This is a genomic window from Halomonas salinarum, assembly GCF_012062845.1.
Taxonomy (GTDB): domain Bacteria; phylum Pseudomonadota; class Gammaproteobacteria; order Pseudomonadales; family Halomonadaceae; genus Onishia; species Onishia salinarum.
The window spans coordinates 57,672-115,342 of record NZ_WWNB01000010.1 but is presented as its reverse complement, the minus strand read 5'-3'; the positions used below and the strand labels follow the sequence as shown (position 1 = coordinate 115,342).

Here is a 57,671-nt window from a genome sequence, read left to right as displayed (position 1 = left end):
GGTAGCCACGGTGCAGCAAGACACCATTAGCGCCGTCGATGTAGGTGATGGCTGACTGAGTGGCGGCGGTCACCATGAAGCCTGGGTCGTAAGTGAACAAGCCAGCCTCACTGAGCTTGCGCACGTCGACCACGTCGGGGCCAGTGGTGCCGGAGTAGACCGGCAGCTCGATGGCATCGTCCAGACCATCTATTGTCAACTGTGCTTTTCTGTCAGCCATGCTAGGCTCCTTATTGTCTGGTATCTGGCGTAAGTCCTTGACTCGCTTGAAGTGAAGGCGAAAAAAAAGTTAGCCCACTATAGAAGCGATCCCAGGATTGTCAATTCGCCTTTGGGCTGGCCGCCTTGTGCATTCTTGTAGCTTATGTAATAGCTTTGTATAATTAATGGTGCTTTGCATCATTGTGCGCCTTTCCCGGTATGGGTCAAGGCGTAACTGTTGGGGGTCTCGGATGTCGCAATTTGTCATGTTTGCGCCCAGTCCTTATAATCCATCTCGCGCGACCGGCCTACAGCTATGGTCGTGGCGACTTGGCAGACGGCCGAGCCCTTCCTCAAAACCACCGCCCGCTCGGGCTTTAGTCCCGACGCACCCCACAGCGGGCCAAGAGAGTGTGTAAAGAGCCGTGAATAGCAAACGACCCGTAAATCTCGATCTCAGCACGATCAATTTCCCTCTCCCGGCACTAACGTCGATCACTCACCGCATCACAGGCATTATTCTTTTCATCGGCCTGATCTTCGCCTTCTGGGCGCTGGATACGTCGTTGTCTTCCCCGCAGGGATTTGATGCTGTCAGTAATGCGATTGCCCACAACTTCCTGGCAAAGCTTATCACTTGGGGCCTGCTGTCTGCCCTGGCCTTTCATTTTGTGGCGGGCATCAAGCACCTGTTGATGGATGCCGATATCGGCGTGACCCTTGAGGGTGGTATCAAGAAAGCACAGATCACCGTGGTGATCAGTGCCGTTCTGGTGATTCTGGCAGGAGTCTGGGTATGGTAACCAACATTACGAACTTCGGTCGCAGCGGTCTATCTGATTGGCTGATCCAGCGCGCCTCGGCCGTCATTCTGGCGCTTTACACGCTTTTCATCGTCGGTTATCTGCTGCTGCACCCGAACCTGGACTACGCCACCTGGAGCGGTCTTTTCGGCGCGACCTGGATGCGCATCTTCTCGCTGCTGGCCTTCATTTCGATGGCAGCCCACGCCTGGATCGGCCTGTGGACTGTCACGACCGACTACATCAAGCCGACCGGCATTCGTATTAGCGCCCAGGCCGTCATCATCCTGGCGATCTTTGTTTTTCTGGTGTGGGGCGTACAAGTCCTGTGGGGAGCCTGATAAATGTCTAACATGCGTAGCCTGACCTTTGACGCAATCATCATCGGTGGCGGCGGTTCCGGCCTGCGTGCCGCCCTAGAGCTTGCGAAGTCCGGCAAGAAGACGGCGGTACTCTCCAAGGTCTTCCCAACTCGCTCGCACACGGTGTCGGCTCAGGGGGGGATTACCTGCGCGATCGCCTCCGCCGACCCGAACGACGACTGGCGCTGGCACATGTATGACACCGTCAAGGGCGGTGATTACATTGCCGACCAGGATGCGGCGGAATACATGTGTTCCGAAGGGCCCAAGGCGGTGTTCGAACTCGAGCACATGGGCCTGCCGTTCTCGCGTTTCGACAACGGCCGTATCTACCAGCGCCCGTTCGGTGGTCAGTCCAAGGACTTCGGCAAGGGTGGTCAGGCGGCTCGTACCTGTGCGGCAGCTGACCGTACCGGCCATGCGCTGCTACACACGCTTTATCAGAACAACCTGAAGAACAACACCACCTTCCTTAACGAGTGGTATGCGGTTGATCTGGTCAAGAATGCCGATGGCGACGTGGTGGGGTGTATCGCCATGTGCATCGAGACCGGCGAAGTGGTACATGTCAAATCCAAGGCCACGGTGCTTGCCACCGGTGGCGCCGGCCGCATCTATGCCTCTACCACCAATGCCCTGATCAATACCGGCGACGGTATCGGCATGGCTCTGCGCGCGGGCTTCCCGATGCAGGACATGGAGATGTGGCAGTTCCACCCGACCGGCATCTATGGTGCTGGGACCCTGGTCACCGAGGGTTGTCGCGGCGAGGGTGGTTATCTGGTCAACAAGGATGGCGAGCGCTTCATGGAGCGTTATGCGCCCAACGCCAAGGACCTGGCCGGTCGCGACGTGGTCGCCCGCTCCATGGTCATGGAGATTCTCGAGGGTCGGGGCTGCGGCGAGAACGGCGATCACGTCATGCTGAAGCTCGATCACCTGGGTGAAGAGGTGCTCGGCAAGCGCCTGCCGGGCATCGTCGAGCTGTCCAAGACCTTTGCCCACGTCGATCCGGCCAAGGAACCGATCCCAGTCGTGCCGACCTGCCACTACATGATGGGGGGTATTCCGACCAACGTGCACGGCCAGGCGGTCATGCAGGACGAAGAGGGCAACGACCAGATCGTCAACGGCCTGTTTGCCTGTGGCGAAGCGGCCTGTGTGTCGGTTCACGGTGCCAACCGCCTGGGGGGCAACTCGCTGCTCGACCTGGTGGTGTTTGGTCGCGCCGCCGGCATGTATATCGAAAGTGCCCTGAACGAAGGCATCGAGTATCTGGATGCCACCCAGTCCGACATCGATGCGGCCATGACGCGCCTCAACCGCTGGAATGAGTCCAATGGCGGTGAGTCCGTGCCGGCCCTCAAGGCCGAGCTGCAGGACATCATGCAGAGTGCCTTCGGGGTCTTCCGTCAGGAAGACAACATGCAGGAAGGCGTTAAGAAGCTCGCCGAATTGCGTGAGCGTATCAGTAACGCTCACCTGGGCGACAAGTCGAATGCCTTCAACACCGCGCGTGTCGAAGCCCTGGAACTCGACAATCTGATGGAAGTGGCCGAGGCCACAGCGGTCTCCGCGCTGGAGCGTAAGGAAAGCCGTGGTGCGCACTCCCGTTACGACTATCCGGATCGTGACGATGTCAATTGGCTGAAGCACTCCGTGTTTTTCCCGGCAACCAAGACGCTGGGCAAGCGCGACGTCAACTTCTCGCCGAAGACCGTCGACACCTTCGAGCCTAAAGTCCGTACCTATTAAGGGGGTCCACGATGTCCATGCTTCAGGTATCCGTCTACCGCTACAACCCGGAAACCGACTCCGCGCCCTACATGCAGGAGTTTCAGGTGGACACTCAGGGCCGCGATGTAATGGTTCTGAATGTCCTGGCCATGATCAAGGAGCAGGACAGCTCCATGGCCTACCGTCGCAGCTGCCGTGAAGGGGTCTGTGGCTCCGACGGCATGAACATGAACGGCAAGAACGGCCTGGCCTGCATCACGCCGCTGTCCGAAGTGGTCAAGGGGGGCAAGTTGACGCTACGTCCGCTGCCTGGCCTGCCGGTCATCCGTGACCTGGTTGTCGATATGGCGCTGTTCTACAAGCAGTACGAGCGCATTCAGCCGTATCTGCAGAATGATAATCCGGAGCCTGCTATCGAGCGTCTCCAGTCGCCGGAAGATCGCGACAAGCTTGACGGCCTGTACGAGTGCATCCTGTGCGCCTGTTGTTCGACGGCCTGCCCGTCGTTCTGGTGGAACCCGGAAAAGTTCGTCGGTCCGGCCGGTCTGCTGCAGTCCTACCGCTTCCTGGCCGACTCGCGTGACGAGAAGACCAGTGAACGCCTCGCCGAGCTTGAGGATCCGTTCAGCGTCTTCCGCTGCCGCGGGATCATGAACTGCGTGGCGGTTTGCCCCAAGGGACTCAACCCGACACGGGCGATTGGCAAGATCCGCGAGATGCTGCTGGCGAATGCTACTTAAATCGTCGCGCTCGACTTGCTATCATGGATTCCCATATCAGGATGTGGCGTTTTGTCACACCTGAGCCGGCCCCGTCCCCAAGAGCCGGTGCCTAGTGCACCGGCTCTTGGCGATCGAGACCTGGGCTTTCGGTTCATGCCGAAGCTCGCCGGATAGGACACAAGCCCAACCGGCAGGGCAACAGTCACGCCGATGCGGCGATGCCGTATATGGCGCCGATAACACCCCATCAGTGTAGGGTGACCGAGACATGCAAGAAGGCATAATGGAGTTGATGTGGCGCACATCTCATATCAGTGGCGGCAACGCTCACTATGTGGAAGCGCTATATGAACAGTTCCTCGTCGATCCAAATGCTGTCCCCGACGAGTGGCGCAATTACTTTGATCAATTGCCCCGCCCGGATGGCAGCCCCTCCCAAGACATTCCACTCAGCCCGATTCGCGACCAGTTCTACCAGCTCGGCCAGTCCCGGCGTAGTGCTCAGGCTACCGCGAGCGTCGACAGTGGCGAGAGCAAAAAGCAGGTCAAGGTTCTCCAGCTGATCAATGCGTATCGCTTCCGCGGGCATCAGAAGGCCGATATCGACCCGCTCAAGCTGCGTAGTCAGGTGCCGGTACCTGATCTTGAGCTGTCCTTTCACCAGTTGACCGAGGCCGATCTGGATACCGAATTCCAGACAGGGTCTTTTTTCCTGGGCAAGGACAAGGCGCCGCTCAAGGAGATTGTCGATGCGCTGGAACAGACCTACTGTCGTTCCATCGGCTGCGAGATCATGCACATCGTCGACACTGAAGAGAAGCGCTGGCTGCAACAGCGCTTCGAGTCGGTGCGCTCCAAGCCCAAGTTCAGCCCGGACGTGCGCAAGCACGTACTCGAACGACTGACGGCGGCCGAGGGTCTGGAAAGTTACCTGGCATCCAAGTACCCAGGCACCAAGCGCTTCGGCCTCGAGGGTGGCGAAAGCTTTATCCCAATGATGGATGAAATCATCCAGCGGGCCGGTGGCTACGGCACCAAGGAAGTCGTCATTGGCATGGCGCACCGTGGGCGTCTCAATCTGCTGGTCAACATTCTGGGCAAGGCTCCCTCCGACCTGATCGAGGAATTCGACGGTAAGAAGGTGATCTCTCAGGGCTCAGGTGACGTCAAGTATCACCAGGGGTTCAGTTCGAACGTGATGACGCCGGGAGGCGAAGTCCACCTGGCGTTGGCGTTCAACCCCTCGCATCTGGAAATCGTCTCTCCGGTGGTCGAAGGCTCGGTGCGGGCTCGTCAGGATCGTCGTGATGACGCCGATGGCAGCCTGGTACTGCCGATCAGTATCCATGGTGATGCGGCCTTCGCCGGTCAGGGCGTGGTCATGGAAACCTTCCAGATGTCACAGACCCGTGCCTACAAGACGGGCGGCACGGTGCATATCGTGATCAATAACCAGGTGGGCTTCACGACCTCCCATCCTGGCGATACACGCTCCACCGAGTACTGCACCGATATCGCCAAGATGGTTCAGGCGCCGATCTTCCACGTCAACGCCGACGACCCGGACGCGGTGCTGCACGCGACCCAGGTGGCGATCGACTATCGCCATCAGTTCAAGCGTGACGTGGTCATCGATCTCGTGTGCTACCGCCGTCGTGGCCACAACGAGGCCGACGAACCCTCCGGCACCCAGCCGATGATGTACAGCAAGATCAAGGATCATCCGTCGGCGCGCACGCATTTCATCAAGCGTCTGGTTGATGAGGGCGTGATTGGCGAAAACGATGCCAAAGCGCAGATGGAAAAGTATCGCGACGACCTGATGGCCGGCAATCATGTGGCCAACGCGCTGGTTAAGGAGCCGAACACCTCGCTGTTCGTCGACTGGGCGCCGTATCTCGGCCATGAGTGGACCGGCGATGCCGACACCACTGTCGACATGAAGCGCATGCAGCAGCTCGCCACCAAGATGTGTGAAGTGCCGGACGGTATTCAGGTCCAGCGTCAGGTCGCCAAGATCTATGAAGACCGGCGCAAGATGGTGGCCGGTGGCATGGCGCTGAACTGGGGCTTTGCCGAGACCCTGGCCTATGCCACGCTGCTCGATCAGGGGCATCCGATTCGTATCACTGGCCAGGACAGTGGACGCGGCACCTTCTCCCACCGCCATGCGGTGGTGCACAACCAGAAGGACGGCAGCACGTACGTGCCGCTCGAGCATATTGCCGAGGACCAGCCGCGCTTCACCATCCACGATTCTTACCTGTCGGAAGAAGCCGTGCTGGCCTTCGAGTACGGCTACGCCACCACCATGCCCAATGCGCTTGATATCTGGGAGGCCCAGTTCGGGGACTTCTTCAATGGCGCCCAGGTGGTGGTTGACCAGTTCATCTCCTCCGGTGAAACCAAGTGGGCACGCTTGTGCGGTCTGACCATGCTGCTGCCTCACGGCTATGAGGGGCAGGGCCCCGAGCACTCTTCCGCTCGCCTCGAGCGCTTCCTGCAGCTGTGTGCCGAGCACAACATGCAGGTCTGCGTGCCGACGACGCCGGCGCAGATTTTCCATCTGTTGCGCCGTCAGGTGATTCGTCCGCTGCGTAAGCCTCTGGTGGTCATGTCGCCGAAGAGTCTGCTGCGCCACAAGGAAGCGACCTCCACGCTTGAGGAACTGGCTAACGGCAAGTTCCAGATGGTATTGCCCGACCAGGGCAAGCTCGAGGCAGAGAAGGTCACGCGGGCGGTGCTGTGTTCCGGCAAGGTCTATTATGATCTCGCCACCTACCGCGCCGAGAACGAGCGTGAAGACACCGCGGTGGTTCGCATTGAGCAGGTCTATCCCTTCCCGAAGGAAGAACTGCAAGAGGCCCTCAAGGTGTATCCAAATCTCGACCAGATTGTCTGGTGTCAGGAAGAACCGCTCAACCAGGGCGCCTGGTATCAAAGCCAGCATCACCTGCGGGTAGTAGCAGACATGTTGCGCGATGGCATGGGACGCGACCTGAAATTTGCGGGTCGTCCCGCCTCAGCGGCTCCGGCTGCCGGTTACATGTCCGTGCACGTAGAACAGCAGCGCCAACTGGTGGATGACGCCTTCAACCTTTGAAGGTATCCCCATCGGACGAGAGAGAACTCATAAGGGAAATTCAATGGCTACCGAGATCAAAGCGCCAACCTTTCCGGAATCCGTTGCCGAGGGCAGCGTCGCTGCCTGGCACAAGAAGCCGGGTGACAGCGTCGAGCGTGACGAGCTGATCGTCGAAATCGAGACCGACAAGGTGGTGCTCGAGGTCGTGGCACCCGAAGCCGGTACGCTTTCCGAGATCAAGGCCGAAGAGGGCGATACCGTCACTTCCGAGCAGGTGTTGGGTACCCTCGGCGCTGCGGGCGAAGCGAAGAGCGAGCCCGAGGCCGACGAGAAAGCTGACGATAAGGTTGAGGAAAAAGCCGACGAGAAGGCCGCTGACAAGAGCGAAGCCAAGTCGGCACCGAAGGCCGAAGCCTCCGGCAAGACCCATGACGTCAAGGCGCCGACCTTCCCGGAATCCATCCAGGAAGGCACGGTTGCGACCTGGCACAAGAAAGTCGGTGAAGCGGTCAAGCGTGACGAAGTGCTGGTCGATATCGAGACCGACAAGGTGGTGCTCGAGGTGGTTGCACCCGCTGATGGCGCGCTTTCCGAGATCAAGGCCGAGGAAGGTTCTCAGGTCGAGTCCGAGGCGGTGCTTGCAAGCTTCGCTGAAGGCGCCGGCGGCGGCGAAGCGCCGGCGGGTGATGCCGACAAGGCTGAGGCCTCTTCTTCGCAGGGCAGCAGCGATCAAGGCAGCGACGATCAGGGTAGCGACGAGAAAGTCGGCGACAAGATTCTTGCTCCGGCGGCGCGCAAGATGGTCGCCGAGCATGATCTGGACGTGGCCAAGATCGAAGGCACCGGCAAGGGCGGTCGCGTGCTGAAAGAAGACGTTCAGAAGGCTGTCAAGGAAGGTTCCGCCCAGAAGACCAAGTCGGCGTCGGCCAGTGCTGCAGCACCGGCTGCCACGGCGGCGCCTGTTGCTGACGGCGAGCGCCCCGAGAAGCGCGTGCCGATGAGTCGCCTGCGCAAGACCATCGCCAAGCGTCTGGTCGAGGCCCAGCAGACCGCTGCCATGCTGACCACCTATAACGAGGTGGACATGGGCGCGGTGATGGATCTGCGGGCCCAGTACAAGGACACCTTCCTCAAGGCACACGACACCAAGCTCGGCTTCATGGGCTTCTTCGTCAAGGCGGCCTCCGAGGCGCTCAAGCGCTTCCCGGACGTCAATGCCTCCATCGACGGCAGCGACATCGTCTATCACGGTTATCAGGACATCGGTGTGGCCGTGTCCACCGACCGTGGCCTGGTCGTGCCGGTGCTGCGTGACACCGACAGCATGAAAATTGCGGATGTCGAGAAAACCATCGTCGACTTCGGCAAGCGTGCCCGTGCTGGTAAGCTCGGCATCGATGAAATGCAGGGCGGTACCTTTACCATTACCAACGGCGGTATCTTCGGTTCGCTGATGTCGACACCGATCCTGAACCCGCCGCAGACCGCGATTCTTGGCATGCACAAGATTCAGGAACGTCCGATGGCGGTGAATGGCAAGGTCGAGATTCGTCCGATGATGTACCTCGCCGTGTCATACGACCACCGCATGATCGATGGCAAGGATGCGGTCCAGTTCCTGGTCACCATGAAGGAACTGCTCGAGGATCCGGCACGCCTGCTGCTCGACGTGTGAGTCAGCGTGACGCCAACGATTCCAGCGAACTGAAAACAGGAAGGAAAGCATGGCCGATAAATTCGATCTGATCGTCATTGGTGCTGGCCCCGGCGGCTATGTCGCCGCCATTCGCGCCGCCCAGCTGGGTCTCAAGACCGCGTGCGTCGAGAAGTGGATCGACAAGGAAGGCAAGACCGTGCACGGCGGCACCTGCCTGAACGTGGGCTGTATCCCCTCCAAGGCACTGCTCGAAGCCTCCCACAAGTTCATCGAAGCGCAGCACGACTTCGACGACATGGGGATCCAGGCGGGCGACGTCACGATGGACGTCAAGAAGATGATGGCCCGCAAGGACAAGATCGTGAAGAACCTGACCGGCGGCATCGCGGGTCTGTTCAAGGCCAACGGTGTAACCGCTCTGGAAGGCGCCGGCAAGGTGCTCTCCAGCAAGCAGGTCGAGGTCAGCAAGGATGGCGAGAAGGTCGTCTATGAAGCCGACAACATCGTCATCGCCTCCGGCTCCGTGCCGGTCGATATTCCGCCGACCCCGCTCACCGAGGGCCTGATCGTCGATTCCACCGGCGCGCTCGAGTTCGACGAGACGCCCAAGCGCCTCGGCGTGATCGGCGCCGGCGTGATCGGCCTCGAGCTCGGCAGCGTCTGGAACCGTCTGGGCTCCGAGGTCACCGTGCTCGAGGCCATGGACAGCTTCCTGCCGATGGTCGATCAGGCCGTCGCCAAGGAAACCCAGAAGCTGCTCAAGAAGCAGGGGCTGGACATCAAGCTCGGCGCCCGGGTGACTGGTTCCGACATCAAGGACAACGAGGTCGTCGTCAAGTACGCCGACAGCGAAGGCGACAAGGAGATCACCTTCGACAAGCTGATCGTCTGCGTCGGCCGTCGTCCTTATACCCAGGGCCTGCTGGGCGACGATGCCGGGGTCAAGCTCGACGAGCGTGGCTTCATCTTCGTCGACGATCAGTGCCGCACCAGCGTGCCGGGCGTCTACGCCATCGGTGATGTGGTACGTGGTCCGATGCTCGCTCACAAGGCATCTGAAGAAGGCATCATGGTCGCCGACATCGTCGCCGGTCATAAGGCCGAGATGAACTATGATGCCATCCCGAGCGTTATCTATACCTTCCCGGAAGTGGCCTGGGTCGGCATGAACGAGCAGGAAGCCAAGGCGGCCGGCATCGAGGTCAAGTCCGGCTCCTTCCCGTTCGCGGCCAGTGGTCGCGCCATGGCCAACAATGCCACCGAAGGCATGGCCAAGGTGATTACCGACGCCGAGACCGACCGCGTACTGGGTATGCACATTGTCGGTCAACACGCCGGCGAGATGATCGCCCAGGGCGTGATTGCCATGGAATTCGGCTCCAGCGCCGAAGATCTGGCACTGACCTGCTATGCACACCCGACCATGTCGGAAGCCGTGCACGAAGCCGCACTGGCGGTCGACGGCCACGCTATCCACATGGCCAATCGCAAGAAGCGCAAGTAAGTCGCCGAACAACGAGCGCCGCCTACCTGAGCGGCGCCATGCTCCGACCGGCTCGGGGCAAACGGGGATGACTTGGCACGCTACAGAGGTGGCGCGCCACGATCATCGTTCGAGTCACATGCAACCAATGGCATGACACGATGAATCTTCACGAGTATCAGGGCAAACAGCTGTTTGCCGATTATGGTCTGCCGGTATCCAAGGGCTTTGCCGTGGATACCCCGGAAGAAGCTGCAGAAGCTTGCAACAAGATCGGTGGTGACAAATGGGTCGTCAAGGCTCAGGTCCACGCTGGTGGTCGCGGCAAGGCCGGCGGCGTCAAGCTGATCAAGAGTCCGGAAGAGGCCAAGGCGTTTGCCGAGCAGTGGCTGGGCAAGAAACTGGTGACCTTCCAGACCGACGAGCACGGTCAGCCGGTCGCCAAGATTCTGGTCGAGAACTGCACCGACATCGCCAACGAGCTGTACTTGGGCGCCGTCGTCGATCGCACTACCCGTCGCGTGGTGTTCATGGCCTCCACCGAAGGTGGCGTGGAGATCGAGAAGGTCGCCGAGGAAACGCCCGAGAAGATTCTCAAGGCCGAGATCGACCCGCTGGTCGGCGCTCAGCCGTACCAGGCACGTGAACTCGGTTTCGCACTGGGCCTTAACAAGGAACAGATCAAGCAGTTCACCAAGATCTTCCTGGGTCTGTCGAAGCTGTTCCACGACAAGGATCTCGCCCTGCTCGAGATCAACCCGTTGGTGATCACCGGTGAAGGCAACCTGCACTGCCTCGACGCCAAGATCGGCCTGGATGGCAACGCTCTGTACCGTCACCCGGACCTGCAGGCCATGCAGGACCCGTCTCAGGAAGACGATCGTGAAGCCGAAGCGGCCGCCTGGGATCTGAACTACGTGGCGCTCGACGGCAACATCGGTTGCATGGTCAATGGCGCCGGCCTGGCCATGGGCACCATGGACATCGTCAACCTGAACGGTGGCAGCCCGGCCAACTTCCTTGACGTGGGCGGTGGCGCTACCAAGGAACGCGTGGCAGAAGCGTTCAAGATCATCCTCTCCGATGACAACGTCAAGGCCGTGCTGGTCAACATCTTCGGCGGTATCGTGCGTTGCGACATGATTGCCGAGGGCATCATCGGTGCCGTCGAGCAAGTCGGCGTCAACGTGCCGGTCGTGGTACGTCTGGAAGGCAACAACGCCGAGCTGGGTGCCGAGAAACTGGCGTCCAGCGGTCTGAACATCATCGCTGCTACCAGCCTGACTGACGCGGCACAGCAGGTTGTCAAGGCAGCGGAGGGCAAGTAATGAGTATCCTGATCGATAAGAACACCAAGGTCATCTGCCAGGGCTTCACCGGTGGCCAGGGAACCTTCCACTCCGAACAGGCCATCGCCTACGGTACCCAGATGGTCGGCGGCGTGACACCGGGCAAGGGCGGCCAGGAACACCTGGGTCTGCCGGTGTTCAACACCGTCAAGGAAGCCGTTGCCGAGACCGGCGCAGAAGCGTCCGTGATCTATGTGCCGGCGGCGTTCTGCAAGGACTCCATCCTTGAAGCTGCTAACGGTGGCATCAAGCTGATCGTCTGCATCACCGAAGGCATCCCGACGCTCGATATGCTGGATGCCAAGGTCAAGTGCGACGAGTTGGGCGTGCGCCTGATCGGCCCGAACTGCCCGGGTGTGATTACACCGGGTGAAAGCAAGATCGGCATCATGCCGGGCCATATCCATCAGCCGGGCAAGGTCGGTATCGTGTCACGCTCCGGCACCCTGACCTACGAAGCCGTCAAGCAGACCACTGACCATGGCTTCGGCCAGTCGAGCTGCGTCGGTATCGGCGGTGACCCGATCCCGGGCTCCAACTTCATCGATATCCTCGAGATGTTCGAACAGGACCCGCAGACCGAAGCGATCGTCATGATCGGCGAGATCGGCGGCACCGCCGAGGAAGAAGCCGCGGCCTACATCAAGGCCAACGTGTCCAAGCCAGTGGTCGCCTACATCGCGGGCGTGACCGCGCCTCCGGGTAAGCGCATGGGCCATGCTGGTGCCATCATCTCCGGCGGCAAGGGCACGGCCGACGAGAAGTTCGGCGCCCTGGAATCAGCGGGCGTCAAGACCGTGCGTTCCCTGGCCGAGATTGGCGATGCCCTGAAGCAGGTCACCGGCTGGTAAGCCGGCGACCCGCCTCATGGCGCAAAGGGTACCCCTCGGGGTGCCCTTTTTTTGTGCCCGGTGGTCAGCCCGCCAGGTCATCGACCTGGTTGGCCATGCCCAGTAGCTGTACGTCGATGTCGTTGCCATTATCGTTACTGGCAGTCATCTCGTCGGGCAGCGACTGGTCATCACCATAGGCCTTGAAGGCGAAACGCCAGGACTCGCCGGGGGCGAGGGTGTTGTCGGTGTTGTCTTCCACGCGGTAAGCGCCGTCGTCTTCGCTCAGATTGCCGTTCCACAGCGTATCGATATCCGCAGCCAGGTCGAAGCGTACCTCGGGGTTGATGATCTCCTCATCGGAGACGTTCTCGATGAAAACCTCGGCGACATAGCCCGACGACCAGCTGCTGGTGGTATTGCTGGTCGCCAACAGCTCGGTGCCGTCCTCGACCAGGCCTGGCAGTTCAGCGTCACCGTTCAGGATCGTGGAGGCATCGGGGGCGGCGAGCGGTTCGCCCGCGAAGACGTTGCCCGACGCCAGATGCAGGGTGCTGCCATCGCCGAAGACGGCGAATTCTATGTTGGTGAGGGTGTCGTGGCTGCCTTTCCCGGTGATCTCAGCTCCTTCGTCATTGAGTGATACCTGGTGATCGGCATAGTCGCCGACATAGCGTGCCGTGTCGGTGCCATCGCCGCCATCGAGTCGATCGGTGCCATCGATCCAGTCGTCTCCCGGCCCGCCCTGGAGGATGTCATTGCCGGCACCGCCGGTCAGGGTGTCATCGCCCAGGTTGCCGTTGAGGTAGACACCATCATCGGAGCCCTGGACATCATCGCTGCGCCGCGAACCGACCATGTAGTCGAAGATCACGTCGTTGGCCTCGGCATCGGTGATGGCGCCGAAGCTCTCGCCTCCCGAGTTGGTCCACAAGGCGGGGGACATGGTATCGGCATCGGGGTCACGCACGGACTCAAGGACCCGCACGCTGTTGTCATGGTCGCGGCCGCCGTGGAAATTGACGTCGCGGTCGGTATAGGCGACCTCGACGTCGTTGCCCACCGAGGAGCGCCAGGAGGCGAACACCAAGCCATGGCGCATGCCGGTGTCCTCGAGTCCGCTGAAGCTGCCGTCGTAGCTTTCATGCAGCTCGTAGGCGTAGCCATTGCCACCACTGCCCTTGTTGAAGGCCCCATGCGCTGCGATGTCCTCGACGCTGGTGTCCAGCGTCCTGGAGAAATGGAAGGCATTCGACGGGCCATCATTGACCGTGATGTCGCTTAGGCTCGCCCCGACGGTGCCCTCGAGGGATACGGCATGGTAGCCGGTCAGTTCATCCAGGGTATTGTCGAAGTCGCCGGCCTCGGCCGTGCCCAGATCGAACTCGACGCTGAAGCCTTTCAGGCCGATATCTTCGGCCGTTTCGAGGCGTTCGATCTGCGTCTTGCCAGCATCGAAATCGAAATGTACGCCGCGGTCGAGCGTGACGTTGTCGCCATCGACAGACGCGACCTTGGCCATGCTGGTGCGCAGCTCGGCATGCTCGACCTTGCGCCAGGACGTATCGCCGATCTCATCGAAGAAGGCATCGTCGTTGTCCTGCCAGAGACGGAGGGTGTCGCCGACCTGCAGGTCATGGTCGCGATCCAGGGTAAGCCGCTGCTCGCCCTCGTCGATCGACGACGCCAGATCCCCTTGGTAGGTGTTTTCCGTGCCATCCACGTGAATGGCATGGTCGTCATTGCGCTCCAGCGCTTGGTCACTGAAACGCAGGGTGGTCTGGTCGGCACCGGCCCCGACCAGTGATATGTCGGAACGCTCGATGGTGATGGCATCATCGAGCTCGAAGGTGCCGGCGGCGAGCCTCAGGGTCGTCCCCGCCTCGGCATCATCGATCAACGCCTGCAATTCCTCGGCGTTGGTCTCGGTGCCGACATCGATGTACGAACTCATTATTTTAGTCTCTCCTGTGTCTTCAAAAGGCGACAGTGCTTACTGACGATAGTGGGTGGTTTCTATGGATTAAACGTCTAAAAATGGTGCTGATATTGTTGCCATTTGAGGACACCTTCTTCCGGTTGAAAGTGCTCATTATTGGCCGCTATCGTGCGATGCGTAAGCGTAGGTTAGAGACGAAAAGAGTGTTGTATAAGCAGATGAGTGGGTCAATGAGAGGTATGAAATTTTTGCAAGATAGCAATGTAGTTTTTAGTCATTTATCGGTAAGCATTAAAACATTTTATCCTTTTATGGCAGCAGTGCGGGGAGCCTTATTGCATGGCAGTTGAATCGCGAACCGTACTCGGTAATGCCTTGGAAAACTGCCGCCACTCCCTGCGCTGGGCCTGCTTTTTTAGCCTTTTCATTAACCTGCTGATGCTGACACCTGCTTTATACATGCTGCAGGTGTACGACCGCGTTATTACCACGGGCAGCGAGGCGACACTTCTGGTAATGACGCTACTGGTCGTCTTCTTTTTCTGCATCATGGGGGCGCTGGAGTGGGTCCGTAGCCGCGTTCTGGTACGCCTCGGTAACCGTTTCGATATGCAGCTTCATGATCGCCTGCATGGCCACATGTTCTGGCGGGATCTCAATCTGCCGGGACGTCATGGCGCCTGGCCGCTCGATGACTTGGCGACCCTGCGTCAGGCGCTGGCCGGGGGAGGGCTGCTGATCTTCTTCGACGCCGTCTGGGTGCCGATCTACCTGGTCGTACTGACCCTGTTCCATCCCTGGTTCGGCGGCTTTGCCGCTGTCGCGGGGGGACTGCTGCTGGCGCTGGTGGTGGCCAGCGAGAAGGCCACTCGCCATTTGCTCGACGCCGCCAGTCGCGATCAGGCCGAGTCACGGGAACTCGCCGCCAGTAACCTGCGCAATGCCGAGGTGCTACATGCCATGGGGATGCTGGGTGGCATCCGCAGGCGTTGGGCTCGGCTGCATCGCAACTATCTGACCAAGCAGTCGCAGGCCAGCGACCGCGCCGGGCTGCTCTTCAGCCTGACCAGGACCCTGCGCCTGGCCGCCCAGTCGCTGATCCTGGGGCTAGGCGCGTTGCTGGTACTCAAGGAACAGATCACTCCGGGCATGATGATTGCCGGTTCGCTGTTGATGGGGCGTGCCCTGGCGCCGATCGATCAGGCCATCGGCGGCTGGAAGAGCGTGGTCGCGGCACGTGCCGCCTATCGGCGTCTCGAGGCGCTGTTTCGCGAGGCGCCCAGCGACGAGCAGCGAATGGCGCTGCCGGCGCCGCGCGGTGAGCTGACGATCGAGGACATGGCCGCGGGACCGCCGAGCCAGGAGCGGCCGGTCATACGAGGCGTCAACATCGCCATCGCCGCTGGCGAACACGTCGGCATCATCGGTGCCAGTGCCGCCGGCAAGTCGACGCTGGCCCGCGTGCTGCTGGGCATCTGGCCGGCCCGCCAGGGCAGCGTGCGCCTCGACGGGGCGGACATCATGCAATGGCAGCGCGAGGCGCTGGGCCCCTATGTGGGCTATCTGCCGCAGGACATCGAGCTCTTCGAGGGCAGCGTCGGCGAAAACATCGCCCGCTTCGACGAGCTGGATGCCGACAAGGTGGTGGCCGCGGCCAGGCGGGCCGGGGTCCACGAGATGATTCTTCACCTGCCCGAAGGCTACGACACCCGTCTCACACCGAACGGGGGGGCCCTGTCCGCCGGACAGCGGCAACGCATCGGACTGGCCCGAGCCCTGTATGACGATCCGGCCCTCGTCGTGCTCGACGAGCCCAATTCCAACCTCGATCACCAGGGGGAACAGGCGCTGACCACGGCGATGCGAGAGCTGAAGCGAGAGGGGATCACGCTCTTGGTGATCAGTCACCGCACCGGCGTGTTGAAGGAAGTCGATAGCTTGCTGCTGATGGAGCAGGGCCAGGTCCGCTTGTTCGGTTCCCGCGAGCGGGTGTTGGCCAAGATGGCCGGGGAGGCTCAGGCATGAACATGTCCGCGACGCCATCGCTCGAGGCAAAGACCACACCGGAGGCCGCGACAGTGACCGCCACCGCGACGGATGGACAGGATGAGGGCCCGCCGGTCGGCGACCGGCGGCATCGCCGAATCGGCATCGGGATCCTGCTGCTGTTGCTGGCCGGCTTCGGTGGCTGGGCGGTATCGGCCGATCTGGCCGTGGCGGTTATGGCGCCGGGGCGTGTCACGGTCGCCTCCTTCAAGAAGACCGTGCAACACCTCGAGGGGGGCATCGTCGAGCGCATCGCGGTCGACGACGGAGACCGTGTCGAGCGAGGCGATACCTTGATGACCCTTGACCCCACCCGTATCGACGGCGAGCTCGAGATCGCGCGCATGCAGTACTGGATCAATCGCGCCACACAGCTGCGCTTGCAGGCCGAGCAGGCCGGTCAGCAGAGCTTGAACTACCCGGAGGCGCTCCTCGATCACGATGATCAACGCCTCGCCCGGGTGCTGACCGTTCAGCGTCAGCTGTTCTTGGCGCGACGACTGCGACTTCAGGGCGCACTGGACGCGCTGGACGAGCAAATTGCACAGCGCCGCCGCCAAATCGAGGGTCACGAGGCCCTGATCGATGCAACCGAGCAACAGCTTGCGTCACTACGCAAAGATGTAAAGGCGCTAGGCTCGCTGTACCAGGACGGCTTCGGTGACAATCAACGCCTGCACGAAATGGAGCGAGAGATCCTGCGCTATGAGGGCGAGCTCGCCGAGCATCGTGCCGATATTGCCCGTCTACGCTCGAAGGTTGGCGAGTATGTCCTGCAGAAAGAGGTCCGCGAGCAAAAGCATCAGGAAACTGTCAGCGACCAGCTCCGCGAGGTTCAGCATCAGGTCGCCGACGCGAAAGAGCGTCTGGCCATGTTGCGTGACCAGCAGCGTCGGTTGAATATCTCGGCACCGGTCGCGGGTCGTGTGGTGGGGCTTGCCGTGCACACCCGCGGGGCGGTGCTCGACCCTGGCATGCGAGTTCTCGACATCGTGCCAGTCGGTCAAGACTTCGTCGTCAAAGCCCGTGTCACCGACCGAGACATCGATCATGTGAAGACCGGGCAGCCGGCGGAGGTGCGCTTCACTGCCTTCAACCGCCGTCAGTCGCCGCTGGTGGAAGGCGAAGTGCAGCGTGTTTCTGCCGACAGCTTCGAGGACGAAGCCAGCGGGGAGCATTTCTACAAGGTGCGAATTTCGCTCAAGCCCAAGGCGTTGGCAACGCTACCAGCGGATCTATCGCTGCGTTCGGGCATGCCGGCCGAGGTTCGCCTGCAGGGCGGCGAGCGGACCTTCGCCAGTTACCTGTTCAAGCCGGTGAGCGACATGTTGGCGCGAGCCATGCGCCCTGGTTGATGTGGTTTGTCTTGAGGAATAAAACGCCTGTCGCAAGCGTTCAGGGCGGCGCTCCATCCTATCCTCAGTCCGGGACGCACACGTTGATGGGTGATACATCATGTGCCGGTGTAGTGGCCCGAGAGTCGCCGTTCACCGCCTGCAACGATGATGGGCCTGGCGAGCCATGCCAGCACCGGAGCACCTGCCAGCAGATACCAATGGTAGGTAACGAAACGCCAGATCAAGATTGCGGCCGCGGTGGTTTCGCCGCCGAGTGAGGGGAGTAAAAATGCACCGATGGTCAATTCGACGCCCCCGGCGCCACCCGGCAGCAGACTCAGTTGACCGGCTGCCATGGCCAGCATCTGTACCATGAAGGTCCAGACCCAGGCGATGTCGACACCTAGCCCATCCAGCGTCAGGTACAGCAGGCTGTAGCGGGTAATCCAGTGGGTGCTGCACAGGGCGAAGATGGTGGCGAGCCTCAGCGGTGGTTGGCCAAGCGTGATGGCAAGCCCTTGGCGGAAGTGCAACATATGACGGCTCAGACGTCGGCGATTCGCCTGGCTGATCCCCAATTGCTCGAGCGGTGCACGACTCAGTCGTAGCACACGGGGCAAGTACATCAGTAGTAACGTCATCATCACCAGCAGCATCACCAGTACCGCGCTTGCTAGCTGTATCAGCTCGGGCCGGGGCCAGGCATTCGGATGCAGTAGGGCATACCCGCCCATCGCCGTCAGGGCGAGCAGGAAAAACAGCATGTCGCAGATCTGGTCGATCACGAATATCCCGGAGGAGGTGGCGGGGTGAACACCGTGACGCTTGAGTAGCATCATCAGCGTCAATGGACCGCCGCTACCACCGGGTGTGGCGCAAGTGGCGCATTCGGTCGCCATCACCATGGCAACCGCACGGCGCTGTCCCAGGGGGGTGGATGAAAATCGCGTCAGTGCTCGGTCCATCGGTGACGGAGTCGTTGGGACGCCATCCTGCTGCGCTCGCCAACGGTCACGAGAACCGCCGCGGCCGGCAAGCAGCAAACGCAGGCGCAGTGCATTGAGATTCCAGCAGCCCATGACCAACGCGAGTATCAGCGTCAGGCGTGCGAGGGGAAAATCCAGTAGCGCCGAAAACGGAGCCAGACCATCGAGCAGCATAGGGATCAATGCCGCCACCAGCAGGGCCAGGATCAGCATGACTCTGCTGCGCAAGCGCCTCAAACCCTGTGTCGACCTCTTTATCAAGCGTTGAATAAGCAATGTCATCGGCAAGGTGTCACGAGCATACTTGCAGGTGCATTGCCGTCTTTAGCGACGTATGCCGGCTCGCTATCCATGCTCACGGCGAGTGTCGTTGGCGACAGCGTGCGGTAGTGGTCGAGTAGACCATCGATCACCTTTGACCAACGATAGTGGCGCTCCACGTGGCGACGGGCATGGCGGCCGATGGCCGCGGCATCGTTGAGGAAGAGCTCTTCCACGGCCCGGGCCATGGCCGCCGGCGCATGAGGCTCGCAGAGCACACCACAGCCTAACGGCACGTTCTCGATCAGCGCACTGGCCCGGGCGGCCACTACCGGTAGACCGCTGGCCATGGCTTCCAGCGCCACCAGGCCGAAGGTCTCGCGGGTGCCGGCATGAATCATGGCATCGGCATTGGCAAGCGCACGGGCGACCTCATTGGGCGAACAGCAGCGGCTGATCACGCTGACATTGTCGGGCACCTGCGTGGGCATGCCCGGCCCCATCAGCAAGAGGTGATAGCCACGGCCCAGCCGCTGGGCGGTCGCCAGCAGGTGATTGACGTTCTTCTCTTTGGAATTGCGCCCGGCGAAGACCAGCAGCCGGGTGGTGTCGGAGAGCCCTAGCGTCCGGCGCAATTGGTCGTTGCGACGGCGAGGATGAAAGGTGTCAAGGTCGACCCCTAGCGGCTGGACGCGGATGTCCTCGATGCCCCAATCCGCGAGTCGCTCGCCCATTGAGCGGCAGGGCACCAACACGCTATCGAAGCGCCCATAGAGGTCCGCCACGTAGCGTTGTAGTCGTCTGGCTACCGGCGCACCAAAACGGTCGCCCATCAGCCGGGGCAGGTCGGAGTGGTAGAATCCCACCACCGGCACGCCCAGCTGCTGGCCGGCCTCCAGCGCCGCCCAGGCGGTAACGTAGGGGTCACCGGCCTCGATCAGGTCCGGGCCAAGCTCGACCAATGCCTCTCGCCAGGGGCGGCGTCGAAGCGGAAAGCGATAGCCCTGCCCCAGTGGTAGGCGACAGGCGGGCAGGGTTTGCAGGGTACCGAGGGTCTGGCGCTCGCTTGCTGGCACCAGCAGGCTTGCCTCGACGCCTGGCAGGGTCGCCAAGTGACGGTGTTTGGCCTGAAGGTAGGTGCGCACGCCGCCGCTGTCCGGGGCATGAAACATGGTGACGTCGGCGAGGTACAAGGCCATCTCCTGTTGCCGTGAACATGCGCCAGAGAGTAACGACGCAATGCGACAGTTCGACGACAGTGGGCTCGCCTTCACTCCTTGGATACCGCCTTTTGCTCGATAGGTGGCACTTCGCGGCCATGCATGAGACATATGAAAGCACGTGCACACGACAAGGAGAGTGGTCATGCCATCCGACACCGGTTCCGGCCGTCATTCATTCGAGGATCAGTCGCAAGAAGCTGGCTCACTCGATAGTCAGGCCGCGTCAGGACCAGGCTCCGCGTCGCCACGTGAACAGGCCTATTACCGCACCGAGCTCGAATACGCGCTGGGCACGCCGTTTACCGACGGCAACCATGTCGAGGTCATGCGCAATGGCGTGGAGATATTTCCTGCCATGCTCCATGCCATTGATACCGCCGAGGCCAGCATCGATGTCGTGACCTACGTGTACTGGACCGGCGATATCGCGCGCCGTTTCGCCGCAGCACTGGCCCGGCGGGCGCGCGAGGGGCTGCGGGTTCGTGTTGTGCTGGATGCGGTGGGAACGCAGAAGATGTCGCCCGAGGTGGTTAACCAGATGCGTGAGGCAGGGATAGAGGTGCGCTGCTTTCGCCCCATCAGGCTGCCCAGGCCCTGGCAGGCCGATAAGCGTACTCATCGCAAGATACTGGTGTGCGACGACCGTCTTGGTTTCGTTGGCGGGGTGGGTATTGCCGCCGAATGGGAAGGCGACGCCCGCACTCCGGATGAATGGCGCGAGACACATCTTCAGGTATCGGGGGCGGCGGTCATCGGGTTGCATTCGGCCTTTCTCGATAACTGGAACGAGTGCGGTCCCTGGCAGTGGCATCCGATCCGTCAACGCCCGCCGGTACATGAGCATGGCATGCTGGTTCAGTGCGTGCGGGCATCCTCGACGATCGGCTGGACCGAGTCCGCCGCCATGCTGCGCTCGCTGGTCGCGGTCAGCCATGTCCGGCTGCGCATCGTTACTGCCTACTTTGCGCCCGATGATGATCTGGTCGAGCAGATGATCTCGGCACTCGAGCGTGGCGTCTCGGTGGAGCTGCTGGTGCCGGGTCGCTACAACGACAGTCGCCTGTCGCAGTTGGCCGGTCATCCGAGCATCGAGCGGTTGCTCGATGCCGGTGCGAAGGTCTGGGTATTTCTGCCCACCATGCTGCATGCCAAGGTGATTACCGTCGACGGTCGGCTGTCCTGCGTGGGGTCGGTGAACGTCAATCATCGCTCGATGGGCAAGGACGAGGAATGTTGTGCGCTGATGATTTCAGATGACGTCACGGCGACGCTGGATGGTCAGTTCGACGATGACTGCCAGCGCTCAACGCGCCTGGATGCCGCCGAGTTTCACCGCCGAGGGCGCTGGACACGGCTCAAGGAGCAGGGGGCACGTCTGCTGCTGGAGCAGCTGTGAATCAGGCCGGGGTTAGGTCGGGGCTGGGTCAGGGGTAGGTCGAGAACAGGCCGAGCCCTGCTTCGCGATGGCCCCTGCCAGCTTGCGAGACACGGGCGAAAACGATAACGCCCCGGCCAATGGCCAGGGCGTTGTCGTGTCACAGGTGGTCAGCGTGGATCAACCCACCGGACGAGCCACCAAGGAGCGCGTCTCTTCGCGCGCTTCGGTAAGCGCCACGCGCGTCATGTCGCCGAGTTTGAAGCGTTCTTCGCCCTCGATCTGGATGCGGCCTTCCTTGTCGTCGATGACCACCTTGTCACGTTCGCTATGCATCAGCGGTGCCGGGATGAAGGCGGTCGCGCCATTGTCGACCAGACGCACTCGCATGCCGCCGCGGTTGATGGCGATGATCTCGGCCTCGAACTCCTGCTGCTCCTTGGCCGCTTCGCCCAGGTAGCGCACATAGAGCCAGTCCTTGACGTCGCGCTCGGCCATGCGGTTGAGGCGGCGACGCTCGGTGAGCTGCTCGGTCAGCGCCTGGCTGGCCTCGGCCGGGGCGCTCTCATTCTTCAGCACCCGCTTGATCAGGCGGTGGTTGACCATGTCGCCGTACTTGCGGATCGGCGACGTCCAGGTGGCATAAGCCGCGAGGCCCAGGCCGAAGTGCGGGCCGGGCAGGGCAGACATGTTGGTGAAGCCCTGGAAGCGACGCAGGCGGACATCGAGCCAGGCATCATCGCGGGCCTCGAGCTCGCGCTTGAGCTCACGATAGCGCGGCAGCTCGGTGAGCGCCTCGCGTTCGACCTGAATATCCTGGTCAGCGAGAAACTCGTGGGCCGCATCGGCTTTTTCCGGCTCGAAGGCACGGTGCACGTTGAAGATGCCGTGACCGACCCTTTCCGCCAGCAGGTCGGCGCAGCAGGCGTTGGCCGCGATCATCGATTCCTCGATCATGCGGTTGGCGATGCGCCGATCTTCGGTGCGGATGTTCAGTACGTTGCCGGCGTCGTCCAGATCGAAGACGTAATCCGGCCGATCCTTGAATACCAGGGCGTGAGCGGCACGCCAGGCACTCCGTGCTTCGGTCAGGTCGCGCAGGGCGGTGAGCTGCGGCGCGATGGCCTCATCCGGTGCCCAGTCGCCCTTGCCCTCGATCCAGTCAGAGACATGGTCGTAGACCAGGCGTGCCTTGGAGATCATGGTCGCGGCGAAGAAGCGGTAGTCGCCCAGGTTGCCTTCGGCATCGATATCCAGTGCGCAGGCCAGCACCGGGCGCTCGCGGCCCTCCCACAGCGAGCACAGGTCGTCGGCCAGTACTTCGGGCAGCATGGTGACGTTCTGGCCCGGGAGGTAGACGGTGAAGGCACGGGTACGCGCTTCAAGGTCGGCGCTATGGCTTTCATCGACATAGGCGGTGGGGTCGGCGATCGCCACCGTCAGGCGCCAGCCGCCGTTGTCCAGGGTCTCGACGCGCAGGGCATCGTCCATGTCACGGGTCTTCTCACCATCGATGGTGAAGAAGGGCTCGGCGGTGAGATCCTCGCGCTCTAGGCCTTCATCGGCCATCGGCCATTCGTCGCCAGCTTCCGGTGAGGCCTGCTCAAGATCATGCCGGGCAAGCGTCACGCGCCAGGGCACGGCCGGGTTGTCGGACTTGGCCACCAGTTCATCGATCTGGGCGAAGAAGCCGCGGTCGCCTTCCTTCATGGGGTGGCGGACCAGGCGTGCAACGACCCAGTCGCCATCGGCGATGCTGTCTTCATCAAGGCTGCGCTTGATGCGCGACTTGATCACGTTCTTGACCGACGGGTGGTCGGGCACTACGGCCAGACGGTCCTCGCGCTTCTGCACCCGAGCGACGAAGCGTTGTAGGCCGATTTCCAGCAGACTATCCGGCTCGACCGAGGTCTTTTCGCCTTCTTCCTTGAGGATGGCCTTTACACGATCACCGTGCAGCACCTGCTTCATGGCGGGGGGCGGCACGAAGTAGGAGTCGCCGTCGTCGGTCTCGAGGAAGCCAAAGCCCTTGTCGGTGGCCTTGATCACGCCCTCGACCCGGGGAGTGGTATCGTGGATCTGCTGCTTGAGCTGGGCAAGCATGGAGTTGTTCTGGAGCATCGGACACTTTTACATGGCGAGAAGAGTGGGAGCCACTATACGGATTCCACCCGCCTGCGCCAATCGGGACGGGGGAGTGCGACCTCTGTGTGTTCTCCATCACGCGGTTGGTCGATAGCCTGGAGTGCCCCCGGCGCAGACAGCCAGTTGCTCCCTTGGGTATGCTATCGACTGAGTTGCCAAGGAGCCCCCATGTCCCCCCAGCTGATCGTCACCGACCTCGACCGCACCCTGCTCAACGCTGACCATGACCTGGATGTCCACACGATTGAGACCTTCCAGGCGCTCGCCGAGCGCGGCCACCATCTGGCCATTGCGTCGGGTCGTCATTATCGAGACATCCTGCCACTGCGTGAGCGGCTCGGCGTGCCGGCCCATATCATCAGCACCAACGGTGCCTACCTGCATGGCCCGGACGACGCGGTGCTGGCGACCCAGCACGTACCCGAAGACCTGGCCCGGGAACTGATCGCGCTGGAGCGCCCGCCAGGCATGCGCCTGAATCTTTACCGCGATGACGACTGGCTGATCGATGCGCCGGCGCCTGAGCTCCTTGCGCTGCATGCCCATACCGGTTTCGGCTATCGGGTGGCCGAGCCTTTTGAGTTTGATGGCATAGGCGTCGGCAAGGTGCTCTTCATCGGCGAGCCAGCGTCGTTGGCAGCGATCGAAGAGGTGGTGGAAGCACGCCACGGCCCCGCTTTGCACCTGACTTACTCCCTGCCCGGCTCACTCGAAATCATGGCCGGTGGGGTCAACAAGGGCACCGCTCTGGCGCGTCTGCTCGAGCGGCTGGGGTTGCCGGCCGAGGCCTGCATGGCCTTCGGTGACAACCTCAACGACACCGAGATGCTGGACCTGGCCGGTCAGGCCTTCGTGATGGCCAATGCCCATCCCGAGTTGCCCGGGCGGCTGCCCCGAGCGACCCGCATCGGCCATCATGATGAGGCCGCGGTCTCGCATACGCTGCGTAGGCACTTCTTCGACTAGTCGATCTGGCCCGGTCTGGCGATCGCCGGTTACTGGCAGTGGCTGTTGCGTTTACGCTCGACATATAGGCCGTTAAGCACTAGTTCAATACGCTAGTGCACGGTGATGACGGTGCACTTGGCGGCGTGGCTGACCTTGTGTGAGACGCTACCGACCACCAGGCTCGAGAAGTCGCCAAGCCCACGGCTGCCCATGACGATCGCATCGGCGCTGAGTCGCTTGGCCTGCTCAAGGATGGTGCGGCTGGGCTCGCCCTGGGCGAGGGTCGTGTCGACGTGCTTGGCGCCCATGGCGGTCGCTTCCCGGGAGGCCCGGTCGATCAGCTCGCGGCCGTTCTTCTCGAGTACGTCCTGGGTGGTCTCCAGCTTCACCGCGCCTATGCCCCAGATCAGCGTGGTCTCATGCGCCAGCGCCTCGGGGATATGCAGGATATGCAGCGTGGTATCGCTATCCTTGATCAGCTGGCAGGCCACTTCGAGCGCCTTGCGGGCGTGTTCGGAACCATCGACGGGCACCATGACCGACTTGAACATGGCATCATCTCCTTGGTGAATATCCTTTCATGCTAGCCAAACTCTCCCTTGCTGGCTTGATCCCGGTCAATACTCCCAGCACTAGCCATCAGAGCTGCCTGGCGACGTGCCACGCTTCTGGCTTGAAGCATCATCGAGTCGCGACAGACGCTGCCAAAGCTCGCGGCGCAGCTCGACCAGCCGCGGGGCCTCGCCGGTCTCGAAGGGCAGGGGCCGTGCAAGCCCCAATGCCTTGAGCCCCAGCCGCGCACTCATCAGGCCAACGCCGAGCCCCTGAGCGGCGCGGGTCGAGAGGCGTCCGGCGAGATCCATCGACAGCCACTCCATGCCGATGTCGCCGGCAAGCTCGCTGCTGCCGGCGAAGGCGACGTTGTAGAGCACCTGGCGAAAGAGCCTGAGGCGGCTGGCGTAGCCAAGCTCCAGCCCGTAAAGACGCGCCAGGCGGTCGATCATGGCCAGGTTTCGCCAGGCCACCAGTGCCATATCGAGCAGCCCAAGCGGGCTTGCCGCGACCAGCACGGCGGTATCGCCCGACATCCGGGCGATGAGTCGCCGTGCCTCGCGATCCCGGGGCGATAGCAGATGGTGGGCAAGCAGCACACGCTGCTCGGCGCCGCCGTGGTGATCGTCCTGGGAAGCGAGATACCCCTGCCAGTGAGGATGATCGGCATCCAGGCCGAGTCTATCGCGTAGCGACTCGGCAAGGCGCTGCGCCTCATCTGGCTTGGCCTGGGAAAGCTCGGCCAAGCGGTCGCGCAGGGCGCCATGTCGACGCAGGCGGCGCAGTCGCAGGAGCTCCTTGGTCAGTGCCTTGCCGGCAAGACCTACCCCGGCCAGCAGCAGGAGACTCCAGGCACCGGCGAGCCAGTCGCCGTTCAGGGCGGCGGTGAAGGTGGACTCGGCGGCCTCGACGGCGCCCAGCAGCAGACCGCCGCCTAGCAAGCCCATCAGCCCCCACCGTCGCCGCCGTGGCCGGGCCAGGCTCGAGGCCAGGTCGGTTTCTGCCGCGTCTTCCTCAAGAGGACGGCTGGCCTGAGTGTCCGGGAAAGCCGTAGCGGGGCGCGGATCCCGCTGGCCAAGGTCAGTCTCGAGCGTGGGATCGACCGAGAAGCGCTGAGAGGGGCGGGGGTCGGTCATTGCAGCTTGTCTCCGAGCAGCCAGTCGAGGGTTGAATCAAGGCGGATATGGGGCAGTGCCCCCTCGCCTCGCGGTGCGGGGCGAAAGGCGCGGAAGTCAAACCCCTGGCGAGCCCAGAAGTCGGCATTGGGAAGCCTTGGCGGCACCTCACCGGGAAAGACCAGCACCGACTCATTGTCCAGGGTGGTGCCGCGCAGCGCCGGCGTACTGCGCCCCTGGTGCTCGACACGATGGGCGCTGGTGGTGCGGATCGACGCCAGCGAGAAGGCCTTGACCGGTATGTCGGCGAAGCGCAGGTCCTTGAGCGGTTCGGCCAGGAGCGCTTCGAGCAGGGTGACCAGGTGAGGGTGCTGCTCCGGCGTGACATGATCGGCCTTGGTGGCGGCAATGGCCAGGCGGTCGATACGCGGCGTGAACAGCCGCGACAGCAGGCTGCGCCGGCCATAGTCGAAGCTCTTCATCAGTGTGCCAAGTGCCCTGGACAGGTCGGCAAAACGGTCTGGTCCGGCATTCAGGGCGCCGAGCACGTCGACCAGCACGAGCTGGCGGTCGAAGCGCCGGAAATGGTCCAGATAGAAGGGTTTGACGATATGTCGCTGGTAATGGTCGAAGCGCCTGGCCAGGGTCTGATAGACGCTGTCAGCCGGCAAGGCCTTGAGCCGATCGAGATCATCTTCACCAAGCCCGGGCAGCGGGAAGAACTGCAGCACCGGGGCGCCGTCGAGCTCGCCGGGCAACAGGAAGCGCCCGGGTTGCAGATCGGCGAAGCCGGCTTCGCGGGCGGCCCGCAGGCCAGAGGCGTAGGCCTCGGCGATCCTTGCCAGGTGCGCCTCGTCGGCAGTGGCCGCGGGGTCGAGTTCGGCCACGAGTGAGCGCCATTCGGCGAATAGCGCCGCGTACTCGCCGTCATCGCGCTGAGGGCGAGAGGCGCTCCAGCTGAGATAGTCGTGATCCAATAGCGGCAGGTCGAGCAGCCATTCGCCGGGATAATCGATCAGATCCAGGGTCAGGGTCGCGACCTCCGGGGCCAGGAAACCACGGCGTTTGGGCCGGTAGCGGATCGCCAGGCGCAGCTCGCTGATGCCGCGGGTCGGCTCGGGCCAGCGCGGCGGATCGGCGTCGAGTGCTGCCATGGCCGGGTCATAGGGAAAGCGCGGTACACCTAGATCCTGTTGTGCGATGCGCTTGGCGCCGAGCAGGCGTCCTTCTCGGGCAGCGGGCAACAGGTCAAGGCGCGCCTCGAGCCCGGCGTGGCGAAGCTGGTGGACCAGCGAGGTCAGAAAGGCCGTCTTGCCGGCGCGAGACAGGCCGGTGACCGCCAGGCGTAGCTGGCGGTCACGCCCGCGTTCGATAAGATCATGAAGTTCGCGAGCCAGTGGCTGGCGCATGGGAGAGTTCCGTTCAGCGAAAAGTTCAGCCTCCAATGTGCGGGTGTGGCGCCCGGCTGGCAAGTCGCTGCCAGGCAAGCGCCAGGATAGGCGCAAGTGACAGCGGAATCAGCAGGGCATTCAGGCGCGACCAGCCCAGCTCGCTGACCAGTGGCCCGGCAAGTAAGGCAGTGACGGCGACGGTGGAGAACACCAGGAATTCGTTGGTGGCCTGGGTACGGGCTTTCTCCGCCGGGCGGTAGCTTTCGGTGAGAAGGCCGGTGGCGGGCAGGAAGGTGAAGTTCCAGCCGAGTCCTAGCAGTACCAGTCCCCCATAGAAGCCGCCAATGCTCGGGTCAAGCTGCGCCACCAGGCCGCTCGCGGCGAGCAGCAGGCAACCGAGCACGATCATGGTCCGCGCGCCGAAGCGGGCACTCAGGTGGCCGGTGAAGAAAGACGGCAGGAACATCGCCAGCACGTGCCACTGGATGGTGGTGGCGACATGGGCAAAATCGTGGCCCGCTGCGTTCATGGCCAACGGGGTGGCGGTCATGGCGAGGTTCATGACGCCATAGCCGACCAGTCCCGACAGCACGGCGACGATGAAGACCGGCTGACGAAGTACCTGGCCCAGGGGGCGTGCGCTGCCGGGTTCATGGGTTGTCTCGGGTGGCGGCAGGCGGATGAGGGCAAGCACCAGAAGCGCTAGGACATAGAGTGCCCCGAGCCCCAGAAAGCTTGCCAGGAAGGGTGTGTCCCCGAGCCCACGGCTGGTATTGGCAAGCCAGGGGCCGAAGAAGGCTGCCAGCACACCGCCCCCCATCACGAGGCCGATGGCCCGATCGCGATGGTGCACCGGCGCCACTTCGATGGCGGCGAAGCGATATAGCTGGCCAAAGCCGATGCCGATGCCGAGCAACCAGGTAGCCAGCATGAAACGCCAGAAATCCGTGTGGATCAGAGCCTCGCAGGCCGCCACGACGCCGGCGAGTCCGATCAGGTTGCCAAGCAGGAAGCCTCGGCGCCGGCCGAAGCGGGCCATGATCAGTGAGGCGGGCACGGTGGCACACATCAGGCCCAGCCACTGGGTCGCCACCGGAGCGGTAGACCAGGCGGAGGAGGGCGCGAGCTGAGCGCCGATCAGCGGCGAGACGGCGATCAGCAGGATGTTGCCGCTGATCAAAAGCGCCTGACACAACGAAAGCAGCAAGACACTCAGTGGCATGAGCGGATGCCCCCTTCACTAGGCAAGCGGAAGGGCGTAGCGGGTAGAGATGAGAGATACATCCGACACTCCCTGACAGGCGATGTCCTGCAGTTTGGGCGCACGCGGTGAAGTCCACAATGCCCCATATCCCAACGATAGAGACATTACTACCCTCAAAGCCTGCCTCAAACGACGATGCCCTGCCGGAAGGCAGGGCATCGAGCAGGCTTGCTTACATACTCGCCGGTCAGCCGGCGAAGGCGACATAGATGGCGATCACCAGGATCACCAGCACAATGCCCGAGGGTACGGCACCTTTCCAGGGCGTCAGGTCGACGGCCTGGCTGTCTTCCTGCACCCAGTCGGTGGCACGGGGACGCAGCTTGCCGATGAGCAGCATCACGGCGACCAGCAGTGCGAAGACCGCGGCCACGAAGTGGAACTCACTCATGATGGTCGGCAGCTTGTTGAACGGTGGCACGAAATAGCCGGCGAAGATCAACAAGCAGCCGCCTACGAGGGCGATCTTGGCGGCCAGCGGCGGCACGCGCTTGGTCAGCAGACCGACGATCACCACGGCGAGGATGGGGATGAAGTAGATCGCATTCATCTTCTGCAGATAGCCGAACAGGCTTTCCTGACCGGCCAGTAGCGGCGCAATGGTCATCGAGGTGAAGGCCATGATCCAGCCAAACACCTTGCCGCAGTTAACCACCTGTTCTTCGGTGGCATCCTTCTTGAACACCCCCTTGTAGATGCCCAGGCTGAAGATGGTGGTGGTGCTGTTCAGCGCGGAGTTGAAGGACGACAGAATGGCGCCGACCATCACGGCGGCGAAGAAGCCGGTGAGGTAGGGCGGCAGCACGTCGAAGACCAGATGCCCGTAGGCTTCATCGGCGGCCACGCCCTGATCGGCATAGAGGTGGTAGGCGATGATGCCTGGCAACACCAGGTAGAGCGGCCCCAGCAGCTTGAACAAGCCGGTCAGCAGTACGCCCTTCTGACCTTCGGCGAGGTTCTTGGCGGCGAAGGTACGCTGGATGATCTGCTGGTTGGTCGTCCAGTAGAAGAGGTTGATCAGGAAGACACCGGTGAACAGGGTAAAGAAGGGCACCTGCTGGTCGGAACCGCCGATCGAGTTGAGCTTGTCGGGGTTGGTTTCCTTGAGGATCTCCCAGCCGGCGAACACGCCACCGTCGTCGCTGACCGCCTGCAGGCCGAAATAGACAATCACGAAGCCGCCGACCAGCAAGCCGATACCGTTGAGCGTATCGGACACGGCAACGGTGCGCAGGCCACCAAAGAGCGCGTAGATCGAGCCGATCAGGCCCACGACCCAAACAGTCAGCCACAGCAGAGCATTACTGGACTCGATGCCGGTCAACCCTGACAGATCGAGCATGCCCTGCAGACCAATGGCCCCGGAGTAGAGAATGATCGGTAGCAGGATGACCGCGTAGGCGATCAAAAAGATCACATTGGTGATCAGCTGAGTGCCGGCATCGAAGCGGATCGACAGCAGTTGGGGCAGAGTGGCGATGCCGCTCTTGAGAAAGCGCGGCAGGAAGAACAGTGCCAGGGCCACCAAGGCGATGACCGCGACGACCTCCCAGGCCATGACGCTAAGGCCATCGCTGAAGGCGGCACCGTTTAGCCCCACCATCTGCTCGGTGGACAGGTTGGTCATCAGCAGCGAGCCGGCGATCAGCGGGAAGGTCAGAGTGCGACCTGCCAGAAAATAGCCTTGGGTACTTTGATGGTCGTCCCGCCGGGTGATCCGCCAGGTAATAAAGGCGACCAGGCCGGTGAAGAACACGAACGACGCGAGGGTCAGGGCATGCACGGCGTAATAATCCTTAAACTGATGGCAAGAGAGGCATTTTTGCCGCTCATGTGCCGAGGAGTGGAGTAACTTTACATAGTGGGGCGATCCTAGGCAGCCTTAGACTAAAGCTCTATCCACCTTTCGTCTAAGGCTGCGACAGGCAGCGTCATTTGCTGGCCGCTATGGTCGTCTCACGCCGTCAACATAGTGCTTTGGTCTGCTTTGTCGCCACCGTTTTTCAGCAACGTGCTGGTGCGTCGTTCGATGATCAGTCTGGGACGATGGGGGTGACCGGCGGTGGGGGGATAATGCCGAGCAACTGGGCGAGCATGGGGCTGGCCGCGATCAGGAACCCAAGGACGGCGAGCACCTGACCGAGGCGTTTTCGCTGCGGGGTCCGTGCGATCGTAAGCCCGATCAGGCAAGTGACGAGGCCAAGGGTATGCAGCACCAGCGTCAATACGGGCAAGAGATTATGCAGTGGCATAGGGCGTCCTGTTGAGTGCCGCTTGGGAGAGAGGCGTAGAGTCAACTAGGATGAGGCAGGGATTTCAATACGATCAAGGCCTTTCGGCTGCCAGCTTCGCAGCCGGTATCGACTCTGATATGGACAGCCAGTTAGGAGAGGATGATGGTCGACGCTAAGCCGGAAGCGGTACTCGACTTCTGGTTCGAGGAACTGACGCCCAAGCAGTGGTTCGCCAAGGATGAGGCCCTGGATGCCTTGATTGCAGCGCGCTTCGAGCCCGTATGGGCTGCTGCCTGCCGCGCTGAGCTTTGGGCATGGCGATCGACTCCGCAGGGACGCCTGGCCGAGATCTTGGTGCTGGATCAGTTCTCGCGCAATATGCACCGTGATCATCCGCTGGCCTTTGCTCAGGATACACTGGCGCTAGTACTGGCCCAGGAGGCCGTAGCCCAAGGGGCCGATCAGGCACTGACGACGCGTCAGCGACCCTTTCTGTATATGCCTTACATGCACAGTGAATCCCTGCCGGTGCATGAGGAAGCGTTGAGGCTTTTCGAACAGCCGGGGCTTGAAGAAAGCCTGCGCTTCGAGCATCGCCATCACGATATCCTGCTGCGGTTTGGGCGCTATCCTCATCGCAACGCTATCCTGGGTCGGGAGTCCAGCATCGAAGAGCAGGCATTTCTGGAGCAACCCGGTTCGGGGTTTTGAGTCGTGGACGTGAGGGGCGGGTCGATAGCTGCCAGTGGGCATGTGAGTACCAGGTGGGTGCTCAAGGTGCGCTGCCAGTCGACATCTTTTCAGGGCACTGTTTCAGCGATGCTGTTTCAGAAACACGGCGCCATAGGCACTATGTCAGATAGCACCAATGAAAAAGGCGCTATCTGGAAGTGATCAGGCAACACCTCAACGCAAAGGAGAGCATCTTATGGGTTTTATCGCATGGTTGATCATTGGCGGTCTGGCCGGCTGGATTGCCGGTAACATTATGCAAGGCGGCGGGTTCGGCCTGCTGGGCAACATCGGCGTCGGCGTGGTCGGTGCCCTGGTGGGCGGTTTCCTGTTCAGCCTGCTGGGGCTTTCTGCCGGCGGTTTCATCGGCTCGCTGGTCACGGCGACAGTAGGTGCCGTGGTGCTCCTGTGGGTCATCGCCAAGGTCAAGAGCGGCTGACCCCGCTATCGTGACGTGCTGAGCCTCTTGTCGTGGGACAGCGCTTGGCAACAGCATAAAAAACCGCCCGGCCAATTGGCCGGGCGGTTTCATTTCAAGGCTTTTCCAACCTCGTCATCGGGAAATGACGATCAGGCAGTGGCGGCGCTCTTGCTGCCGACCAGCTCCTTGAGGGTCTCTTCGATGATGGTCAGGCCTTCCTCGAGAATCTCGTCCTCGATGGTCACCGGCATCAGGAAGCGGATGGTGTTGCCATAAAGGCCGCAGGACAGGAGGATCAGCCCCTTCTCGCGTGCCTTCTTGCACAGGGCGCCGGCCAGGTCGGCGTCCGGCGTATGGTTGGCCTTGTCGGACACCAGGTCGATGGCGGCCATGGCCCCCATGTTGCGGCCGTTGTCGACGCAATCGAAGTCCTGCTGCCACTGCTCGAAGCGCTTGGCCAGCTTGTCACCCAGGGCCTGGCTCTTGCCGAGGATATCTTCTTCCTCGAAGGCTTCGAGCACAGCAAGGGTGGCCGCGCAGGAAACGGGGCTGCCGGTATAGGTGCCGCCGAGAGAGTTGGGGCCGCAGGCGTCCATGACCGTGTCAGTACCCACGACAGCGGAGATCGGCATGCCGTCGGCCATGCTCTTGGCCATGGTGATGATGTCCGGCTCGACGCCGCTGTGCTCGATGGCGAACAGCTTGCCGGTACGACCGAAGCCTGACTGCACCTCGTCGATGATCATCATCATGCCGTGCTCGTCGCAGATCTCACGGATCTTCTTGAGAAAGCTCGCCGGCGCCGGATAGAAACCACCTTCACCAAGGACCGGTTCCAGCACGATGGCGGCGGTATCCTTGGGATTGGCATCAGTCTTGAGTGCCATCTTCAGGCCGCGTATGGCTTCGTCTTCGCTGACGCCGTGGTACGGCACCGGGTACGGGGCGCGGAAGACGTTGCCCGGCATGCTGCCGAAATCGGTGGCGTAGGGCGCGACCTTGCCGTTCATGGCCATGGTCATGAAGGTACGGCCGTGGTAGCCGCCGTCAAAGCAGATGACGTTGTTCTTGCCGGTGGCGCCGCGTGCGATCTTGACCGCGTTTTCCAGTGCCTCGGCGCCGGAGTTGGCCAGCATCACCTTGCCATGACCGCGCACGGGCGTGACCTGGCTGAGCTTCTCGGCAACCTTCACGTAACCTTCATAAGGCATCACGGTCTGGCAGGTGTGCATGACCTTGTCGAGCTGGTCCTTGACTGCCTGCACGACCTTCGGGTGACGGTGGCCAATGTTGAGCACGCCGATGCCGCCAGCGAAATCGATAATGCGGTTGCCATCAGCGTCCCAGATCAGCGCATTCTCGGCGCGATCGGCAAACTGCGTGGCCGGGCTAGCGGCCCCATTGGCCACATAGCGCTGCTTGAGTTCGTTGAGTTGGGCGTTGTTCATCAATCTCTCCTGTCGGATTCACCTGGTGCTCAAAGGCCACCAATACAGACATACTTGAGTTCAGTGTAGTCGTCCAGGCCGTGACGTGAGCCCTCACGGCCTAGACCAGATTCTTTGATACCGCCGAAGGGTGCCAGCTCAGTCGAGAGGATCCCTTCGTTTATCCCCACCATGCCATATTCCAGCGCCTCCATCACATGCCAGATGCGGGCATAGTCACGGGCATAGAAGTAGGCCGCCAGACCAAACTCGGTGGCATTGGCCATGGCGATGGCGTCGGCATCGTTCGTGAAACGGAACACCGGCGCCAGAGGGCCAAAGGTCTCTTCGCGAGCGACACGCATTTCTGGTGTCACGTCGGCAATCACCGTCGGCTGATAGAAGGTACCGCCAAGCGAGTGAGGTTCACCGCCGCAAATCAGGCGGCCACCGTGCTCGAGTGCATCACTGACATGCGACTGCACCTTTTCCACCGCCGCTTTATTGATCAGCGGCCCCTGGCTGACACCGTCTTCGAGTCCATTACCTACGCGAAGTTCGCTGACGCGGGCGGCCAGCTTCTCGACAAAGGCATCATAGACCCCGTCCTGGACCAGCAGGCGGTTAGTGCACACACAGGTCTGGCCGGAGTTGCGGAACTTGGAAGCAATGGCGCCTTCCACGGCGGCGTCCAGGTCGGCATCGTCGAAAACGATAAAGGGCGCATTGCCGCCAAGCTCCATGGACGCCTTCTTGACGGTGCCGGCGCACTGCTCGAGCAGTTTCTTGCCGACCGGCGTGGACCCCGTGAAGGAGACCTTGCGGACACGTGGGTCGGTCGTCAGTACTTCGCCGATTTCCGCGGGCTTGCTTGCTGTGACCACATTCAGCACACCGGCGGGCAGGCCGACGTCCTCGGCGAGTTTGGCCAGTGCCAGGGCGGTCAGCGGCGTGGCTTCGGCGGGCTTGATGACTACCGTGCAGCCGGCAGCCAGGGCCGGGGCGACCTTGCGGGTGATCATCGCCAGCGGGAAGTTCCAGGGCGTGATGGCGGCCACCACGCCAATGGATTCCCGCATCACCATCAGGCGCTTGTCATCACTGTGGCTGGGCAGCGTCTCACCGGCCATACGCTTGGCTTCTTCGGCGTAATATTCGATGAAATTGGCGCCATAGGCCACTTCGCCCATCGATTCGGCCAGCGGCTTGCCCTGTTCCTGGGTCATCAGGCGCGCCAGCGGCTCCTGGTGAGCCATCACCGCATCGAACCAGCGACGCAGGAGTGCCGAACGCTCCTTGGCCGAACGCTTGCGCCAGGCTGGCCAGGCCGCATCGGCGGCGGCCACGGCGTCGCGGGCTCCATCGCCATCCAGGTCTGCGACCTCGGCGATGGTGTCGCCGGTAGCGGGGTTGGTCACGGCAAAGCGCGTCGGCGCATCGCACCACTGACCGTTGATATAGGCCTTGGACATCAGCAGATCGGACGACATTGTGTAAAGAGCTCCGGGGGTTGTTGGTGTCATATTCAACAAGTGTGCATTATTTACAACAAACCGCCAAGCCTTATCTCGGCGATCCGTCAAGGCTTTTCCGAGAGACGAAGCCATGCCGGCTGATCCAGGTCATCATTGCGCTGGTTCAGTAGGCAGGGATCGGCGAATCCCCCAGTTTCCGCTAAACTAGGCGCCGAAAATCCCTATGGTTGTCTTGATGACAACCTGCGCGTGGAGAGGTGAGTCTTGGTCGATCCCCTGAGTGCCTGGTGGGCTCAACAACTTGTGCTGTGTGACTGGGCCTTTTCGCCCGATCCGACGGCCATCGAGCCATCCTTGGCCGTTCAGCGACTCGCTGAGATGGAGGTGGCGGATCGCGGCGAACTGGGCTGGCAACTGGTCGAGGCCTTTTCTCCTGGAGCGGTGAATCCGGTGGGCCATCTGGAAAGCCTGGAACTGCTGGCGCTTGCGGTGGCTGCCGGATGGCTGCCGGTCGAGCAGGCCCGTGCCTGGGTGGCACGGATTGCCGATGATATCTGTGCTCACTGCAATACCCTTGAGGACTGGCTAGTAGCGCTGCGCCAGGCACGAGGCGCGCTTGGCTGGGAGCGTGGAGACGATGGTTTCCTGGAGGCCTGCCATGCTCTATCAACGCTGGAACGTGAAGGTGCCGGCATCACCTGGGAGGTGCTCGCCGAAACGCTAAGACGTCTGCCCCAAGCGCCGTTGTGGCCCTCGGCGCCCACTGAGCAGGCCTGGCGGCTACGCGCCGCCTTTGCACCCGTGCTGGTGGCCGGTGCCGACGAGGCGCTGGATGCCCCCCAGGCGAGGGCCTTTCTCGCCGATGAGTGGCAGGTTCATGACCGCGATGGTCTGGTGCGCCTGCTGCTGTGGCTTGCCGGACAGGGCGATCGCTATGCCTGGGATCTGGATGCCACACGGCTGCTCGAGGCCTCCGTTGAACAACGCGACGCCTGGCTCGCGGGGCAGAAAGGCGGCGCAGTAGCCTCCGGCAAGGTGCTGCTTGGCTTCCTGTCACGTGGCGAAACGCTGGAATGGGCGGCCTGGGACTGGCTGCGGCTGGTCGATCTGGCCTATACCGGCCTGGCACTTGGCTGGCTCGCCCAGGCAGAGGCGGACGCCTTTGCCCATCATGCTCTGGATCTGATCACGCGTCGCTATAGCGACTGGGTCGCAATGGTCACGGCCTATCAGCGGGGGCGCAGTCTCTTTGAGGGCAGCGACAAGATGGCCGCGCTCAATCAGGACTGGGCGTTATTGTTGCAGTCACCGGCAAGCCCCTGGCAAGAACCGCTCAAGGCCTTGCAGGACGATGCCAACCGTGAGGCATCACAGGCGGCGATGCGGACCTGGCGTGCCGATGCGCGTCACTGGGTGCTGGCACTGGCCTCGGTACGTGAACCCGAGCTATTGCTTCGCCAGGGGCCGAGGCCATCCCTGGCGGAAAGTGTCTACAAGGATGCGCAGCACTATCTGAAGGAAGTGCTCGGCCTCTATCCCGATGACGGTGTCGCCGGACTTGCCCGCTACTGGCTGCCGGCACAGGCCCATCACCTCAACCAGCTGGCGGCCGACGCGGACCACAGTGCGCTGCCAAGCCTGGTCACACCCTTCGGGCAGCCAGCCGCAGAGGGGCTCGCTCAACGCGATGCCCTGAAGGGCTGCAGTCGCTTTTCGGCCACCGTTCATATGGCCGAGAAGTACGCCTTCTATCTGCAGATGGCCGATGACAGTGGGGAGTTCGATGCCGAGGGACTTTCACGGCTGGCAGAATCGTTACGGGGCGTTTTGTGCCGTTTCTATCCGGATGCTCGGCGGCTGCTCAACGCCTGGGCCTGTTGGGAGGCCGCGCTGCCCGAGCCGCCGCTGGAGCAGAGCACCCCGGTGTCGCTTGCCCACGAAATCCGCTGGCATAGAGATGACCCGGGCAGCCCCTTTCACTGGCTGGACTGGCGGGCAGGGGCCAGCTGGCAGGAGCCCGGCCCGCGACTCAGCCTGCCGCGCTTCACTGCGCTGGCGCTGGTCGGGCCGCTCAACGGCGGCGCCTGGAGCGAGCCGCTGCCTGAGAGCGCCCGCGAGGTGGCGGCCATTCAGGAATGGATGGATGGTCATTATGGCTTGCAGGACGGCGAGGCACTTCGGGAGTTTCTCGACTTCCTGCTGAGCGCTGGTGATCGTCAGGAATACCAGATCAACTACGCGCCCTACACCCTCAATGCCGCAAGGCTCGCATCGGAAATCGCCACACTTGAGAGCGATGACTGCAGCGAAGACGAGCGTAACCATCTGCTGCGCCTCAAACGCATCCGCGACAACGAAGCAGGCTGCAATACCTTCGATATGGCGGCCTGGGATATTGCCCAGGCCGTGGATCTGGCGATCGCCGGCCGCCAACTGGCGTGGTTGAGCGAGGCACAGTTTACCTCTGCCCTCGATCAGTCGGCGACGCTTGCCGCGAAGCATTATCCGGGGTGGCAGGCCTATGCCCGGGGGCTTTATGCCGGTTTCTCGTTTTTCATGGGGGAAACCGAGGAGCGCAAGGCGTTTCTGTCGAGCTTCCGCGAGGCGCTGGTGAGCTGGCTGACCGGGGCGCCGCCACTGGCGGGCCCCTGGGCGAGCCTGGATTTTCCGGGCGCTCGGCCGCGCCACTGGGCGCCTCTGCATATCGACACATTGCCGGGTGATGCGCGCACCCTGCACTAGCGTATCAGGGGCATCGTGAGCGGGTGCTCGCCATGAGCATTGCGCGTAAAAGCTCGTCATACCTTGCAGTAGGCACTATCATGGTCGGCTTGTCGGTCTCGATACTATTGAGACTCTTACAGATCAGTCACTTACCACGGAATCGCCGCGTTGCGATCCGGCCACAGAGAGGAGGTCAGCACGATGTCGCGGATTGCCGTCACCACAGCGCTTCTCGCCCTGCATGCCGGACTCGCTGGTTGCGCGACATCGCCGTCACCCGCGCCCAAGGTTCCCTCGGATTACTTCGCCACCCAGCTACCGGGACTTTCCAGCGGGCCGATGTCGCCCGTGGATAACCCGCTGCTCGATCATCAAGGTCTGGAACAGCCAAATCGAGAGGTGGTTCGGGAGGCACTGTATGAGGAACATGAACGCTGGTTAGGCACGCCTTATCGGCTGGGCGGCGAGAGCCGCCATGGTATCGACTGCTCGGCGTTGATTCAGACCATCTTTCGCGAGCGTTTCGACACCGAACTGCCGCGTACCACCTCACAGCAGGTGAATCAGGGACAACGTATCAAGCGCGGCGCGCTGAAAGCGGGAGACCTGGTGTTCTTCCGCCCGCCCGGTACTTATCACCATGCCGGTATCTATGTCGGCGACGGTTTCTTCTTGCATGCGTCCTCGTCTCAGGGGGTCTCCCTGTCGCGTCTCGACAATAGCTACTGGCGTCGCTACTACTGGCAGGCGCGCCGCCCATTGGCGCCCACGCAACTCGCTCAGCGAGCGCTCCTGGCTACCAGCGGCTGATCTGAGGTTGTCACCAGGGTGTCTCGATGCGGCCCGGTCTCTTGCGAGTGCCCCATGACTGACATCTCATGATTCAAGCTCACAGGCGTGATCGGTGGCGTACTACCCTGGTTCTCTGCCTGGGCTCCTTCATCGTCTTCATCAATCGCTACGCTCCCCAGCCGCTGCTGCCTGAACTGCGCGCCACTTTCGGCGTCTCCACGCTGATCGCAAGTCTTGTCATGTCGTGTGCGACCCTGGCATTAGCCGCCTCACATCTGGAGGCAAGTCCTGGTGGCTTTTATCTGGGGCCTTTCTGGCAGCTGGGCGGCTGGTGTGAGCTTGGCCGCCGAACTGATGCTTATTGCTACTGCCGCGCTGAGTAGCTGGCTATGGCGATGCGGTCGGTCAGTTACGACCACCCCTTGAGCGCCCCCTGGGTGCCAGCCTCATCGCCCCACACTTCTTCCAGACGATCGACTCGGCCACAGGCAGACTTGTAGAAGTTGTATCTGAGGCTGTTGGTCTTGTAGTAGTTCTGGTGGTAATCCTCGGCGGGATAGAAGGCCTTGAAGTCCTCGATCTGCGTGGCGATCTCGCGATCAAAGCGAGCCTGCATTTCATCAAGACTCGCCTTCGCCATGGCTCGCTGGTCTTCGTTCATGGGGAAAATCGCGCTGCGATAGGATTTTCCGGCATCGCAAAACTGGCGATCGACGGCGAAGGGGTCAATGTTGCGCCAGAAAACCTCGAGAAGTTGGTCGTAGCTGACATCGTCAGGGTCATATTCCACCCGCACGACTTCGGCATGGTCGGTGCGTTCCGCAGAGACCTGCTGATAGGTCGCGGTGTCTGCGGCGCCGCCACTATAGCCCGATGTGGTCTCGATTACGCCTGGTACCTTGTCATAGGCTTCTTCCATGCACCAGAAGCAGCCACCAGCGAAAACCGCATCCTGGGGGGCCGCGGCGAGTGCATTGGCTGAAGCGCCGATGGCCAGTGCTAGCGGCAGCGCCTTGAAGAGGCGTTGAACCGCCGGGCTAATGAGGCGTGTAGCAGCATGCTGGTAGTGCGCCATGATCAATCCCTTTGTGTTGGTGGGTGGTCGTTGGATGGGAACGCTGCGCAAGGGTTCCCTGCCAGAGATCTCAATATTCGCCAGAAGTTGGCGTTGGCGTTCTTGATGGGCGCAAAATCGGTTGCCTGACCGCAGTCGTTATTGGCAAGTGATAGCTCGCCTGTCGCCATCGGCGCCAGTCGCCTGCATCCGGTCTGTAAGGAAGCATCCAGGTGTGTGACTCAATGGGCATGGCTGGCTCTTGAGTCGCTACCGTATTCGTCATGCTAAGGAGTTATTCTGTTGAACCGACAACGCCTCGTCATTCTTGCCCTCATTGCCCTGGTAATAGGCGCCTTTTACTTGAGTGGCGCCCATGAGTTTCTGACCCTTGACGCCATAAAGGCTGAGCAGGCCCGCTTCCAAGCCTGGCTTGCCGATGATCCCGTGACCGTAATCGGCGGCTTTTTTGCCCTTTACGTCGTGATGGCAGCGCTGTCATTGCCGGGGGCCACCTTGTTGACCTTGCTCGGCGGGGCGCTGTTCGGCCTGGGGTTGGGCTTGGTGATCATTTCCTTTGCCAGCACCATTGGGGCGAGTCTTGCTTTTCTGATCGCCCGCACCCTGGCTCGCTCGCCCCTGGAGCGGCGCTTTTCCCGTCAGCTCGATCGCATCAATCGCGGTATCGAACGGGAAGGCGCCTTCTATCTGTTCACGCTGCGCCTGATTCCTCTGTTCCCGTTTTTTGTCATCAACCTGGTGATGGGACTGACCCGCATGCGGCTGGTCACCTTCTACTGGGTCAGTCAGCTGGGGATGTTGCCGGGGACGGCAGTCTTCGTTAATGCCGGCCGGGAGTTGGGAACCCTCCAATCGCTGGACGGGGTTCTGTCTCCAGGCCTGCTGGCGTCCTTCGCGCTGATCGGTGTCTTCCCCTGGTTGGCTCGCTGGATCGTGGATATCGCCAAGCGTCGGCGGATTGCCCGCCAGTATGGCAAGCCCAGGCATTACGACTACGACATCGTGGTCATTGGCGGCGGCTCGGCCGGCCTAGTGGCGAGTTATATCGGCGCGGCGGTCAAGGCCCGGGTAGCGCTGGTCGAGCGCGACAAGATGGGGGGCGACTGCCTGAATACCGGCTGTGTCCCGTCGAAGGCACTGATTCGATCGGCTCGGCTCGCTCAGGAGATGCGCGAGGCTAAACGGTTCGGACTTTCTGCCGCAGAACCTGAGGTCGACTTTTCTGCGGTGATGGGCCATGTCCATCACGCCATCGAGGAGGTCGAGCCCCATGATAGCCCCGAGCGCTATCGCGGCCTCGGCGTCGAGGTCGTTCATGGCAATGCCTGGCTGCAGACACCCTGGGAGGTACGTGTCGGCGAGCGGGTGTTGACCACACGGCATGTGATCGTTGCTACTGGCGCTCGGCCGCGGGTGCCTGATCTAGAAGGCCTGGAAGAGCGCGATGTACTGACATCTGACAATCTCTGGGCGCTTGAATCCTTGCCCGAGCGTCTCGTGGTGCTGGGCGGTGGATCGATCGGCTGTGAGCTGGGTCAGAGCTTCGCCCGGTTGGGCAGCCGGGTGACGATGGTGGAAAGTGGCCCCCAGTTGTTGGCGAAGGAAGATCGCGATATCGCCCGTGTGGTGGAGGCGAGACTCACGCGAGAGGGCGTCCGGCTGGCGTTAGGTGCGCGTGCGGTTCGGGTTGAGCCGGGTCCGAGTCATGGCGACAGTGGTCGGGTGCTGGTCATCGAGCGTAATGGCGAGCAAGGCGTGGAGACCGAGCACCTGATCTTTGATCGTCTGCTGGTGGCGGTAGGCCGGGTGGCCAATGTCAGTGGCTTCGGCCTTGAGCAGCTGGGGGTGCTGCCAAGACCAGATGGCACGATTGATGTAGACGGAACCCTGCGCAGCCTGCATCCGAATATCTGGGCCTGTGGTGATGTGGCTGGCCCCTTCCAGCTGACCCATGCCAGCGCTCATCAGGCCTGGCATGCCACGGTCAACGCGCTGTTCGGTGAGTTCAAACGCTTTACGGTAAGCTATCGCAATCTGCCGGCTGTGACCTTTTGCGACCCCGAGGTGGCAAGGGTGGGGCTCAACGAGCGTGAGGCTGCCGCTCAGGGTGTAGACGTTGAGGTCACGCACTATGCCTTTGCAGAGCTCGACCGAGCGATCGCCGACCAACACACCGAAGGCTTCATCAAGGTGCTCACCGTGCCAGGCAAGGACCGGATTCTGGGGGCCAGCATTGTGGGCCACGGCGCCGGTGAGCTACTGGGTGAGTACACGCTTGCCATGACGCACGGCATTGGCCTGAACAAGTTGTTGGGTACCGTCCATCCCTATCCGACATTCTCTGAAGCCGCCAAGGCGAGTGCCGGGGTGTGGAAGAATGCCCATAAGCCCGAGCGGCTGTTGGGCTGGCTTGAGCGCTACTTTGCCTGGCGGCGCCGCAGCGCTCACTCGTCGGCAGCCTCGCCATCATTGACCAGAAGGGGCGCCAAGCATGCTCGACCGTTGGACCAATGAGTGGATCAAGCCCCCGCTGGCTGGCCTTGCCAAGGGGCTTGCTGGACGTGGCGTGACCCCCAACCAGGTGACGGTGGCTAGCTTTCTGATTGGCATGCTGGCGCTGCCGCTACTGGCGTACCAGGCCTATGGCTGGGCGCTGGCGGCGATTCTTCTCAACCGCCTGGGTGATGGCCTGGATGGCGCCTTGGCGCGCCACACCGGGCATTCAAGCGATGCCGGCGGATTTCTGGATATCGGGCTCGATTTTCTGTTCTATGCCGCCGTCGTGCTGGGGTTTGCCCTGGCCAACCCGCAAGCCAATGCACTGGCGGCCGCATTTTTGCTGTTTGCCTTCATGGGGACCGCTAGCTCCTTTCTGGCCTTCGCGATCATGGCGACTAGACACGAACTCTCGCGGCCCAGCTTCGAGAACAAGGCCTTCTACTACCTGCATGGCCTTACCGAAGGTACCGAGACCATCCTGGCCTTCGTGCTCTTCTGTCTATGGCCGGAGCACTTCGTGGTGCTGGCCGTGGTGTTTGCTGCGGCCTGCCTGCTGACGACCGGCACTCGGCTATGGGGCGGCTTTCATACCATCAAGGCCCGAGAGGGACGCGCATGAGTCAGGAGAAACGGCACGTCACATCGACCCTCGCAGGGCTAATGGGCGTGCTGCTGGCAAGCGGGGCGTCGGTTTTCTTTTCGCCACCGCTGCTGGCCGCCGAGACGGCTTTCAGTCCAAGTGACATTCAAAACTGGCCGACAAGCTCTTTCGACGGAGAGACCGATTACCAACTGGTAGAAGAGCAGGGGGAGCAGGTGCTTCAGGCACGGGCCCGTGGCCAGGCGTCGGCCAAGTACCTGGAACAGGACATCGACCTGAATCGCACCCCCTATCTGCACTGGTGCTGGCGCGTTTCGTCGGTCTACCCAGGACTTCGTGAAACGACCAAGGCCGGTGACGACTACCCGGCGCGGGTCTACGTGGCGCGCAAGACCGGCTGGTTGCCGTTCCAGGTGCAGTCGGTGAACTATGTCTGGTCATCGAATCAGCCAGCGGGCAGTGCCTGGGCGAATGCGTTTACCGACCGCGCTCAACTGCTGGCATTGCAGGGTAAGGAAGCGCCGGTTGGCGAGTGGATGGCCGAGGTGCGCGATGTGCAAGAGGATTTCCATCGCTTGTTTGGCGAGCGGCCTGAGCGCCTGAGTGGCGTTGCCCTGATGACCGATGGTGATAATGCGGGAGGGGATGCGACGGCCAGTTATGCACGGCTTCATTTTTCCGATTCGCCTACCCCGTCGCGCTGCCCGGGTCGGTAGGTGGCGGGGCTGATGCATCGCTGATTCTGGCTCGCAAGCAACATATGATGCACAAAAAAGGGGCAGCCCGTGGGCTGCCCCTTTTGCGTGTCAGCGTTAGCTGAAGCAGTGCGGCAGAGCTTAGTGCTCCACGCCACCTTCGCCGTGCACGTGGCCGTGCTCGACTTCTTCGTCGCTTGCTTCACGCACTTCGGCGATTTCGACGTCGAAGTTCAGATTCTGGCCGGCCAGCGGGTGGTTGCCATCGACGGTGACGGTGTCGCCTTCAACCTGAGTCACGGTGACCATCAGCGGGCCGCCCTGAGTCTGAGCCTGGAACTGCATGCCCGGCTGCACGTCTTCGACACCCTGGAAGGCATCACGCGGCACTTCCTGAACCAGGCCTTCCTGGACTTCGCCGTAACCTTCTTCCGGTGTAACGGCTACCTGCAGCTTGTCGCCGTCAGCTTTACCTTCGAGCTCTTTTTCCAGGCCCGGGATGATGTTGCCGGAACCGTGCATGTAGGTAAGCGGCTCGCGACCTTCGGAGCTGTCCAGCACCTCACCAGAATCATTTTTCAGGGTGTAGTGGAACGCGACTACGGAGTTCTGCTGAATTTGCATTGGGGGACCTTTCGGTGAGTGCATGTCGCGCTAATGGTAACGCGATGGTGCAAGGGCTGTCAGGGGCGGCTGGGATTTTTTCAGCTTCTAAGGGTAGATCATGACGTTGATTCAAGCCTGTGAGTGGCAGTTGCGTGCAGCGCGGGGCAGGGATACCCTGAGTCTGATTTTCCATCACCCTTACATCTGACCAAAATCCCGCTGGAGAGAATGTCCATGACCGTGACGCTGATCTGGCTGATCGCCTTTGCCGTGATCCTGTTGTTGACCGTTAGGAGCTGGAGCGGGGGGTTGGGAACCTTCTTCGAGCAAAAAATGCCGTCGCTGCTGGTCAGTGGTGGCGATGATCGCTGGGTCTGGTGCCCGGCCATTGCCGTGCTGGGCGCCACTGCCTTGGTGCGCCCGGTCGATATGTTGTTCACCGTGATCCTGTTGGCGTTGATCGTGTGGCTGGGCAAGAGCCTGGTTGGCTGGGTCATGAACCGGGTCAAGATGCACTGAGCCAAGGTACAGAGCCTGGCTACTGATCCTGGGCACTGATTCCTCGGCGAGCCCCGGGTAAAGCCCTTGGATGGTTAGCGTCGACGTCACGCTGGGTGGCAACGACTGAAAGTAACGACAAGGCCCGCGAGCATGCTCGCGGGCCTTTTGCGTTCTGAGGGCTTGTCAGGTTTTTCTTGTCAGGTTCTCAGGCGGGTATTGTGTTTCGTTTCAGTAGGGCGCGACGCTTAGGTTGGCGCCGCTGCCAATCAGCCGCACCCGCTGGCCGACCTGGAAAGCGCGATCGGCTTTCTGCACCACAATGACGCTCTGTCCATTGTCGCGACGAATTTCCATCTCCCAGGCGGCGGTTCGGTTGGCCGTGTCCTCGATCTTCTTGCCGGCCACGCTACCGCCAATTGCACCGGCTGCTGTCGCAAGTGTCCTGCCCGAGCCGCCACCAATCTGGTTGCCCAGCAGACCGCCGATCACGGCGCCGCCAATGCCGCCGAGCGCACCGCTGTTCTGGTCGCCTGCTTGAATCTGCACCTGGCGAAGTGCGGTGATGGTGCCATAGCTCACCGTCTGGGCGGTCTGCGCCTGGTTGCCACGGTACACATCACCCGAATAGGGGCTGGTGTTGGCACAGCCAGCGAGCGTCAGTAGGCCGGCGGCCAACAGAGGGAGCAGGGCGTGTGTCTTGAGGTGGGGCATGGGAAGGTCTCCTGTTGATGGCGCATAGGGATGACAGGGTGTGCGCCAAATCAATATAGAACGCTGTTTGATAATGAGTCTAACGCCATTCCCGGCGCTCGACCAGTCGCTCGTTGGCTGAGAATTCCTGTCGTATCCTTAGCATTGCCTGTCCAGGGCACCTTGGGCAAGGAGTGAGTTTAGAAAGGTGAGGCGTTACCCCTTGCGTGTTTCACCATGAAAAAGCCCATCCCGCATTGCGGGATGGGCCAATGGTCAGTCGTTCATTAGCGCCGGGAAGGATTATTCCTCTTCGAGTGTTTGCGTATCACCGGTCAATACTTCGTCCCAGGCATCGTCGAGTGAGTAGCCTGCACGGCTATCGACAGTGTCGATTACCTCAACGGCGTGCTGCAGGGATTCCCCGTTGCCTTTCAGGGCAACCACCAGTTTGGCGAGTTCCTGCTTGCTGAATGTGCTGGCAATGAGATCGGCTTGGTGGGTCAGTTCGATGCAGTTCATGTGTAACACCTTTTGTGCAGTGGCCATTCACGATGGCGTTTATGTGGCGTTTGCTACTCATGCCGGGCCGGGTAAGAGCCCGATGCTGCAGATGCGAAGTGGTCACAAGCTTGGTAAGACCATCGCCCAAGGCGCTTGGATCATCAATAGCAGCGCCCGTGTTGTAGCTCAGTGCAGGAGAGCGTTAATCGGGGTAGCGATGCGCTTACCTGTGCTGTGACTTGACTATGGTGCAGCACAGCAGAATCAACCATGCCTCATTGGCATCACGTCGTGTTGTAGCCTAACTACAGGAAGTGATTTACGTCGTTGATGTTGTCGATATCTTTCATGAAATGCCGGTTTTGTTGCCAAGGTTTAGCACCATTGAAAAGGGGAAGCCGATTGGCTTCCCCTTAGTGGAGCGATACCGTTAGTTGGGCGCGTAGCGCCTCAGGCGAACTGGTTCATGGTGTTGTCCTTGCCGCCTGCCTTGAGTGCGCCTTCGCCGGAGAAGTACTCCTTGTGGTCGTCGCCGAGGTTCGAGCCGGCCATGTCCTGGTGCTTGACGCTTGCCAGGCCCTTGCGGATTTCCTGGCGCTGTACCCCTTCGACATAGGCAAGCATGCCTTCCTCGCCGAAGTAGCCCTTGGCCAGGTCGTCGGTGGACAGCGCTGCCGTGTGGTAGGTGGGCAGGGTGATCAGGTGATGGAAGATGCCCGCTTCACGCGCGGCATCGCGCTGGAAGTTGCGCGTCCAGTCGTCGGCTACCCGGCCAAGCTCGGTGTCATCGTAGAGGGCATTCATCAGGTCGCCGCGATCATAGGCGCTGACGTCTCGGCCCTCTTGCTCCCAGGCATCAAAGACCTGTTGGCGGAAGTTGAGTGTCCAGTTAAAGGAGGGCGAGTTGTTGTAGACAAGCTTCGCATCTGGGCAGACCTTGCGGATGCGATTGACCATGCCGGCGATCTGGCCGACGTGTGGCTTCTCGGTTTCGATCCAAAGCAGGTCCGCGCCATGCTGTAGCGAGGTAATGCAGTCCAGCACGACACGGTCTTCACCGGTTCCCGGTTTGAACTGATAGAGGCCATTGGCCAGGCGTACGGGCTTCCTGAGTGCCCCGTCGAGCTTGATCAGGGTATCACCCTCGGCAACGTCGTCGGCCGAAGACACGGCAGTGGTCTCGAGGAAGCGGTTGTACTGGCTGGCCAGGTCGTCAGGCTCCTGAGAGACCGGGATCTTCTGGGTCAGGCCCGCGCCCAGGGAATCAGTGCGGGCGACGATGACACCATCGTCGACGCCGAGCTCGAGAAAGGCATAGCGGACGGCATTGATCTTGGCCAGGAAGTCTTCGTGGGGCACGGTGACCTTGCCGGCCTGATGACCGCACTGCTTGGCATCCGAGACCTGGTTCTCGATCTGGATGCAACAGGCGCCGGCTTCGATCATCTTCTTGGCTAGCAGGTAGGTGGCCTCTTCGTTACCGAAGCCGGCATCGATGTCGGCGATGATCGGCACGACATGGGTCTCGAAGTTATCGATCCGGTCCTGAACGGCGCGGGCATTGACTTCATCGCCCGCCGCTCGTGCCTCGTCCAGTGCCTTGAACAGGTGGCCCAGTTCCCGGGCATCGGCTTGGCGCAGGAAGGTGTAAAGCTCCTCAATCAGCGCCGGGACACTGGTTTTCTCGTGCATCGACTGATCCGGCAGCGGTCCGAACTGCGAGCGCATTGCCGCGACCATCCAGCCTGACAGGTAGAGATAACGCTTGGCAGTGGTGCCGTGATGACGCTTTACCGCCAGCATTTTCTGCTGCCCGATGAAACCATGCCAGCAGCCCAGCGATTGAGTGTACTGGCTGGTATCTGCGTCGTAGGCCGCCATGTCGCGTCGCATGATGTCGGCGGTATAGCGGGCGATCTCAAGCCCCGTACGAAATCTATTCTGGGTCTGCATGCGCGCCGCGTACTCGGGATTGATGGTGTCCCACTTGCCGTCTTGGGCGTCGCGCAGGGCGGTCAGGGTCTGGATTGCATCTTGGTATGCTGACATGGAGCCATCCTCATCGGTCGGTTCGGTAGTTCCTGACGGCGGCATGTGGTGCTGATTGGGCCATGCTGCGCTGCAGGATACGTCAAGCGTTGATCAGGCAGGCGATCTTGTCTGTGCTGCCTTGGTCGAAGGGGATAGGGCATTAATTGTGGTGTAGTCGCAACAGATGTCGGTAAGTAAAACGATTGTTTTAATGCCACCCTTATATCGACTATGGCCCATCATGGCAGGAGATGACCATGGTTACTTAGCGGTAGAGGGCGTTGTAGTAAGACTACAAGCCGGCTGGTTTTCGGCCTCGGTTGTAGTCTTGTTTCGGGGAGATAGGGGAAGGGGTTTGAATCAGTTGCCTAGCTCGAGGCGCATATTGCGATGCGGTATGCCGGCGTCGAGAAATTCGTCGCCGAAGGCGATAAAGCCCAGGCGTTCGTAGAAAGGCAGTGCCTGAAGCTGGGCGGCAAGCTCGACATGCGCGTGGCCTTGGGTGCGGGCGGCCGTGATGGTGGCCTGCATCAGGGCCACGCCGATACCCAGGCCACGGGCCTCGGCCAGCACGGCAACACGCCCGACATGACCGTCGGGCAGCAGCCGGGCGGTACCCAGCGGGGTCGTGCCATGCCAGGCCAGAAAATGCAGGCAGTCACCGTCGCGACCGTCCCACTCTTCCTCTATGGGAACGGCCTGTTCTTCGATGAAGACCACCCGGCGGATTTCGCCGGCAATGTCTCCAAGCTCGCCCCAGCTCCCCTGTTGCAGGACGAGCTCAGCGATGGACTCGCTCATTCGTCATCCTCTTCAAAGGCGCCATCGCCGGGCCAGCTCAGGCTGCCGCGATCGAGCAGGCCGGCGATCAGCGCCGCGGCGCCGGGGTAGTCGAGGATATCGGCGTCGATGGAGGCATTGGACGCCATTGCCTGAGCCAGGCCCGGGGAGCAGACAAGGCCATCGCCGTCGACGAACAGGGTCGCTTGGTTGTCGTCCAGTGCGCGCCAGGCAAAGCGTGAGCCCAGGGTGCGTTCCAGATATCCGCCGGCCTCGAGCTCGGCGACGAGCTCCTCGACCGGCGTCGGCGATTCCTGTGGCACCAGTTGATCGACGTATTTGGGCTGAGTCATCACCCGGCCGAACCACTGGGCCAGTTGGGTGGGGTCGTCGAGGGTCTCGAGAATCAGCCGACGCATGCGCTCAAGCGCCTCGTCGTTCAGCTCACCGGGATCGGCGGGCGGCGTCATGCCGGCATCGCTGTACCGCTTGGAAGACGGAAGCGTTTCTCCCAGGTAGTCGGCGAAGGAGGTGACGGCTTCATCGGCGGAAAGCGCCCGAAAGCCCACCGAGACGGTCATGCAGTCATCGGACTGGCTGATGCCGTGGTGGGCTTGGCCCGGGGGCAGATAAAGCATGTCGCCGGGTTCGAGCACCCAGTCCTTGCCGGGCGCGACCTCGAAGTGCTCGAGGATGCGTAGATCGATGCCCTCGATGATCGGTGCCTCATCGTCGGTCGGCCCACCCAGCTGCCAGTGGCGTTGCCCGCTGGCTTGTAGCAGGAAGACATCGTACTGGTCGACATGGGGGCCGACACTGCCGCCCGGCGGAGCGTAGCTGATCATGATGTCATCGAGACGCCAGCGCGGCACAAAGCTGAAGGTTTCCAGCAGGTTGGCGACTTCGGGGATATAGTGGTCCACGGCCTGTACCAGCAGGCTCCAGTTGCTCTCGGGCAGGCGTGAGAAAGTGGCCTCATCGAAGGGGCCATGGCTGACTTTCCATGGCCGCGGGTTGCCCTTGGCATCCTGGCCGTGTTCTTCGACCAGGCGTGCTTCGATGCCCTCCTCGCAGGCAAGGCCTGCCAGTTCGTTCGGCGACAGCGGGCTCTCGATGTCTGGAAAGGCACCACGAATCAGCAGCGGCTTGCGCTGCCAGTACTGGTCAAGAAAGTCGGCGGCACTGAGGCCGCCAAGCATGGGCAAGGGCGTGTCGGCAGGCATGGTGTGGAGTCCTCGGGTGAAGGCAAACAGGCGCTGGCGCGAGCCAGCGCCTGTCGGTGACGCAGTGCGTGGAGGCCCATAATGGGCCGTCCGTGTCGGCTTTTACAGGCTTAGAGCGCCTTGGCCTGTGCCGCGGCATTGCCAATATAGGTGGCCGGGCTCATGGCCTTGAGTTCGGTCTTGACGTCGGTTGGCAGCTCAAGCGTTTCGATGAAGGTAGCGAAGCCGACCTGGTCGATGCGCTTGCCGCGGGTCAGTTCCTTGAGCTTTTCGTAAGGCTTCTCGATGCCGTAACGGCGCATCACGGTCTGAATCGGCTCGGCCAGCACTTCCCAGCTGTTGTCCAGGTCGGCATTCAGGCGCTCCGGATTGGCCTCGAGCTTGCTGATACCCTTGAGGCTTGCCTGGTAGGCGATCAGACCCTGGGCCAGGCCGGTGCCGAGGTTCCTGAGCACCGTGGAGTCGGTCAGGTCGCGCTGCCAGCGGGAGATCGGCAGTTTCTGGGCCAAATGGCTCAGCACAGCATTGGCGATGCCCAGGTTACCTTCGGAGTTCTCGAAGTCGATCGGGTTGACCTTGTGCGGCATGGTCGAGGAGCCGATTTCCCCGGCTACGGTGCGCTGCTTGAAATAGCCCAGCGAGATATAGCCCCAGACGTCGCGATCGAAGTCGATCAGGATGGTGTTGAAGCGGCACACGGCATCGAACAGCTCGGCGATGTAGTCGTGCGGCTCGATCTGGGTGGTGTAGGGGTTGAAGGTCAGCCCCAGTTCGGTGACGAAAGTCTCGGCGTTGGCCGCCCAATCGATGTTCGGGTAGGTCGCCAGGTGGGCGTTGTAGTTGCCCACCGCCCCGTTGATCTTGCCCAACAGCTCGACCTGCTCGATGTGCTGGAGCTGGCGGCGCAGGCGCGCGGCGACGTTGGCCATTTCCTTGCCCAGGGTGGTGGGGCTTGCCGTCTGGCCATGGGTGCGCGAGAGCATCGGCTGGTCGGCGTGCTCGTGGGCGAGGCCCACGATCGCCTCGGTGACGTCATGCATCACCGGCAGCAATACCTCGTTCAGGCCACCGCGCAGCATCAAGGCGTGGGACAGGTTATTGATGTCCTCGCTGGTGCAGGCGAAGTGGATGAACTCGGTGACGGCGTTGAGCTCGGCGTTGTCCTCGACCTTTTCCTTCAGGAAGTACTCGACCGCCTTGACGTCATGATTGGTCGTGCGCTCGATGTCCTTGATGCGCTGGGCATCCTCGACGCTGAAGTTGGCGACGATGGCGTCGAGCCAGGCGCTGGCATCGGCCGATAGCGCCGGCACTTCCTTGATGCCGTCATGGGCGGCCAGGCGCTGCAGCCAGCGCACCTCGACGGTAACGCGAGCACGGATCAGACCGAATTCACTGAAATGCTCGCGCAGGGCTTCGGTCTTGGTGCCGTAACGGCCGTCGACGGGGGAAAGAGCGGTGAGGGCAGAAAGTTGCATGACAGTCATCCAGTGCGGTGAGGAAAAAGGGCTTTGGGCCGAGCAGCAGGTCAAGGATTAGCTGAGTTCATCGAGGGCGCGCCGCATGGCGCCACGCTGGAAGATCAGTTTCCAGCGCCGACCACCCTGCTGATGCCATAGCAGGGCGAAGCGTACGCCGGCCAGCAGGGCGGCTCGCACCCGCTCCGGCATCATGCGCTGTTGCAGGAGACTCGGCTCGCCCTGCACCACGATGCGGTAACGGAAGGTCGAGATGGTGTCCTGATAAATCTCGCCAAGGCTTGCCACCACGTTCTCGTGGGTATCGCCGAAATGGCTGGCCTGGCCTTGAACGCGGGTCAGCCGGGTACCGAGGGTGTCCATCATCTGCGGGTTCTTGCGCAGCTTCTGCGACAGCAGCAGCAGCGAGAAACCGTAACGCAGCACCACCGGGTTGGCCTGGCGCTTGCCGACCACGGCGTTCAAGGTATCCAGGCCCTGGCGCAGGTAGTTGGGGTGGCCGCCGTAGATGGCCTCGAAGCTTTCCGGGTCGGTGTCGACGGTGGCGCGGATCAGTGTCTGCCAGGCGCGTTCGTCGACCTGGCCGGTGCGAGCCAGCTCGTCGACCACGACCGCAGCCTGGAAGACACCGGCCAGGGCCAGTACCTGACGGCTGATGGGGGAATCCGGTGCACGATGAATCGGCGTGGTCATGAGCGGCGCTCCTTGTCCTGCCAGGTGTTAAGGATCACGCCGCCGCCCAGGCAGATGTCGCCGTCGTAGAGCACCAGCGATTGCCCCGGTGTCACGGCGCGCTGAGGGTCATCGAAGATGACCTCGACACCGCCGTCCTCTCGGGTGCGCATGAAACAGGCGACATCCTCCTGACGATAGCGGGACTTGGCCATGAAGCGACCCTCGATGGCGGGCGCTTCGCCGGCGACCCAGTCCATCGGCTCGGTGATCAGCCGATTGCTGTAGAGCAGTGCATGGTGCTTGCCTTGCACGGCAATCAGCACGTTGCGCACAAGATCCTTGTGGGCCACATACCAGGGGGCGTCCGGGTGGTTTGGCAGGCCACCGATGCCGAGACCCTGGCGCTGACCCAGGGTGTAGTACATCAGGCCGATATGCTCGCCGATGACCTCGCCTTCGGGGGTCTCGATGACACCCGGCTGGGCCGGCAGATACTGGCGCAGGAAATCGGAGAAGCGCCGCTCGCCGATGAAGCAGATGCCGGTGGAATCCTTCTTGCGCGCCGTGACCAGGTCATGACGCTCGGCGATGGCACGAACCTCGGGCTTCTCCAGCTCGCCCACCGGGAACAGCGTGCGGGCGATCGCGGCTTCCGGCACGGCGTGCAGGAAGTAGCTCTGATCCTTGTTGGTATCCAGGCCCTTGAGCAGGCGCGGGCGGCCCTGGCGCAGGCCTTCGCGCACATAGTGGCCGGTCGCGATCTTCTCGGCGCCGAGCATCTCGGCGTACTCGAGGAACACCTTGAACTTGATCTCGCGGTTACACAGGATATCGGGATTCGGCGTGCGCCCGGCCTGGTACTCGGCAAGGAAATGCTCGAAGACGTTATCCCAGTACTCGGCGGCGAAGTTGGCCGTATGCAGCTTGATGCCAAGCTTGTCGCAGACCGCCTGAGCATCCGCCAGGTCCTCCTTGGCGGTGCAGTATTCGGTGCCGTCGTCCTCGTCCCAGTTCTTCATGAACAGGCCTTCGACCTGGTAGCCCTGCTCCATGAGCAGGACGGCGGACACGGAGGAGTCGACACCGCCGGACATGCCGACGATGACCTTGCCCGCCGTGGGGGCGTGCGCGGCGGATGACCCGGCAGCAACTGACATAGGCGCTCTCGACGTCATGAGGGGAATGGAGTGGCGTTAAATGGGCGGGGATTATACACGATAGTGACAGGCTGCTTCGACCACGTGTTGCGCCGTTGTTGCCTATTCGCCCGGCAATGAGGCGCCCCTTGCGTCAGGATAGGGTCAGCGTTCCTGGATCACATCCAGAGGGAAGGTGCGGCCTCGTTTCACATCGCGGATTCGCCGCATCACCAGCGGGCTTCTCAGTCGACCGGCTCTTTCCAGCGTCTCGAGCTCATCCAGCGTCAGCCAGTGGATCGCCAGAATATCCGGGTCCAGGTCATTACCGAGGTGCGCCAGTGCCATGCCGGAAAAACCGTGGCTATGGAAGGTGAGGCCGTCCGGCGAGTGGTAAACATAGAGGCCCAGGTAATCCGTGATGCCTACGTGCCAGGCGGTTTCCTCACGGATTTCACGTTCAGCGGCGGCGCGTATGCCTTCGTTGGGCTCCAGGTGGCCGGCGGGCTGGTTGAATAGCGTATGAGGCCTGCCACGGTCCTCCTCGACCATCAGGAAGCGTCCGGCACGTTCGATCACGGTGGCCACCGTGACCCGAGGCGACCAGCGACTCATCGTTTCCCCCGTGACGTCTTGCGCTGTCGGCTGCTTACGTTTCCGTTTTGGTCACCCTTTGCCTGCTCGCCCCGTCCCTTCGCCCTCTGCTTGCCTGCCTTGCCTTGCTCGCCGGGGCGTTGGGGCTTGGACGGGGCATGTAGCGTTTGGCGGCGCCATTCCCCGGCTGCCAGACCGTCGAGTCGCCAGGCGCCGATGGCGACGCGGATCAGACGCAGGGTAGGGTGGCCGATTTCAGCGGTCATGCGGCGCACCTGGCGGTTACGTCCCTCGCTGATGGTCAGTTCCAGCCAGCGGGTAGGAATCTGGCGACGCTCGCGTACCGGCGGGTTGCGTGGACCGACGGGTGGCGCGTCGAGTCGGCGTACCTTGGCGGGCCGCGTCGGGCCATCATTGAGCAATACTCCCTGGCGCAGGGCCTCCAGCGCTGCCGCGTCGGGTTCGCCCTCTACCTGTACCCAATAGGTCTTGGGTTGCTTGTGCTTGGGATGCGCGATGCGGTGGATCAGTTCGCCGTCGTCACAAAGCAGCAGCAGACCCTCGGAGTCGTAGTCGAGGCGCCCGGCCGGATAGATATCCGGCACCTGGATGACATCGGCCAGGGTGGCGCGCCGCTCTCCGGGTTCGCCGGAGCGGTCGGTGAACTGGGATAGCATCCGGAAAGGCTTGTGTAGGAGGTAGAGAGTGCTCATGAGCACTAGCTTACCGGCAAGCGGCGTGGGATGGCAGGGGCGTCTTAGCATTATTGCTTATGCGCCGAGTCGAGCACGCTGATATAATGCGCCAGCTTACCGGAAGCGCCCTCGACCCAGCTGGGGCCTGCTGACAACACCTTGCTGGGCGCAGATGTTCCCTGAAATACCCGGCGCAATCCCCTTGCCGGGCAGGTTGCAATGAGCCCCTGAGGCGGACATCGTGATCGCGCGCTACCGATCCAGTTTCATGCCACCGCAGTGACCAGAGAGATCAACGCCAACATGTCAAAAACGCCGAAGATTATCTATACGCTCACCGACGAAGCGCCGGCCCTGGCTACCTATTCCCTGCTGCCGATCATTGATGCCTACACCGATTCCGCTGGTATCACCGTGGAGACCCGGGATATTTCCCTGGCCAGTCGCATCATTTGCCTGTTTCCCGAATACCTGAGCGATGAGCAAAAAATCGGCGATCACCTCTCTGAGTTGGGTGATCTGGCCAAGACACCCGAAGCCAATATCATCAAGCTGCCCAATATCAGTGCCTCGGTACCGCAGCTCAAGACGGCCATTCGTGAGTTGCAGAGCCAAGGATACAAGTTACCCGATTATCCCGAAGAGCCCAGCAGCGACGTGGAGCGCGACATTCAGGCGCGCTATGACCGGGTCAAGGGTAGTGCCGTTAATCCGGTGCTGCGCGAAGGCAACAGCGATCGTCGCGCACCCAAGTCGGTCAAGAACTACGCCCGCAAGTATCCTCACCGCATGGGTGAGTGGAGTGCCGACTCGCAGTCACATGTTGCCTGCATGAGCGAGGGCGACTTCTACGGCAGTGAGCAATCCACCACCATGACAGCCGATGGCGCCGTCAAGGTGGAACTGGTCGGCAAGGATGGCACGACCCAGGTCCTCAAGGAGAAAGTCTCGGTATTGGCCGGCGAAGTGATCGACGCCGCCGTCATGAGCCACAAGGCGCTCTCCTCCTTTATCGCCGAGCAGATTGCCGACGCCAAGACGCGTGATGTGCTTTTCTCTCTGCACCTCAAGGCCACCATGATGAAGGTCTCCGACCCGATCATGTTTGGCATTGTGGTCGAGACCTTTTATCGCGAAGTGCTCAACAAGCATGCCGAGGTGCTGGAGAAGGTGGGCTTCGATGCCAACAACGGCATCGGTGATCTATATGCCACCATTGCCAAGCTGCCCACCGAGAAGCAGGCTGAAATCAAGGCAGATATTGACGCCCTCTACGCTGAGCGTCCGTCTCTGGCGATGGTCGATTCCCACAAGGGCATTACCAACCTTCACGTGCCAAGCGATGTGATCATCGACGCCTCCATGCCGGCGATGATTCGTGACTCAGGCAAGATGTGGGGTGCCGATGATGCCTTGCACGATGCCAAGGCGGTGATTCCGGACCGCTGTTACGCCACCATCTATCAGGCCACCATCGACGACTGTAAAGCCCATGGTGCCTTCGATCCGACCACCATGGGTAGCGTGCCCAACGTCGGCCTGATGGCCCAGAAAGCCGAGGAGTACGGCTCGCACGACAAGACCTTCCAGATTCCCGCTGACGGTACCGTGCGCGTCACCGGCGATGGTGGCGAGGTGATCTTCGAGCATGCCGTGGAGGAAGGCGATATCTGGCGCATGTGCCAGGCCAAGGACGCCCCGATCAAGGATTGGGTCAAGCTGGCCGTGGCGCGCGCGCGTGACAGCGAGACGCCGGCTATCTTCTGGCTGGACGCCCAGCGCGCCCATGACGCGGAGCTGATCAACAAGGTCGAGACCTACCTCAAGGATCATGACACCAGCGGTCTGGATATCCGCATCATGGCGCCGGTAGAGGCGATGAATTTCACCCTGGAGCGTACCCGCCGCGGTGAAGACACCATTTCGGTGACCGGTAACGTGCTGCGCGATTATCTCACCGACCTTTTCCCGATCATGGAGCTTGGCACCAGTGCCAAGATGCTTTCCATCGTGCCGCTGATGAATGGCGGGGGGCTGTTCGAGACCGGCGCAGGCGGTTCTGCGCCCAAGCATGTTCAGCAGCTCATCGAAGAGAACCATCTGCGCTGGGACTCCCTGGGCGAGTTTCTGGCCCTGGCGGCGTCGCTGGAGCACCTGGGCAAGACCTTCGATAATGCCCGCGCTCGAGTGTTGGCCAAGGCACTGGACGAGGCCAATGGCAAGTTCCTGGACAGCAACAAGTCGCCGTCGCGCAAGGTCGGTGAACTGGACAATCGCGGCAGCCACTTCTATCTGGCGGTCTATTGGGCCGAGGCTCTGGCCGCCCAGGATGAGGACCAGGAGCTGAAGACGTTGTTCGGCAAGCTGGCCGAAGAATTCCATGCCAAGGAATCGGTGATCGTCGAGGAACTGACCGCAGTGCAGGGTAAGCCCGTGGATATTCAGGGGTATTACCACCCCGACGGCGAGCTGACCGAGAAAGCCATGCGCCCGAGTGAGACCCTGAATGCGGCGCTGGCGTTGGTCGCCAAGGGCTAAGCGTCTTTCGTTGCTCTCGGCACGCATGTGCTCCGGCCCTCGTCCGCCTGGCGGACGAGGGCCCTTTACGTTTTACGTTCTCGACAAAGCGCCTGCGCAGCGTGCCTGGTAAGCGATCTTGAAGGCCCATACGAGCAAGGGCCTTGCAAGCGGCGCATCACGGCCGCATCTTATGAACTGAACCCCCGGCGAGCCTTGGCGTCCAACTACAGTTGATGCGTTCATGGATTACCGGCTTGAGAAGATGGGTAACGCCTTTTATGTTCAAGATAGACGACCCTTACACTAGTCACGCCATAGCGTCACTGGAAGCTGGCATGACACGGCCGTCCGACCCTCAGGAAGAGGGCGATGATGACGTAGCGGTTGAGAATGCCGAGCCGGATCTGGCACCGCCGCCCATGTACAAGGTGGTCTTGCACAACGATGACTTCACGCCGATGGAGTTCGTTGTCGAGGTGCTGCAGACCTTCTTCAACATGGACAGTGAAAAGGCCGTGCAAGTGATGTTGGCAGTGCATACCCAAGGCAAAGCGACCTGTGGGATTTTTACCCGCGACATTGCTGAAACCAAAAGCCATCAAGTCAATCAATATGCAAAGGAGTGTCAACACCCGCTTTTGTGCGATATCGACACAGCCGACTGACGACTGGCAAGCTGATTGTCAGGCAAACGGAATACAGCCAGTGCAGGATCGGCATGACCGGCTCGAACCTCGAGCTTGTGAATCCCG

Annotated in this window: 49 protein-coding genes (1 of these 49 only partly in view); 24 read left to right on the top strand and 25 right to left on the bottom strand. The window is 61.7% G+C overall.

From position 1 onward, the window contains the following. Nucleotides 1-220, bottom strand: partial view of a citrate synthase gene (gltA, locus tag HF027_RS09145; RefSeq protein WP_168014946.1) — the 5' end (the start) only. It extends 1,070 nt beyond the left edge of the window; the window shows 220 of its 1,290 coding nt (coding positions 1-220); the start codon lies at nt 218-220; its stop codon lies beyond the left edge, outside the window. 406 nt (nt 221-626) lie between these two features. Between gltA and sdhC the strand changes: the two genes are divergently transcribed. The 9 genes from sdhC to sucD all read left to right on the top strand — a co-directional run bounded on the left by sdhC (nt 627) and on the right by sucD (nt 12,250). Beyond that, nucleotides 627-1,004, top strand: coding sequence for a succinate dehydrogenase, cytochrome b556 subunit (gene sdhC, locus HF027_RS09140; RefSeq protein WP_168014944.1), 378 nt, complete (start codon nt 627-629; stop codon nt 1,002-1,004). After that, nucleotides 998-1,345 (top strand): succinate dehydrogenase, hydrophobic membrane anchor protein, encoded by a 348-nt coding sequence (gene sdhD, locus HF027_RS09135; RefSeq protein ID WP_168014942.1) that lies wholly within the window; start codon nt 998-1,000, stop codon nt 1,343-1,345. Before sdhC ends, sdhD begins: the two co-directional genes overlap by 7 nt. A gap of 3 nt (nt 1,346-1,348) precedes the next feature. Further along, a complete protein-coding gene (gene sdhA, locus HF027_RS09130; RefSeq protein WP_168014940.1) occupies nt 1,349-3,121 on the top strand; it encodes a succinate dehydrogenase flavoprotein subunit in 1,773 nt (590 codons plus the stop codon). Nucleotides 3,122-3,132: 11 nt separating this feature from the next. Further along, complete coding sequence (locus HF027_RS09125) at nt 3,133-3,843, top strand: succinate dehydrogenase iron-sulfur subunit (RefSeq protein ID WP_168014937.1); 711 nt, start codon at nt 3,133-3,135, stop codon at nt 3,841-3,843. A 250-nt stretch (nt 3,844-4,093) separates the two neighbouring features. Next, nucleotides 4,094-6,928: a 2-oxoglutarate dehydrogenase E1 component gene (locus HF027_RS09120; RefSeq protein ID WP_168014935.1), complete on the top strand. Its 2,835-nt coding sequence runs from the start codon at nt 4,094-4,096 to the stop codon at nt 6,926-6,928. 43 nt (nt 6,929-6,971) lie between these two features. Continuing rightward, a complete protein-coding gene (gene odhB / locus HF027_RS09115; RefSeq protein WP_168014933.1) occupies nt 6,972-8,585 on the top strand; it encodes a 2-oxoglutarate dehydrogenase complex dihydrolipoyllysine-residue succinyltransferase in 1,614 nt (537 codons plus the stop codon). Nucleotides 8,586-8,634: 49 nt separating this feature from the next. Continuing rightward, nucleotides 8,635-10,071, top strand: a complete 1,437-nt coding sequence (gene lpdA, locus HF027_RS09110; protein ID WP_168014931.1) for a dihydrolipoyl dehydrogenase — start codon at nt 8,635-8,637, stop codon at nt 10,069-10,071. A 140-nt stretch (nt 10,072-10,211) separates the two neighbouring features. Then, the gene (gene sucC, locus HF027_RS09105; protein WP_168014928.1) at nt 10,212-11,378 is read left to right on the top strand and encodes an ADP-forming succinate--CoA ligase subunit beta; all 1,167 of its coding nucleotides are present in this window, start codon (nt 10,212-10,214) and stop codon (nt 11,376-11,378) included. Further along, nucleotides 11,378-12,250, top strand: a complete 873-nt coding sequence (gene sucD, locus HF027_RS09100; RefSeq protein ID WP_168014926.1) for a succinate--CoA ligase subunit alpha — start codon at nt 11,378-11,380, stop codon at nt 12,248-12,250. Before sucC ends, sucD begins: the two co-directional genes overlap by 1 nt. A gap of 64 nt (nt 12,251-12,314) precedes the next feature. Here the strand turns inward: sucD and HF027_RS09095 are convergent, their stop codons facing one another. After that, entirely contained in the window at nt 12,315-14,183 is a 1,869-nt protein-coding gene (locus tag HF027_RS09095; RefSeq protein WP_168014924.1) for a cellulose binding domain-containing protein, read from the bottom strand. Nucleotides 14,184-14,507: 324 nt separating this feature from the next. Between HF027_RS09095 and HF027_RS09090 the strand changes: the two genes are divergently transcribed. Together HF027_RS09090 and HF027_RS09085 are read left to right on the top strand one after the other, a co-directional pair. Further along, the gene (locus HF027_RS09090; protein ID WP_168014922.1) at nt 14,508-16,193 is read left to right on the top strand and encodes a type I secretion system permease/ATPase; all 1,686 of its coding nucleotides are present in this window, start codon (nt 14,508-14,510) and stop codon (nt 16,191-16,193) included. Then, on the top strand, nt 16,190-17,569 hold the full coding sequence (locus HF027_RS09085) for an HlyD family type I secretion periplasmic adaptor subunit (protein ID WP_245184620.1): 1,380 nt from the start codon (nt 16,190-16,192) through the stop codon (nt 17,567-17,569). The genes HF027_RS09090 and HF027_RS09085 overlap by 4 nt, the downstream gene beginning before the upstream one ends. Nucleotides 17,570-17,667: 98 nt before the next feature. Here the strand turns inward: HF027_RS09085 and gpgF are convergent, their stop codons facing one another. Further along, nucleotides 17,668-18,750, bottom strand: a complete 1,083-nt coding sequence (gene gpgF / locus HF027_RS09080; RefSeq protein WP_168014920.1) for a glucosaminyl phosphatidylglycerol flippase — start codon at nt 18,748-18,750, stop codon at nt 17,668-17,670. A 65-nt stretch (nt 18,751-18,815) separates the two neighbouring features. After that, nucleotides 18,816-19,991, bottom strand: coding sequence for an N-acetylglucosaminyl phosphatidylglycerol synthase (gene gpgS / locus HF027_RS09075; RefSeq protein WP_168014918.1), 1,176 nt, complete (start codon nt 19,989-19,991; stop codon nt 18,816-18,818). 172 nt (nt 19,992-20,163) lie between these two features. Between gpgS and HF027_RS09070 the strand changes: the two genes are divergently transcribed. Then, nucleotides 20,164-21,417, top strand: a complete 1,254-nt coding sequence (locus tag HF027_RS09070; protein WP_168014916.1) for a phospholipase D-like domain-containing protein — start codon at nt 20,164-20,166, stop codon at nt 21,415-21,417. A 159-nt stretch (nt 21,418-21,576) separates the two neighbouring features. On the opposite strand, the gene HF027_RS09065 is transcribed toward HF027_RS09070, so the two are convergent. Next, nucleotides 21,577-23,517, bottom strand: a complete 1,941-nt coding sequence (locus tag HF027_RS09065; RefSeq protein ID WP_168014914.1) for an exoribonuclease II — start codon at nt 23,515-23,517, stop codon at nt 21,577-21,579. 192 nt (nt 23,518-23,709) lie between these two features. Between HF027_RS09065 and HF027_RS09060 the strand changes: the two genes are divergently transcribed. Continuing rightward, the gene (locus tag HF027_RS09060; RefSeq protein WP_168014912.1) at nt 23,710-24,507 is read left to right on the top strand and encodes an HAD family hydrolase; all 798 of its coding nucleotides are present in this window, start codon (nt 23,710-23,712) and stop codon (nt 24,505-24,507) included. A gap of 92 nt (nt 24,508-24,599) precedes the next feature. On the opposite strand, the gene HF027_RS09055 is transcribed toward HF027_RS09060, so the two are convergent. From HF027_RS09055 to HF027_RS09030, 6 genes are all read right to left on the bottom strand, one after another. Further along, nucleotides 24,600-25,040, bottom strand: a complete 441-nt coding sequence (locus tag HF027_RS09055) for a universal stress protein (protein ID WP_168014910.1) — start codon at nt 25,038-25,040, stop codon at nt 24,600-24,602. Nucleotides 25,041-25,121: 81 nt separating this feature from the next. After that, entirely contained in the window at nt 25,122-26,177 is a 1,056-nt protein-coding gene (locus HF027_RS09050) for a TIGR01620 family protein (RefSeq protein ID WP_168014908.1), read from the bottom strand. Beyond that, nucleotides 26,174-27,565, bottom strand: coding sequence for a YcjX family GTP-binding protein (locus tag HF027_RS09045; RefSeq protein ID WP_168014906.1), 1,392 nt, complete (start codon nt 27,563-27,565; stop codon nt 26,174-26,176). The genes HF027_RS09050 and HF027_RS09045 overlap by 4 nt, the downstream gene beginning before the upstream one ends. 25 nt (nt 27,566-27,590) lie before the next feature. Beyond that, the gene (locus HF027_RS09040) at nt 27,591-28,769 is read right to left on the bottom strand and encodes an MFS transporter (protein ID WP_168014904.1); all 1,179 of its coding nucleotides are present in this window, start codon (nt 28,767-28,769) and stop codon (nt 27,591-27,593) included. Nucleotides 28,770-28,998: 229 nt separating this feature from the next. Then, nucleotides 28,999-30,594 (bottom strand): solute:sodium symporter family transporter, encoded by a 1,596-nt coding sequence (locus tag HF027_RS09035; protein ID WP_168014902.1) that lies wholly within the window; start codon nt 30,592-30,594, stop codon nt 28,999-29,001. 250 nt (nt 30,595-30,844) lie between these two features. After that, nucleotides 30,845-31,063 (bottom strand): hypothetical protein, encoded by a 219-nt coding sequence (locus HF027_RS09030; protein ID WP_136253879.1) that lies wholly within the window; start codon nt 31,061-31,063, stop codon nt 30,845-30,847. A 144-nt stretch (nt 31,064-31,207) separates the two neighbouring features. Between HF027_RS09030 and HF027_RS09025 the strand changes: the two genes are divergently transcribed. Together HF027_RS09025 and HF027_RS09020 are read left to right on the top strand one after the other, a co-directional pair. After that, nucleotides 31,208-31,756, top strand: a complete 549-nt coding sequence (locus HF027_RS09025; protein WP_168014900.1) for a DUF924 family protein — start codon at nt 31,208-31,210, stop codon at nt 31,754-31,756. Nucleotides 31,757-31,973: 217 nt separating this feature from the next. Continuing rightward, the gene (locus HF027_RS09020) at nt 31,974-32,216 is read left to right on the top strand and encodes a GlsB/YeaQ/YmgE family stress response membrane protein (RefSeq protein WP_136253877.1); all 243 of its coding nucleotides are present in this window, start codon (nt 31,974-31,976) and stop codon (nt 32,214-32,216) included. Between the two features lie 131 nt (nt 32,217-32,347). On the opposite strand, the gene gabT is transcribed toward HF027_RS09020, so the two are convergent. Further along, a complete protein-coding gene (gene gabT / locus HF027_RS09015; RefSeq protein WP_168014898.1) occupies nt 32,348-33,646 on the bottom strand; it encodes a 4-aminobutyrate--2-oxoglutarate transaminase in 1,299 nt (432 codons plus the stop codon). Between the two features lie 29 nt (nt 33,647-33,675). Continuing rightward, on the bottom strand, nt 33,676-35,097 hold the full coding sequence (locus tag HF027_RS09010) for an NAD-dependent succinate-semialdehyde dehydrogenase (protein WP_245184621.1): 1,422 nt from the start codon (nt 35,095-35,097) through the stop codon (nt 33,676-33,678). Nucleotides 35,098-35,364: 267 nt separating this feature from the next. On the opposite strand from HF027_RS09010, the gene HF027_RS09005 reads away from it, so the two are divergent. From HF027_RS09005 to HF027_RS15800, 3 genes are all read left to right on the top strand, one after another. Next, on the top strand, nt 35,365-37,842 hold the full coding sequence (locus HF027_RS09005; protein WP_168014894.1) for a DUF1266 domain-containing protein: 2,478 nt from the start codon (nt 35,365-35,367) through the stop codon (nt 37,840-37,842). A gap of 183 nt (nt 37,843-38,025) precedes the next feature. Next, on the top strand, nt 38,026-38,634 hold the full coding sequence (locus HF027_RS09000; protein ID WP_168014892.1) for a C40 family peptidase: 609 nt from the start codon (nt 38,026-38,028) through the stop codon (nt 38,632-38,634). Between the two features lie 68 nt (nt 38,635-38,702). After that, complete coding sequence (locus tag HF027_RS15800) at nt 38,703-38,999, top strand: hypothetical protein (RefSeq protein ID WP_209316429.1); 297 nt, start codon at nt 38,703-38,705, stop codon at nt 38,997-38,999. A gap of 26 nt (nt 39,000-39,025) precedes the next feature. Here the strand turns inward: HF027_RS15800 and msrA are convergent, their stop codons facing one another. Next, nucleotides 39,026-39,691, bottom strand: a complete 666-nt coding sequence (gene msrA / locus HF027_RS08990) for a peptide-methionine (S)-S-oxide reductase MsrA (RefSeq protein WP_168014890.1) — start codon at nt 39,689-39,691, stop codon at nt 39,026-39,028. 282 nt (nt 39,692-39,973) lie between these two features. Between msrA and HF027_RS08985 the strand changes: the two genes are divergently transcribed. The 3 genes from HF027_RS08985 to HF027_RS08975 are packed head-to-tail and all read left to right on the top strand — an operon-like array spanning nt 39,974 to nt 43,507. Then, nucleotides 39,974-42,205, top strand: coding sequence for an FAD-dependent oxidoreductase (locus HF027_RS08985; RefSeq protein ID WP_168014888.1), 2,232 nt, complete (start codon nt 39,974-39,976; stop codon nt 42,203-42,205). Then, nucleotides 42,183-42,809 (top strand): CDP-alcohol phosphatidyltransferase family protein, encoded by a 627-nt coding sequence (locus tag HF027_RS08980; RefSeq protein WP_168014886.1) that lies wholly within the window; start codon nt 42,183-42,185, stop codon nt 42,807-42,809. Before HF027_RS08985 ends, HF027_RS08980 begins: the two co-directional genes overlap by 23 nt. Further along, complete coding sequence (locus tag HF027_RS08975; RefSeq protein ID WP_245184618.1) at nt 42,806-43,507, top strand: DUF3047 domain-containing protein; 702 nt, start codon at nt 42,806-42,808, stop codon at nt 43,505-43,507. The genes HF027_RS08980 and HF027_RS08975 overlap by 4 nt, the downstream gene beginning before the upstream one ends. 120 nt (nt 43,508-43,627) lie before the next feature. On the opposite strand, the gene HF027_RS08970 is transcribed toward HF027_RS08975, so the two are convergent. Next, a complete protein-coding gene (locus HF027_RS08970) occupies nt 43,628-44,110 on the bottom strand; it encodes an FKBP-type peptidyl-prolyl cis-trans isomerase (protein ID WP_168014884.1) in 483 nt (160 codons plus the stop codon). A 216-nt stretch (nt 44,111-44,326) separates the two neighbouring features. On the opposite strand from HF027_RS08970, the gene HF027_RS08965 reads away from it, so the two are divergent. Further along, entirely contained in the window at nt 44,327-44,611 is a 285-nt protein-coding gene (locus HF027_RS08965) for a hypothetical protein (RefSeq protein ID WP_168014882.1), read from the top strand. Nucleotides 44,612-44,821: 210 nt separating this feature from the next. Here HF027_RS08965 and HF027_RS08960 read toward each other — a convergent pair whose 3' ends face one another. The 10 genes from HF027_RS08960 to HF027_RS08915 form a co-directional block, all read right to left on the bottom strand. After that, the gene (locus HF027_RS08960) at nt 44,822-45,304 is read right to left on the bottom strand and encodes an outer membrane lipoprotein (RefSeq protein ID WP_168014880.1); all 483 of its coding nucleotides are present in this window, start codon (nt 45,302-45,304) and stop codon (nt 44,822-44,824) included. Between the two features lie 282 nt (nt 45,305-45,586). After that, nucleotides 45,587-45,805 carry a hypothetical protein gene (locus HF027_RS08955; protein WP_136253866.1) on the bottom strand — a complete coding sequence of 73 codons (219 nt, stop codon included), beginning with the start codon at nt 45,803-45,805 and terminating at the stop codon, nt 45,587-45,589. A 432-nt stretch (nt 45,806-46,237) separates the two neighbouring features. Next, nucleotides 46,238-47,836: an isocitrate lyase gene (locus HF027_RS08950; protein ID WP_168014878.1), complete on the bottom strand. Its 1,599-nt coding sequence runs from the start codon at nt 47,834-47,836 to the stop codon at nt 46,238-46,240. A gap of 342 nt (nt 47,837-48,178) precedes the next feature. After that, complete coding sequence (locus HF027_RS08945) at nt 48,179-48,619, bottom strand: GNAT family N-acetyltransferase (protein ID WP_168014876.1); 441 nt, start codon at nt 48,617-48,619, stop codon at nt 48,179-48,181. Then, nucleotides 48,616-49,821 carry a cupin domain-containing protein gene (locus HF027_RS08940; RefSeq protein ID WP_168014874.1) on the bottom strand — a complete coding sequence of 402 codons (1,206 nt, stop codon included), beginning with the start codon at nt 49,819-49,821 and terminating at the stop codon, nt 48,616-48,618. The genes HF027_RS08945 and HF027_RS08940 overlap by 4 nt, the downstream gene beginning before the upstream one ends. 110 nt (nt 49,822-49,931) lie before the next feature. Continuing rightward, nucleotides 49,932-51,299, bottom strand: coding sequence for an adenylosuccinate lyase (purB, locus tag HF027_RS08935; RefSeq protein WP_168014872.1), 1,368 nt, complete (start codon nt 51,297-51,299; stop codon nt 49,932-49,934). Between the two features lie 57 nt (nt 51,300-51,356). Continuing rightward, a complete protein-coding gene (gene hflD, locus HF027_RS08930) occupies nt 51,357-51,992 on the bottom strand; it encodes a high frequency lysogenization protein HflD (RefSeq protein WP_168014870.1) in 636 nt (211 codons plus the stop codon). Continuing rightward, nucleotides 51,989-53,131: a tRNA 2-thiouridine(34) synthase MnmA gene (gene mnmA, locus HF027_RS08925; RefSeq protein WP_168014867.1), complete on the bottom strand. Its 1,143-nt coding sequence runs from the start codon at nt 53,129-53,131 to the stop codon at nt 51,989-51,991. Before mnmA ends, hflD begins: the two co-directional genes overlap by 4 nt. A 144-nt stretch (nt 53,132-53,275) precedes the next feature. Continuing rightward, on the bottom strand, nt 53,276-53,725 hold the full coding sequence (locus HF027_RS08920) for an NUDIX domain-containing protein (protein ID WP_168014865.1): 450 nt from the start codon (nt 53,723-53,725) through the stop codon (nt 53,276-53,278). After that, nucleotides 53,722-54,417 carry a pseudouridine synthase gene (locus HF027_RS08915; RefSeq protein WP_168014863.1) on the bottom strand — a complete coding sequence of 232 codons (696 nt, stop codon included), beginning with the start codon at nt 54,415-54,417 and terminating at the stop codon, nt 53,722-53,724. Before HF027_RS08915 ends, HF027_RS08920 begins: the two co-directional genes overlap by 4 nt. 285 nt (nt 54,418-54,702) lie before the next feature. On the opposite strand from HF027_RS08915, the gene HF027_RS08910 reads away from it, so the two are divergent. After that, a complete protein-coding gene (locus tag HF027_RS08910; RefSeq protein ID WP_168014861.1) occupies nt 54,703-56,937 on the top strand; it encodes an NADP-dependent isocitrate dehydrogenase in 2,235 nt (744 codons plus the stop codon). 260 nt (nt 56,938-57,197) lie between these two features. Beyond that, nucleotides 57,198-57,584: an ATP-dependent Clp protease adapter ClpS gene (gene clpS / locus HF027_RS08905; RefSeq protein WP_168014970.1), complete on the top strand. Its 387-nt coding sequence runs from the start codon at nt 57,198-57,200 to the stop codon at nt 57,582-57,584. Nucleotides 57,585-57,671: the final 87 nt, after the last annotated feature.

Excerpts from the sequence above, each read along its gene's own strand:
- sdhD (WP_168014942.1), top strand. The coding sequence starts at position 998 with ATGGTAACCAACATTACGAACTTCGGTCGCAGCGGTCTATCTGATTGG.
- sdhA (WP_168014940.1), top strand. The coding sequence starts at position 1,349 with ATGTCTAACATGCGTAGCCTGACCTTTGACGCAATCATCATCGGTGGC.
- HF027_RS09125 (WP_168014937.1), top strand. The coding sequence starts at position 3,133 with ATGTCCATGCTTCAGGTATCCGTCTACCGCTACAACCCGGAAACCGAC.
- HF027_RS09120 (WP_168014935.1), top strand. The coding sequence starts at position 4,094 with ATGCAAGAAGGCATAATGGAGTTGATGTGGCGCACATCTCATATCAGT.
- odhB (WP_168014933.1), top strand. The coding sequence starts at position 6,972 with ATGGCTACCGAGATCAAAGCGCCAACCTTTCCGGAATCCGTTGCCGAG.
- lpdA (WP_168014931.1), top strand. The coding sequence starts at position 8,635 with ATGGCCGATAAATTCGATCTGATCGTCATTGGTGCTGGCCCCGGCGGC.
- sucC (WP_168014928.1), top strand. The coding sequence starts at position 10,212 with ATGAATCTTCACGAGTATCAGGGCAAACAGCTGTTTGCCGATTATGGT.
- sucD (WP_168014926.1), top strand. The coding sequence starts at position 11,378 with ATGAGTATCCTGATCGATAAGAACACCAAGGTCATCTGCCAGGGCTTC.
- HF027_RS09095 (WP_168014924.1), bottom strand. The coding sequence starts at position 14,183 with ATGAGTTCGTACATCGATGTCGGCACCGAGACCAACGCCGAGGAATTG.
- HF027_RS09090 (WP_168014922.1), top strand. The coding sequence starts at position 14,508 with ATGGCAGTTGAATCGCGAACCGTACTCGGTAATGCCTTGGAAAACTGC.
- HF027_RS09085 (WP_245184620.1), top strand. The coding sequence starts at position 16,190 with ATGAACATGTCCGCGACGCCATCGCTCGAGGCAAAGACCACACCGGAG.
- gpgF (WP_168014920.1), bottom strand. The coding sequence starts at position 18,750 with ATGCTGATCCTGGCCCTGCTGGTGGCGGCATTGATCCCTATGCTGCTC.
- HF027_RS09070 (WP_168014916.1), top strand. The coding sequence starts at position 20,164 with ATGCCATCCGACACCGGTTCCGGCCGTCATTCATTCGAGGATCAGTCG.
- HF027_RS09065 (WP_168014914.1), bottom strand. The coding sequence starts at position 23,517 with ATGCTCCAGAACAACTCCATGCTTGCCCAGCTCAAGCAGCAGATCCAC.
- HF027_RS09060 (WP_168014912.1), top strand. The coding sequence starts at position 23,710 with ATGTCCCCCCAGCTGATCGTCACCGACCTCGACCGCACCCTGCTCAAC.
- HF027_RS09055 (WP_168014910.1), bottom strand. The coding sequence starts at position 25,040 with ATGTTCAAGTCGGTCATGGTGCCCGTCGATGGTTCCGAACACGCCCGC.
- HF027_RS09050 (WP_168014908.1), bottom strand. The coding sequence starts at position 26,177 with ATGACCGACCCCCGCCCCTCTCAGCGCTTCTCGGTCGATCCCACGCTC.
- HF027_RS09045 (WP_168014906.1), bottom strand. The coding sequence starts at position 27,565 with ATGCGCCAGCCACTGGCTCGCGAACTTCATGATCTTATCGAACGCGGG.
- HF027_RS09040 (WP_168014904.1), bottom strand. The coding sequence starts at position 28,769 with ATGCCACTGAGTGTCTTGCTGCTTTCGTTGTGTCAGGCGCTTTTGATC.
- HF027_RS09030 (WP_136253879.1), bottom strand. The coding sequence starts at position 31,063 with ATGCCACTGCATAATCTCTTGCCCGTATTGACGCTGGTGCTGCATACC.
- HF027_RS09025 (WP_168014900.1), top strand. The coding sequence starts at position 31,208 with ATGGTCGACGCTAAGCCGGAAGCGGTACTCGACTTCTGGTTCGAGGAA.
- HF027_RS09020 (WP_136253877.1), top strand. The coding sequence starts at position 31,974 with ATGGGTTTTATCGCATGGTTGATCATTGGCGGTCTGGCCGGCTGGATT.
- gabT (WP_168014898.1), bottom strand. The coding sequence starts at position 33,646 with ATGAACAACGCCCAACTCAACGAACTCAAGCAGCGCTATGTGGCCAAT.
- HF027_RS09010 (WP_245184621.1), bottom strand. The coding sequence starts at position 35,097 with ATGTCCAAGGCCTATATCAACGGTCAGTGGTGCGATGCGCCGACGCGC.
- HF027_RS09000 (WP_168014892.1), top strand. The coding sequence starts at position 38,026 with ATGTCGCGGATTGCCGTCACCACAGCGCTTCTCGCCCTGCATGCCGGA.
- HF027_RS15800 (WP_209316429.1), top strand. The coding sequence starts at position 38,703 with ATGATTCAAGCTCACAGGCGTGATCGGTGGCGTACTACCCTGGTTCTC.
- msrA (WP_168014890.1), bottom strand. The coding sequence starts at position 39,691 with ATGGCGCACTACCAGCATGCTGCTACACGCCTCATTAGCCCGGCGGTT.
- HF027_RS08980 (WP_168014886.1), top strand. The coding sequence starts at position 42,183 with ATGCTCGACCGTTGGACCAATGAGTGGATCAAGCCCCCGCTGGCTGGC.
- HF027_RS08975 (WP_245184618.1), top strand. The coding sequence starts at position 42,806 with ATGAGTCAGGAGAAACGGCACGTCACATCGACCCTCGCAGGGCTAATG.
- HF027_RS08970 (WP_168014884.1), bottom strand. The coding sequence starts at position 44,110 with ATGCAAATTCAGCAGAACTCCGTAGTCGCGTTCCACTACACCCTGAAA.
- HF027_RS08965 (WP_168014882.1), top strand. The coding sequence starts at position 44,327 with ATGACCGTGACGCTGATCTGGCTGATCGCCTTTGCCGTGATCCTGTTG.
- HF027_RS08960 (WP_168014880.1), bottom strand. The coding sequence starts at position 45,304 with ATGCCCCACCTCAAGACACACGCCCTGCTCCCTCTGTTGGCCGCCGGC.
- HF027_RS08955 (WP_136253866.1), bottom strand. The coding sequence starts at position 45,805 with ATGAACTGCATCGAACTGACCCACCAAGCCGATCTCATTGCCAGCACA.
- HF027_RS08950 (WP_168014878.1), bottom strand. The coding sequence starts at position 47,836 with ATGTCAGCATACCAAGATGCAATCCAGACCCTGACCGCCCTGCGCGAC.
- HF027_RS08945 (WP_168014876.1), bottom strand. The coding sequence starts at position 48,619 with ATGAGCGAGTCCATCGCTGAGCTCGTCCTGCAACAGGGGAGCTGGGGC.
- HF027_RS08940 (WP_168014874.1), bottom strand. The coding sequence starts at position 49,821 with ATGCCTGCCGACACGCCCTTGCCCATGCTTGGCGGCCTCAGTGCCGCC.
- purB (WP_168014872.1), bottom strand. The coding sequence starts at position 51,299 with ATGCAACTTTCTGCCCTCACCGCTCTTTCCCCCGTCGACGGCCGTTAC.
- hflD (WP_168014870.1), bottom strand. The coding sequence starts at position 51,992 with ATGACCACGCCGATTCATCGTGCACCGGATTCCCCCATCAGCCGTCAG.
- mnmA (WP_168014867.1), bottom strand. The coding sequence starts at position 53,131 with ATGTCAGTTGCTGCCGGGTCATCCGCCGCGCACGCCCCCACGGCGGGC.
- HF027_RS08920 (WP_168014865.1), bottom strand. The coding sequence starts at position 53,725 with ATGAGTCGCTGGTCGCCTCGGGTCACGGTGGCCACCGTGATCGAACGT.
- HF027_RS08915 (WP_168014863.1), bottom strand. The coding sequence starts at position 54,417 with ATGAGCACTCTCTACCTCCTACACAAGCCTTTCCGGATGCTATCCCAG.
- HF027_RS08910 (WP_168014861.1), top strand. The coding sequence starts at position 54,703 with ATGTCAAAAACGCCGAAGATTATCTATACGCTCACCGACGAAGCGCCG.
- clpS (WP_168014970.1), top strand. The coding sequence starts at position 57,198 with ATGTTCAAGATAGACGACCCTTACACTAGTCACGCCATAGCGTCACTG.